General features: G+C 39.4%; 51 protein-coding genes, 1 other RNA gene and 2 pseudogenes. 12 read left to right on the forward strand and 42 right to left on the reverse strand.

Features of this window, described 5'->3' with window-relative positions:
* Positions 1–45: 45 nt before the first annotated feature.
* From ffs to FFM67_RS08810, 11 genes are all read right to left on the reverse strand, one after another.
* An RNA gene (gene ffs / locus FFM67_RS08760) (signal recognition particle sRNA small type) lies at positions 46–128 on the reverse strand.
* Positions 129–155: 27 nt separating this feature from the next.
* Entirely contained in the window at positions 156–659 is a 504-nt protein-coding gene (gene tadA, locus FFM67_RS08765) for a tRNA adenosine(34) deaminase TadA (RefSeq protein WP_137614193.1), read from the reverse strand.
* Positions 660–803: 144 nt separating this feature from the next.
* Complete coding sequence (locus tag FFM67_RS08770; protein WP_137614194.1) at positions 804–1139, reverse strand: hypothetical protein; 336 nt, start codon at positions 1137–1139, stop codon at positions 804–806.
* A gap of 180 nt (positions 1140–1319) precedes the next feature.
* Positions 1320–2033: a zinc metallopeptidase gene (locus FFM67_RS08775; RefSeq protein ID WP_137614195.1), complete on the reverse strand. Its 714-nt coding sequence runs from the start codon at positions 2031–2033 to the stop codon at positions 1320–1322.
* 117 nt (positions 2034–2150) lie between these two features.
* Positions 2151–2474, reverse strand: a complete 324-nt coding sequence (locus tag FFM67_RS08780; RefSeq protein WP_137614196.1) for a zinc ribbon domain-containing protein YjdM — start codon at positions 2472–2474, stop codon at positions 2151–2153.
* 142 nt (positions 2475–2616) lie between these two features.
* Positions 2617–3567: a DHH family phosphoesterase gene (locus FFM67_RS08785; RefSeq protein WP_137614197.1), complete on the reverse strand. Its 951-nt coding sequence runs from the start codon at positions 3565–3567 to the stop codon at positions 2617–2619.
* Between the two features lie 14 nt (positions 3568–3581).
* Complete coding sequence (locus FFM67_RS08790) at positions 3582–4913, reverse strand: DRTGG domain-containing protein (RefSeq protein WP_071861494.1); 1332 nt, start codon at positions 4911–4913, stop codon at positions 3582–3584.
* 136 nt (positions 4914–5049) lie between these two features.
* Complete coding sequence (locus FFM67_RS08795; RefSeq protein WP_137614198.1) at positions 5050–6477, reverse strand: MFS transporter; 1428 nt, start codon at positions 6475–6477, stop codon at positions 5050–5052.
* Between the two features lie 144 nt (positions 6478–6621).
* On the reverse strand, positions 6622–6867 hold the full coding sequence (locus FFM67_RS08800) for an MJ0042-type zinc finger domain-containing protein (protein WP_246042965.1): 246 nt from the start codon (positions 6865–6867) through the stop codon (positions 6622–6624).
* An 84-nt stretch (positions 6868–6951) separates the two neighbouring features.
* On the reverse strand, positions 6952–8631 hold the full coding sequence (locus tag FFM67_RS08805) for a ribonuclease J (RefSeq protein ID WP_137614199.1): 1680 nt from the start codon (positions 8629–8631) through the stop codon (positions 6952–6954).
* Between the two features lie 236 nt (positions 8632–8867).
* Complete coding sequence (locus FFM67_RS08810) at positions 8868–9914, reverse strand: aspartate-semialdehyde dehydrogenase (RefSeq protein WP_137614200.1); 1047 nt, start codon at positions 9912–9914, stop codon at positions 8868–8870.
* A 305-nt stretch (positions 9915–10219) separates the two neighbouring features.
* Here FFM67_RS08810 and FFM67_RS08815 point away from each other — a divergent pair, with 305 nt between their 5' ends.
* On the forward strand, positions 10220–11038 hold the full coding sequence (locus FFM67_RS08815) for a hypothetical protein (RefSeq protein WP_137614201.1): 819 nt from the start codon (positions 10220–10222) through the stop codon (positions 11036–11038).
* A gap of 61 nt (positions 11039–11099) precedes the next feature.
* On the opposite strand, the gene FFM67_RS08820 is transcribed toward FFM67_RS08815, so the two are convergent.
* The gene (locus tag FFM67_RS08820) at positions 11100–12332 is read right to left on the reverse strand and encodes an MFS transporter (protein ID WP_137614202.1); all 1233 of its coding nucleotides are present in this window, start codon (positions 12330–12332) and stop codon (positions 11100–11102) included.
* Positions 12333–12345: 13 nt separating this feature from the next.
* The gene (locus FFM67_RS08825) at positions 12346–12636 is read right to left on the reverse strand and encodes a hypothetical protein (protein ID WP_170178019.1); all 291 of its coding nucleotides are present in this window, start codon (positions 12634–12636) and stop codon (positions 12346–12348) included.
* 251 nt (positions 12637–12887) lie between these two features.
* Here FFM67_RS08825 and FFM67_RS08830 point away from each other — a divergent pair, with 251 nt between their 5' ends.
* Positions 12888–13544: a Crp/Fnr family transcriptional regulator gene (locus tag FFM67_RS08830; protein ID WP_137614203.1), complete on the forward strand. Its 657-nt coding sequence runs from the start codon at positions 12888–12890 to the stop codon at positions 13542–13544.
* Between the two features lie 81 nt (positions 13545–13625).
* Here the strand turns inward: FFM67_RS08830 and FFM67_RS08835 are convergent, their stop codons facing one another.
* Together FFM67_RS08835 and pflB are read right to left on the reverse strand one after the other, a co-directional pair.
* Positions 13626–15035, reverse strand: a complete 1410-nt coding sequence (locus tag FFM67_RS08835) for a L,D-transpeptidase (protein WP_246042966.1) — start codon at positions 15033–15035, stop codon at positions 13626–13628.
* 179 nt (positions 15036–15214) lie between these two features.
* Positions 15215–17512, reverse strand: coding sequence for a formate C-acetyltransferase (gene pflB, locus FFM67_RS08840; protein ID WP_371851581.1), 2298 nt, complete (start codon positions 17510–17512; stop codon positions 15215–15217).
* Positions 17513–18156: 644 nt separating this feature from the next.
* Between pflB and FFM67_RS12440 the strand changes: the two genes are divergently transcribed.
* Both FFM67_RS12440 and FFM67_RS12445 read left to right on the forward strand, forming a co-directional pair.
* Positions 18157–19041: a helix-turn-helix domain-containing protein gene (locus tag FFM67_RS12440; protein WP_246042967.1), complete on the forward strand. Its 885-nt coding sequence runs from the start codon at positions 18157–18159 to the stop codon at positions 19039–19041.
* A 90-nt stretch (positions 19042–19131) separates the two neighbouring features.
* Positions 19132–19644 carry a hypothetical protein gene (locus FFM67_RS12445; RefSeq protein ID WP_246042968.1) on the forward strand — a complete coding sequence of 171 codons (513 nt, stop codon included), beginning with the start codon at positions 19132–19134 and terminating at the stop codon, positions 19642–19644.
* 135 nt (positions 19645–19779) lie between these two features.
* Here the strand turns inward: FFM67_RS12445 and gad are convergent, their stop codons facing one another.
* From gad to FFM67_RS08875, 6 genes are all read right to left on the reverse strand, one after another.
* Positions 19780–21180: a glutamate decarboxylase gene (gad, locus tag FFM67_RS08850; protein WP_137614204.1), complete on the reverse strand. Its 1401-nt coding sequence runs from the start codon at positions 21178–21180 to the stop codon at positions 19780–19782.
* A gap of 33 nt (positions 21181–21213) precedes the next feature.
* Positions 21214–22725 (reverse strand): glutamate/gamma-aminobutyrate antiporter, encoded by a 1512-nt coding sequence (gene gadC / locus FFM67_RS08855; RefSeq protein WP_137614205.1) that lies wholly within the window; start codon positions 22723–22725, stop codon positions 21214–21216.
* A gap of 281 nt (positions 22726–23006) precedes the next feature.
* Positions 23007–23705, reverse strand: coding sequence for a helix-turn-helix domain-containing protein (locus FFM67_RS08860; RefSeq protein WP_137614206.1), 699 nt, complete (start codon positions 23703–23705; stop codon positions 23007–23009).
* A 43-nt stretch (positions 23706–23748) separates the two neighbouring features.
* Positions 23749–24387 (reverse strand): hypothetical protein, encoded by a 639-nt coding sequence (locus FFM67_RS08865; RefSeq protein ID WP_137614207.1) that lies wholly within the window; start codon positions 24385–24387, stop codon positions 23749–23751.
* A gap of 1287 nt (positions 24388–25674) precedes the next feature.
* Positions 25675–26373, reverse strand: coding sequence for a helix-turn-helix domain-containing protein (locus FFM67_RS08870; protein ID WP_137614208.1), 699 nt, complete (start codon positions 26371–26373; stop codon positions 25675–25677).
* A gap of 309 nt (positions 26374–26682) precedes the next feature.
* The gene (locus tag FFM67_RS08875; RefSeq protein WP_137614209.1) at positions 26683–27996 is read right to left on the reverse strand and encodes an NCS2 family permease; all 1314 of its coding nucleotides are present in this window, start codon (positions 27994–27996) and stop codon (positions 26683–26685) included.
* 310 nt (positions 27997–28306) lie between these two features.
* Between FFM67_RS08875 and FFM67_RS08880 the strand changes: the two genes are divergently transcribed.
* Entirely contained in the window at positions 28307–29218 is a 912-nt protein-coding gene (locus FFM67_RS08880) for a UbiA family prenyltransferase (RefSeq protein WP_137614210.1), read from the forward strand.
* Between the two features lie 40 nt (positions 29219–29258).
* Here FFM67_RS08880 and deoC read toward each other — a convergent pair whose 3' ends face one another.
* The 3 genes and pseudogenes from deoC to FFM67_RS08895 form a co-directional block, all read right to left on the reverse strand.
* Positions 29259–29936 (reverse strand): deoxyribose-phosphate aldolase, encoded by a 678-nt coding sequence (gene deoC / locus FFM67_RS08885; RefSeq protein ID WP_137614211.1) that lies wholly within the window; start codon positions 29934–29936, stop codon positions 29259–29261.
* 104 nt (positions 29937–30040) lie between these two features.
* Entirely contained in the window at positions 30041–30337 is a 297-nt protein-coding gene (locus FFM67_RS08890) for a rhodanese-like domain-containing protein (protein ID WP_137614212.1), read from the reverse strand.
* Positions 30330–30686: pseudogene (locus tag FFM67_RS08895) on the reverse strand (rhodanese-like domain-containing protein); the annotation flags it as partial. The pseudogene FFM67_RS08895 and the gene FFM67_RS08890, both read right to left, overlap by 8 nt.
* Before the next feature lie 307 nt (positions 30687–30993).
* Here FFM67_RS08895 and FFM67_RS08900 point away from each other — a divergent pair.
* The 3 genes from FFM67_RS08900 to FFM67_RS08910 all read left to right on the forward strand — a co-directional run bounded on the left by FFM67_RS08900 (position 30994) and on the right by FFM67_RS08910 (position 32059).
* Positions 30994–31254 (forward strand): metal-sensitive transcriptional regulator, encoded by a 261-nt coding sequence (locus tag FFM67_RS08900; RefSeq protein WP_137614214.1) that lies wholly within the window; start codon positions 30994–30996, stop codon positions 31252–31254.
* Positions 31255–31263: 9 nt separating this feature from the next.
* Positions 31264–31578 (forward strand): DsrE family protein, encoded by a 315-nt coding sequence (locus FFM67_RS08905; RefSeq protein ID WP_137614215.1) that lies wholly within the window; start codon positions 31264–31266, stop codon positions 31576–31578.
* 151 nt (positions 31579–31729) lie between these two features.
* Positions 31730–32059 (forward strand): hypothetical protein, encoded by a 330-nt coding sequence (locus FFM67_RS08910; RefSeq protein WP_137614216.1) that lies wholly within the window; start codon positions 31730–31732, stop codon positions 32057–32059.
* Positions 32060–32103: 44 nt separating this feature from the next.
* On the opposite strand, the gene FFM67_RS08915 is transcribed toward FFM67_RS08910, so the two are convergent.
* From FFM67_RS08915 to FFM67_RS08965, 11 genes are all read right to left on the reverse strand, one after another.
* Positions 32104–32223 (reverse strand): PTS lactose/cellobiose transporter subunit IIA, encoded by a 120-nt coding sequence (locus FFM67_RS08915; protein ID WP_371851582.1) that lies wholly within the window; start codon positions 32221–32223, stop codon positions 32104–32106.
* Positions 32224–32245: 22 nt separating this feature from the next.
* Positions 32246–32566 (reverse strand): PTS sugar transporter subunit IIB, encoded by a 321-nt coding sequence (locus FFM67_RS08920; protein ID WP_137614217.1) that lies wholly within the window; start codon positions 32564–32566, stop codon positions 32246–32248.
* Positions 32559–34016, reverse strand: a complete 1458-nt coding sequence (locus FFM67_RS08925) for a 6-phospho-beta-glucosidase (protein ID WP_137614218.1) — start codon at positions 34014–34016, stop codon at positions 32559–32561. Before FFM67_RS08925 ends, FFM67_RS08920 begins: the two co-directional genes overlap by 8 nt.
* A 21-nt stretch (positions 34017–34037) precedes the next feature.
* Complete coding sequence (locus tag FFM67_RS08930; protein ID WP_137614219.1) at positions 34038–35393, reverse strand: PTS sugar transporter subunit IIC; 1356 nt, start codon at positions 35391–35393, stop codon at positions 34038–34040.
* A gap of 190 nt (positions 35394–35583) precedes the next feature.
* Complete coding sequence (locus FFM67_RS08935; RefSeq protein WP_137614220.1) at positions 35584–36345, reverse strand: MurR/RpiR family transcriptional regulator; 762 nt, start codon at positions 36343–36345, stop codon at positions 35584–35586.
* A 142-nt stretch (positions 36346–36487) separates the two neighbouring features.
* Positions 36488–37585 carry a hypothetical protein gene (locus FFM67_RS08940; RefSeq protein WP_137614221.1) on the reverse strand — a complete coding sequence of 366 codons (1098 nt, stop codon included), beginning with the start codon at positions 37583–37585 and terminating at the stop codon, positions 36488–36490.
* 20 nt (positions 37586–37605) lie between these two features.
* Positions 37606–37872: an rRNA processing protein gene (locus FFM67_RS08945; RefSeq protein WP_137614222.1), complete on the reverse strand. Its 267-nt coding sequence runs from the start codon at positions 37870–37872 to the stop codon at positions 37606–37608.
* 101 nt (positions 37873–37973) lie between these two features.
* Positions 37974–39122, reverse strand: a complete 1149-nt coding sequence (locus tag FFM67_RS08950) for a cation:proton antiporter (RefSeq protein ID WP_137614223.1) — start codon at positions 39120–39122, stop codon at positions 37974–37976.
* Positions 39123–39137: 15 nt separating this feature from the next.
* Positions 39138–40787: a putative glycosyltransferase family protein gene (locus FFM67_RS08955; RefSeq protein ID WP_137614224.1), complete on the reverse strand. Its 1650-nt coding sequence runs from the start codon at positions 40785–40787 to the stop codon at positions 39138–39140.
* Between the two features lie 77 nt (positions 40788–40864).
* Entirely contained in the window at positions 40865–42070 is a 1206-nt protein-coding gene (locus FFM67_RS08960; protein WP_137614225.1) for an MFS transporter, read from the reverse strand.
* A 141-nt stretch (positions 42071–42211) separates the two neighbouring features.
* Positions 42212–42691 carry a rhodanese-like domain-containing protein gene (locus FFM67_RS08965; protein ID WP_137614226.1) on the reverse strand — a complete coding sequence of 160 codons (480 nt, stop codon included), beginning with the start codon at positions 42689–42691 and terminating at the stop codon, positions 42212–42214.
* Positions 42692–43182: 491 nt separating this feature from the next.
* Here FFM67_RS08965 and FFM67_RS08970 point away from each other — a divergent pair, with 491 nt between their 5' ends.
* From FFM67_RS08970 to FFM67_RS08980, 3 genes are all read left to right on the forward strand, one after another.
* On the forward strand, positions 43183–44169 hold the full coding sequence (locus FFM67_RS08970; RefSeq protein ID WP_137614227.1) for an ornithine cyclodeaminase family protein: 987 nt from the start codon (positions 43183–43185) through the stop codon (positions 44167–44169).
* Between the two features lie 26 nt (positions 44170–44195).
* Positions 44196–44408, forward strand: coding sequence for a tautomerase family protein (locus tag FFM67_RS08975; protein ID WP_137614228.1), 213 nt, complete (start codon positions 44196–44198; stop codon positions 44406–44408).
* Positions 44409–45125: 717 nt separating this feature from the next.
* A complete protein-coding gene (locus tag FFM67_RS08980; RefSeq protein WP_137614229.1) occupies positions 45126–46001 on the forward strand; it encodes a sulfite exporter TauE/SafE family protein in 876 nt (291 codons plus the stop codon).
* A 51-nt stretch (positions 46002–46052) separates the two neighbouring features.
* On the opposite strand, the gene FFM67_RS08985 is transcribed toward FFM67_RS08980, so the two are convergent.
* The 6 genes and pseudogenes from FFM67_RS08985 to FFM67_RS09010 form a co-directional block, all read right to left on the reverse strand.
* Positions 46053–46463, reverse strand: coding sequence for a phosphate-starvation-inducible PsiE family protein (locus FFM67_RS08985; protein WP_137614230.1), 411 nt, complete (start codon positions 46461–46463; stop codon positions 46053–46055).
* Positions 46464–46558: 95 nt separating this feature from the next.
* Positions 46559–47437 carry a fructokinase ScrK gene (gene scrK / locus FFM67_RS08990; protein WP_137614231.1) on the reverse strand — a complete coding sequence of 293 codons (879 nt, stop codon included), beginning with the start codon at positions 47435–47437 and terminating at the stop codon, positions 46559–46561.
* 188 nt (positions 47438–47625) lie between these two features.
* Complete coding sequence (locus FFM67_RS08995; protein WP_174784474.1) at positions 47626–48192, reverse strand: isochorismatase family protein; 567 nt, start codon at positions 48190–48192, stop codon at positions 47626–47628.
* Positions 48193–48299: 107 nt separating this feature from the next.
* On the reverse strand, positions 48300–49175 hold the full coding sequence (locus FFM67_RS09000) for an ROK family protein (RefSeq protein ID WP_137614233.1): 876 nt from the start codon (positions 49173–49175) through the stop codon (positions 48300–48302).
* Positions 49176–49323: 148 nt separating this feature from the next.
* Positions 49324–49437, reverse strand: a pseudogene (locus tag FFM67_RS09005) (glycoside hydrolase family 125 protein); the annotation flags it as partial.
* A 38-nt stretch (positions 49438–49475) separates the two neighbouring features.
* Complete coding sequence (locus FFM67_RS09010) at positions 49476–49916, reverse strand: MerR family transcriptional regulator (protein WP_137614234.1); 441 nt, start codon at positions 49914–49916, stop codon at positions 49476–49478.
* A gap of 101 nt (positions 49917–50017) precedes the next feature.
* Here FFM67_RS09010 and FFM67_RS09015 point away from each other — a divergent pair, with 101 nt between their 5' ends.
* Positions 50018–50713, forward strand: coding sequence for an SDR family NAD(P)-dependent oxidoreductase (locus tag FFM67_RS09015; RefSeq protein WP_137614235.1), 696 nt, complete (start codon positions 50018–50020; stop codon positions 50711–50713).
* A 370-nt stretch (positions 50714–51083) separates the two neighbouring features.
* Here FFM67_RS09015 and FFM67_RS09020 read toward each other — a convergent pair whose 3' ends face one another.
* Positions 51084–52196 carry a BAR domain-containing protein gene (locus FFM67_RS09020; RefSeq protein WP_137614236.1) on the reverse strand — a complete coding sequence of 371 codons (1113 nt, stop codon included), beginning with the start codon at positions 52194–52196 and terminating at the stop codon, positions 51084–51086.
* Positions 52197–52391 lie beyond the last annotated feature (195 nt).

Below are 52391 nucleotides of genomic sequence, written 5' to 3' on the forward strand. Positions count from 1 at the left end.
TTTGACAAATAAAAAAGCAAGCTCTCAGGCTTGCTGTTACGCGGTTTATAAAAGACACATGCCGGATCCCACTTAGTGCTGCTTCCTTCCAGACCTGACACAATTCACAGGCCCGGCATTGTCCTGCCTTTCGGCAAAAAATAGTATAACAAACTCTAGTCCATTTGGCTAGTCTTTTTTTTTCGCGCTCGTAGCTGGCGGAAAAAGTTTGTCAAAAGCTGACCACATTCCTCTTCTAAAATACCGCCTTCTACATAGGCGCGATGATTGAAGCGTTCATCGGTCAGCAGATTCATTAACGTGCCTGCAGTTCCACCCTTAGGATCATAAGCTCCAAAATAAACCTCTTCAATCCGTGACAAAATCATGCCACCGCTACACATTGGACAAGGTTCTAACGTAACAAACAGCTGGCAGTCTTCTAAACGCCAATTTTCTAATGCTTTACAGGCTTCACGAATCGCAAACATTTCCGCGTGACTCGTGGCGTCTTGGCTATGCTCTCGCAAATTATGTCCACGTCCGATAATTTCCCCTTGGTAGACGACTACCGCCCCAATCGGCACTTCGGCAATCGCCTCCGCCTGCTTTGCTTCATGGATTGCCGCCCGCATAAAAACGATTTTTTCTTCTTCCGTCAATTGACTTTCTCGTTCCATTTTTTTCCTCGCCTATCGCTCATTGATTAACCTACTTTAGCATATCCGAAAAAAATAAGCAGTAATAAATTTATGCAAGCTACGCCAAAAAAACGATCATCAAGTAATCGCTTAATAGCCACCACTTGATGATCCGTACGACTTTTACATCATTTTATCTACAAAATCCATCAATTTACCTTTCAAGTCTTCGGTCGTATCTTTGATGGACTCCCCGTAGACAGACACACGCTTTTTTCCGCTTTTAATCTTGTCCAAAATACTCATGATGTTATCTAAATCATCATCTGAAAGTTTGTCAACGATTGAAAGCAACGGCTCGTTGCCATCAAACTTATCATTAACAAAACGTTTCACTTTATACCGATTCGAAACATGACGAGCTTTTTCAATTACTTTTCCCGAAGCAATCACGGCTGTCGCTGTACTAGCAGCTACAACAACGCCCACTCCGATTTTGACTTTAGTCGATCTTTTCATGGTATCAGCTCCTTTCTTTCATGATACCACACTCTTAAAATTAACAATAATGAGAGCTACCGGTAAATGAAAGCGCGAACGCAAAAACAGAAAACGAATTGATTTGGCTCATCTACCAGAGGATGGTTTAAAAAAAAGTCACGTCCAAACTCCCTAAGAAGTTTAAACGTGACTTAATTTCTAATCACGACTGCGATTACCACCAAATAGCAGAATCAAACGCAGTAATTGTAAAAAGGTTGCTAAGGCGGCGGCAACATACGTCAAAGCCGCGGCAACTAAAACTTTGCGGGCTGCTGCTAATTCTTCATCATCTAACAGCGCGCCTTCGCGTAAAATACCTAAGGCTCGGCGTGAAGCGTCAAATTCCACCGGCAAGGTCACTAATTGGAATACTAACGCTAGTGAAAAAGCCAAGATTCCAATATTAATCAACGTTTGATTCCAACTCATAAATACACCTAAAATAATCAACGGAAATGATAAAGTTGATCCAATATTTGCGACTGGAACAATCGCTGCCCGCAAACGCAACGGAAAATAATTTTTCGCGTCTTGAACTGCATGCCCACATTCATGGGCCGCGACACCAATCGCTGCTACCGAAGTTGATTGGGCGGTCGCTTCTGAGAGGCTTAGCATTTTATTCCCGCTATTGTAGTTATCCGTCAAATCTCCAGCAATTTGCTGTACACCCACATCATTGATCCCTTGACTGTGCAAGATATATTCTGCCGCCGCGGTTCCAGTTACTCCTTTACGGCTGCGGAAATCATCATATTTCCGAAACGTCGAATTTACATAAGCTGACGCCAGACCTGAGATCACTAAGCCTGCGATGACTAATAAAAACGTGGGATCGAAAAAATTATAAAACATTCCATTCCCATACATAAACATTCTCCTCAAATCAAAGATAAATGACTATTCTAATGAATAGTTTCCTGATTACAGTTTACCATGAAAGCCGTGAATTTTTTATGAATACAACTCTAAGAATCTCTAGCAAACTTACAGTTTCTTAACAAATTCCGATTTTAATTTCATCGGACCGAAGCCGTCGACTTTACAATCAATATTATGATCACCTTCGACTAAACGAATGTTTTTTACTTTGGTTCCTTGCTTGATTGCGCCTGAAGCACCCTTAACTTTCAAATCCTTGATCACGCTGACACTATCACCGTCTTGCAATTGGTTGCCATTGCTGTCTTTCACAACAAGACCTACTTCAACAACCTCATTTTCCGACCATTCGTGCCCACATTCGGGACAAACAAATAAACCGCGATCCTCATACGTATATTCTGATTGACACATAGGACAATTTGGCATGTTCTTCCTCCAATAGTTTTTCTGAATCCTTAGTGTATCGAAAAAAATGCGACTTGAAAAGCTTTTCTCAAACTATTTTAACAACGGATCTTAACGCAAAAAAATAGAAGGCTCCAGAATAATCGGCTCCTTCTATTTACAACTATTCGTTTCCGCGATAATTTTCACACAATGTTTGGATTTTATGATAGATTTCTTGACACATCGCCTGATCTTTCGCATTGGCCCCACTAGCTAACGGATGACCACCGCCGTGATATTGCTTTGCCAGCTCATTAATGACCGGTCCTTTTGATCGTAAGCGAACGCGGTAGTACCCTTCCGGCTGTTCAACAAAGACTGCCCAAGCAAGTACCACATCGATCGTTCCAGGCAGTGGCACGAGGGCTGCCGTATCTGAATCCTTGATGCCATATTTATTCAAAATGGCTTGATCTAAAATCACATAACCCGCACCATTTTCATCAATTTTTAAATTTTGATACAGGTAACCAGAAAGCTTTGCGACTTCCAATGAAACCTGATCGATCTCACGATTCAATTTAGCTGCATCAAATGGATAATCTAGCAGTTTGGCTGCGACTTGCAAGGTATGTGAAGTCGTCGCTGGATATAAAAAGCGGCCTGTATCACCGATAATCCCGCCATATAATAAACGGGCCGCGTTTTTGGTTACAACTAACTCTTCCGCAAATGCCAAATCTGCAATTATTTCGCTACAACTACTAGCTTTAGTATTGACCCACAAAAGATCACCGTAAGGATCATCATTGGGATGATGATCGATCTTAATTAATTTGTCTCCCAGCTTATAGCGTTCATCGCTGATTCTAGGGACATTAGCGGTATCTGTGACAATCACCAACGCGCCTTCATAGAGTTCATCTGCAACCTGATCCATCTCCGCTAAAAAGGCTAGCCCTTCTACTGATCCACCCACTTGGTAAATTTCTTTTTCTGGGAAGGTTGCGCGTAAGATCTCCGCCAAGCCACACTGTGAACCAAGCGCATCTGGGTCAGGGCGCATGTGACGGTGAATCATGATTCGATCATATTGTTTAATCATTGCTACTATTTCTGCTGTAATTGTCATACCATTTCCTCTTTCTAAGAACGCTCCATCACTTGGCATACCACGATCGCTTTCGCCACGATCACATTATCAATGTAGACTTCCAAGTCAACTTTGGCAGAGCGCCGTCCTAATTCTAATGTTCTTGAATGAATCTCAATTTCGCTTTCTAATTGGATTAGACGTAAATAATGTAGGTTCATTTGTTCAATTAAAGTATTTCGCCGTTGATCCATTAGAATACTTCGCTGTGCGACATTTGCCACTAGCTCACTAAGGACCCCAAAAGAAATCGTGCCAACACTGTTGACCATCTGAGGCGTAACTTCAAATTTGAAGTACGGTTTTTCCAGTGGATTATCCTCGCGATCTGTATCAACTGTCACAATGTCACCAACAACTTGATCCGAGATCGTATTTGACATTTGCGGCTGGCGTTGAACTAACTGCATGGCCTTCATTACGTCTTGACGACTGACCATCCCCACTAGCGAAAGATCATCCTTGACTACCGGCATCATTTCAAGTCCATCCCAGATCATTTGGTGACTGACTGATGCCACACTCATACTAGGCTTCACAACATTCGGATCCCGTGTCATCACCCGATCAATCATTTGACTATCCGCTTTTCCTAAAACATCCTTCGCCGTCACTACTCCTAAAAGCCGCATACTTTTATTCACCACAGGAAAACGTGAATGACCCGTTTTTTCCGATAGGCGATGGTAGTTGGAGATCGTGTCGCCCGCCTGTAAATAAACGGTTTTCTCCAAAGGCATATAAATATCACTGACTTGCATAATATCTTTTTTGATCAATTGATCGCTTAAGGCCCTATTAATCATCGTCGCTACAGTGAACGAATCATAGGTTGTACTTAAAACCGGCAATTCTAAGTCATCGGCAAGTTGTGCAATCTCAGGTGTTGTATCAAATCCCCCAGTAATCAGCACCGCAGCACCATCTTGTAACGCTAATTTTTGCGCCCCTTCCCGATTTCCGATGATCAATAAAGAGCCGGGCGTAATATAGCGTCGCATGGCATCCTCAGTCATGGCACCGATAACAAATTTATTCAAATCCTTATCCAGTCCGTTGGATCCGCCTAAAACATCGCCTTCGATAATCCGTACAACTTCCCCAAAAGTCAGTCGTTCGATATTTTTCTTTAGCTTTCGTTCGATTCGGATCGTTCCTACTCGTTGAATCGTTGAGACCAAACCAATATTCTCCGCGTCCTTAATCGCCCGATAAGCCGTCCCTTCACTAACGCCTAAATTTTTCGCGATACTGCGGACAGAGATACGCTCGCCCACAGGCAAATTTTCAATATGTTCTAAAATCAGATCGTGTTTTGTCGCCATAGTTACCTCCCGATTTAAAATTTATCTATTATAATAGTACAGCTAAGCAAAACTAGTATAACAGAGTCCTTTAAAAAAAAGAAGTCAACCGTTACCATTCACGTAACAATCCACTTCTTTTGTACTATTGAGCTGTTTAATTCACTGCCCTTTTTCTAAACCGGAACAGTGAAATCATCAAAGCAATGACACAGATCGCTAAAGAGGCTATAAAAGTTACTCGCATGCCGAAGATAAAAATATCTGGCCGATTCGTGATATAGGTTGTCACCCGTTGACCGTAAGACGCACTCATCCCGCTATATAGAATCGTTGTCGATAATGCAATCCCGATAACCATCCCTAAATTACGAGCAAAGGAGTTCAAACTACCGGCAACCCCCAGATTTTCTTTTTCAACGCTGCTCATAACGATCGTATTGTTGGGCGATTGGAACAATGCATTGCCCATTCCCATGATCGCCGTTGCTAAAACATAGTACCAGATCGGACTTGTTTGATTCATAAAAACATACATTAATTGAGTGATAGACAGCAGCAACAATCCTAGTAAAACCAATCTTTGCGGTCCAATTTTATCTGTCAAATAGCCGCTAAGCGGGGAGCCAATAACCATCAAAAAAGGGAAAACCATCATCAATAAACCAGCGTAACTGGCAGTTAAACCGCGTGCATCTTGCAAATAGAATGGCATGACGACATTCACAAAAAAATTGGCCGAAAAAATCAACAGCGCCGTAATCAAACTCATAGTAAACAACTTATTTCGCAAAATACTGAAAACCAAAAGAGGGTTCTCCTTCCGCTTTTCCACTTGTAAAAATGAGAAAAAAAAGATCCCCGCGATGACAAATAAAAGCAGCGGTAGTTGATGAATGTACCCTACCTCTTGACCAATAAAGACAGCTCCAAAGAAGCTCATGATCGTCATGGCAAATGTTACAAAACCTAGCCAATCGATTTTCTTCTTCGACATCGTAATATCTTTTGGTAAAAATTTTTCACCGATTAAGATCGTCAGAATGCCGACAGGAACGTTAATCCAAAATATATAGGACCAAGAAAAATGAGCTAGGATCAATCCACCGATCCCCGGCCCGGCAATCGAACCTAATGACACAAAGGCACCAATCGCACCTAACGCTCGTCCCCGCTCATTCATAGGGAACACTTCGGTGGTAATACCGGTATTTGTCGCCATCGTCATACTGGCACCGATCCCTTGAATCACCCGCCCAAAGAGTAGCATTGTTAAAGAATGATTGAAACCACACAAAAGTGAACCTACAGTGAAAATCACGGTTCCAATTCGATAGACCTTGATCTTGCCAAAGCTGTCACCAACTTTCCCAAAAAGTAGCAAACAGGCACAGACAACCATCAAATAAATCGAGACAACCCATTCTGCTTTGTTCATCGGTACGACCAAATCTTTGGAGATCGTTGGCAAGGCAATATTTACAATACTGGAATCTAAGGTAGACATGAAGGTAAACATCGCCACTGAGACTAAAATCCACCAGCGATTTTTTTGAACTACCGGATCTTCTTGATATGTTTTCATTAATGCATTTCCCTCCACTAAAAAACGATTACTTGTATGAATACTCTTTTTCTCTGACGTCCACAAAAGTCAACGTGTAAAAATGAACCATAGCTAGTTTACTGGATTCCTTTAAGAAAAAGCAAATCAAAAAAAAACGAGAGATTACTCTCCCGCTCTTCCTGTATATTTTCCGTCTTCACGATCTTCGAAAGTCATGAAATAGCCATTCGTAATTCTTGTTTCATAAACGTGATGGCAATTAGGACATTCAACCGGCATCGCTTCTTTCGGATGCTCCTGAACATTCAATACTTCATCAACAAAAAAATGGGTGCCACAGTTTGGACACTTTAATGGTTTTTCTAACATTTGACCAGCCCTCTCTAACAATTCTTCTTCTCTTATCATACTCCTTTTTCTCAAAAAAATTGAGTGGAAAGTATTAAAAAACTTCTCAAGTCCGTGGTGACTTGAGAAGTTTGAGCTTTTCGTCTATTTACGACGACCACGACGCTGATTTGCTTCCATGATCACTGGTAAGATCACCGGACGACGTTTTGTTTGTTCAAACAAGTAACGACTTAAATGATCGCGAATATCTTGTTTCAATTTGCTCCATTCAAAATCATCGGAATGCAAATGCTTTTCAACAATCTCGCTGGTCGCTTCTGCACTCTCTTTGATCAAATCACGGCTAGCCTTGATATAAACAAACCCGCGCGACGTAATTTGCGGAGCTGAGACAATTTTTTTCAGTCTACGATCGATCGTCACCACGATGACAAAAATACCGTCATCGGATAAGACTTTACGATCCCGTAAGACAATATTCCCAATATCTCCAACACCGATCCCATCAATCATGATATTATCAGCTGGAACACTGCCTGCGGTACTCATATGTTTGTTTTTATATTCCAATACATCCCCGCGACCAGTAATAAAAATATCTTTGAACGGAATTCCCAGTTCATTGGCCAAGCTTGCGTGAGCCGCTAATTGACGGTATTCTCCTTGGACTGGAATAAAATATTTCGGTGCCATAAAGCTCATCATCAATTGTAAATCTCGCGGATTGGCATGACCAGAAACCCGTAAGTTTTCAGAGATGCTCTTGACGATTCCCCCTGCTCGATAGATCATGTCTTCCGTTTTTGCTACCGTTGTTTCCATAGCAATCGTTGGAGTAGTCGTGATATAAACTAAATCCCCCTCTTCGATCTTCACATTGCGATGAGATCCATTCGCCATTTTCTGTAAGGACTTAATTGGCTCACCCATCCGACCAGTTTCTAATATAATCAATTCTTCTGGCTGATATTTTTTCATTTCTTTGATAGTCACTAAAATATCTTCTGGCACTTCTAACTTCTTTAAGCGCATCGCAGTTTTAATGATGCGATCCAAGTCTTGCCCGGTCAAGACAACTTTGCGGCCTGCTTTTTCAGCAGCATTCAAGATTTGTTGAATCCGTTGTAAATTACTTGCGACAGAAGCGACGATGATCCGACCATTCCATTCATTAATGGTGTCATAAACCTCGCCAGCAATTTCCCGCTCAGAAGCGACTTGAATCGCATTCTCTGCATTTGATGATGAACTTAATAAGGCTAGTACACCTTCTGAACCAATCTCGGCTAAACGACGATAGTTCGTCGCATACATCGGAATTGCTGTTGGATCGAATTTGAAATCCCCCGTGTAAACAATACTTCCTTCATCCGTCTTCAAACTAATCCCCACCGAATCAGGAATCGTGTGTGTTGTTCGGAAGAAGCTGATTACTGCGGTACCGAAATCAATTTCGGTATGCTCATCAATCACGTGGAAATCCTTAAAGCCTTTGCTTTCTTCATTTTGATCTACGTTTAGTTTTGCCAATTCAATCGTCAACTCAGTCCCAAAAACCGGCACAGCCACTTCTGACACCAAATAGGGTAAGGCCCCGATCGCATCTGCATGCCCATGCGTTAAAAAGACTCCCGCAACCCGCTCTGCATTTTCAATTAAATAGGTAAAATCAGGAATCACAACATCGATCCCTAACAGTTCATTTTCTGGATATTTCAGTCCGCAATCTAGGACAAAAATATCATTATCCACTTCAACCGCATACATGTTTTTACCATTTTCACGTACACCGCTGAAAGGAATTATTTTGATTGTACTCAAAATATCCACCTCTCTAGTTCTCTTTTATTTATGTTCTCTTTCGTCTCAGCGTGCTCAGACCCCGAAATCAGTACGGTCTGTGCCAATACTCATAAGCTATTATACATGATTTTTTCTGAAAAACCATTGATTAAAGAAAGGCTTCATGAACTCGTTGGCCTTTTGCCAGTTCTGCTGCACACTTTAGCGAGAAAAGAAAAAGCTTATGACTGAACTCAGTCATAAGCTAGATTTGATTATTCAAATAGGCCCATCTCATACATCGTCTCGGCAATCTGCAAAGAATTCCAAGCAGCGCCTTTTAATAAATTATCAGAGACAACCCACAAATGAACACCTTTTTCTTCATCTGGATCTTTGCGAATGCGACCCACGAAGGTTTCTTTTTTTCCGACACTATTTAAAGCTTGCGGATAAATTTGTTGGCTCGGATCATCTTCCAGAACTGCGCCAGGTGCCTTAGCAATCAGCGCTTTGATTTCTTCTACTGTTGCGGTTTTTTCCGTTTCAATGTAAACCGACTCCGAGTGTCCCGTAATTACAGGAATTCGAACACACGTCGCAGAGACGTTAATGCCGTCAGCCGCCATGATTTTCTTCGTTTCATTGATCATCTTCCACTCTTCGTTCGTATAGCCTGCTTCAGCAAAGACATCAATTTGCGGCAACGCGTTAAAAGCAAGCGGGTAATGTTTCTTATCCCCACCGCTAGGTAAAATATCTGCTGTCCATTCACTTACTGGTTTCTCTGCTAAATACTCCCTAGTCTGTTGTTTCAATTCTTCCACTGCTTGATTTCCCGCTCCCGACACCGCTTGATAAGTGGAAACAATGACTCGTTTTAAGCCAAAGACTTGGCGGATCGGTTCTAAGGCCACCATCATTTGAATCGTTGAACAATTCGGATTTGCGATAATTCCGTGGTGCTCCCTTAAAGCCTCAGGATTGACCTCAGGAACGACCAATGGCACTTCCGGGTCCATCCGAAAATGACTCGTATTGTCTACCACGACTGCCCCACGTTTTACAGCTTCCGGAGCAAACTTCGCTGAAATCCCACCGCCGGCTGAAAACAACGCTAAATCGATTTCCTCGAAAGAATCCGCTACTAATTCTTCAATCGTTTGGGGCTCTCCTTTAAATGAAAGTTGCTTACCGGCTGAACGTTTGGAAGCTAACAATTTTACCACTCCCAATGGTAATGAACTGTCTTCTAGCATTTTAATCATTTGTGTTCCTACAGCACCCGTCGCACCGACAATCGCAACATTCATTTTTCTCATCATAATCACTCTTTCGCTTCACATTTTTTTAATATTCTACCACAATCCCTCTGAAACGCAAGAAGCGTTTATCCCCCTTCGTTTAAATCTTTATAATTAGAAAAATTCTTTAACTATTTTTCAGTGTCAGCATTTTTAACTTCCTTTTTGAAATAATTAGATCTATTTAATAAACATAAAACAACTTTATTAGCCAAAATATTGTAAAATAAATTAAAAAAACACGTTTTTTTGAATATTTTTATTGTGGTTTTCTAATAAAAGATTTAGAATTAATATGTAAACGTTATTCACAGGAGGCCACTATGGATGTTAACGGGTATATCATTAGACAAAAGCGCGAGAAAGAAAAACTGAATAAAGACGCCTTTGAAACGATTTGCTCCTCAACTGATTTGGAAGTGATCGAAGAGACCAGCGAAGGTATTTTAGAGGTTATTTTAGATCTTTGCAAAACATTAGAGATTCCTTATCAACAGGCTTTTCCAGAACGTATTCTTTTAGTAGAAAATTCTTTATTAAATATTGTTCGCGGTCTACATTTACGCCAGCAATATTCAGCCGTCTTACATTTATTAGATACCTTTGGTAAAAGAATAGATTATCAGAATCCTCGTATCGTGGGCCACCTAATGTATTTCCGTGCCTACGCAAATTTATTCGGCAACCAAGACCCACAAAAGGCCATCCATTATTTTCAACGAGCCTACACCTTTTTTCATGATGAGCGACGCTATGAACTATTGGTTTTGAAAGGCTTAGCCACTTGTTATCAAGCAAATGAAGAAAATAAGCGCGCGCGTATCTTTTTTGAGCGCGTCAAACACATGGAGGATGAAATGAAAACTCAAAAACAGTTAGGCCCATCTTATTATCAAGCTGCTTGCTTCTTCGCTGATCGAGGCAATCCAGAGAAAGCACGTGCTATTTGCGATGAAGGCATCGAAACGTTATTGGAAGTCAACATGACAGACGGCTTAGAAGAGCTTTACTTTGAAAAAGCGATCATTCAAGACGACCAGAGAGAACAAATCGAATTATTGAAACAAGCGGATTATTACGCGAAGCTAAATGAAAACCTTAGTTTAAAACAATTGATCAACGAAAAATTGAATAGAATTTAAAAAAAACACTGAGACAGGTTCGATTTTTACTACCCGTCTCAGTGTTTTTAATGCCTAATCGTTATTCAGCGACACTCGTACTCTTTTCAGTATTCTTAACCCCGCGGATTTTTGCCGGCTTATCCGGATGATAAAAAATCATGTACAGTACCGCTACGATTATCGGGATGACTGCACAAAAGATATACAAGTGCTGATATGAACCAAGTATTCCTTTTATACCACCTAAGAAGTACGGACCCACACCAAGTCCTAAATCAAGACCAATGAAGTACGTAGATAAAGCCACTCCGATTCGTGCCTTATCAACTAATTTTAAAGTAACTGCTTGACCATTAGCCATAAATGTTCCATAGCCCAGGCCGATAAATGCACCTGCGATCAGCAGAATTGGTGCATTATTAGCGATAGCCAAAAGAATGAGACCAATCGTTAAACAGATAAAACTTGGGTACATCACCGCATTTTCCCCATGCTTATCAAAAATTTTGCCTGACATCGGTCTTGTCAGTGTTACTACCAATGCATAGACAACAAAGAAGAAAGCCCCTGTTGTAGCTAAGTGTAATTGATCGGCATAAATTGATAAAAAGCCTAAGACACTTGAATAGGCTATCCCAATCAGAAATGCTATTCCAGCAATGAATACTACTTTTAACTCAATAAAACTTTCTAAACTAAAGGTATTAATTTTTGCTCGATGTTCTTCCGATAAAACAATATTGCTGACATCAAATTTTAAGCACGCAAGCAAAGTAATAAAGGCAAGTACCACTGCAAGGATAATGATGGCTTTGAAGCCGACTAACGGTAAAAGTAGCAACCCGATAAAGGGACCGATGGCGGCAGCCAAACTGGTACTCAATCCGTAGTAATTGATTCCTTCTCCGTATTTAGCTTCCGGAATATAAGCCGTAACAATCGCATTGGCTGCCGTAGAAACCGCCCCGTAACCAAATCCATTCAGAAAACGAACGCCGTCTAAAATTAGAATATTGCTGCTGATTAAATAAGCTGCTGTTGTAATCAGGTAAAACAATGCACCGTAGCGTAAGACCGCTCGACGACCGAATAATTCCAATTTTTTTCCAATGTATAAACGTGCCAATAAGGTTCCAATGATATAAATTCCTACTGCAAAACCAGCTTGGGCTGTTGATGCGCCTAAGCTTTGCGTCGCATATTTAGCCGTGATTACAACAAAACAATAGTAAACTAAAAATACGACAAAATTGATCAATGTAATCGTAATAAATCCTTTATTAAATAGCTTTTCTTTTTCTTTAATTGTCATTCCCTACTTTCGTCTAATACGCGAAGCTTTCACTTAATTTTTTTAAATCAGAAATTTTTTCTGCGACTTTGTTATAATTCGACGGATACCGGTCGACTGCTTGGCTAACAAACAAGTCCCGGGTATGATCAAACTCTTCTAAAAAAGCATCATAGCGATCATTTTGTTCTCGTAGTTCCTCGCTTCTTAACATTAAGGCATTTTGATACGCATCGTTTAAAAAAATCAACACTGCTTCTTTATCAAACCGAACCTTATAAGCTGATTCCAACCGTTCGATCATTGCGTATGTCCATTTGTTCATAGATAACCACTCCTTATAATTCCAAACATTCTAGCGACTAGAATAGTTGGTTTGTTTGACTTACCTGACCGATTATACGGATAAAAAGAAAAGAAAAAATCAGTTTTCATATTAGGAAAAGTCTTTGCAAAATCCTAGCAAAAAAAGACATTAACATTTGTTAATATCTTTTCTATACATATTTTTTTATAAAACTAATCTGTGCATATGATATGATAATCTCAGCAAACAACGGAAGGAATACAGAAAAGTTGAATAATATAGCCTTAACAGACTACTTAGCACAAAAAAATTTCCCTATCGTCACGAAAGAATACAAAAAATATTTACTCTATGAAGGAATTCAAGATCACCACGTCTACATTTTAAAGAGTGGCGTGATCAAAACCAGTGTCATCTCAAAAGACGGCAGAGAATTCAATTTAGAATACATTAACGATCTCGAAGTAGTCTCAATATTAAAGGACGAATATTCTCAATTTATCGACGCTCCCTTCAATATTCGCGTAGAATCACCCAAAGCAGAACTTTATCAAATCGATCGTGTCGAATTTTGGAAAGACATTAATCAGAATTTTGATCTGCAAATTTATGTTAAAAACTATTATCGTGAACGTCTGATGAAATCCATGAAGCGTACTCAGCAAATGCTGATGAATGGGAAATTCGGCGCCGTTTGTACCCAAATCTATGATTTATATGACAAATTTGGAATTGAAGTACATGAAGGGGTTTTGATTGATTTTGTTGTCACAAATGAAGATATTGCCCATTTTTGCGGGATCAATGCGGCAAGTAGTGTCAGCCGTATCATGAATCAGTTAAAGAGTTGTGGCGCAATAAAGATGCACAACCGAAAAATATTAGTTAAAAATATTGAATTAATTAAGGACAATATTATTTTTTAAAGATACTTATACAAAAAAAGTTCAACCAGAATAACGCTCCTAAAACTAGACAATAAGAGGAGCATTTCTTGGTTGAACTTTTTAAATCTCCGTTCCGTATTCCACTGGCTTATCAAATTCTCCCGGCGCTTCATCATAACTATGTCCATAAATAAAAACCGGCATCCCAATAAAACTATATTTAGATATTTTTGCCATTTCAACCTTGGGTATGTTGACGCAGCCATAGCTCCCTAAATCCGTTTTGAACGCACCCGGTTGCCCAAAATAGTTCCGCTTATGGTCTGTGTCATGAAGGCCAATTTCCGTAATGGTCTGTCCATAGCTTAGTAACGGCAGCCAATAATCAACCGGTACACTGTACGTGCCATCGCCAGTCGTCAATACCCCACTCAAATCGACATTCCGCCGTTTATCCATGATTGTATGAAACCCTGGAACCGTAGCGGTACCTTTAGCGTAACGGCCAGTAATTACATCCGTCTCAACCACTATCTCGCCTTTGTTAAAGCAATACATTTTTTGATTGTCTAAGTCCACTTCTACATAATTCTGAGTGATGTGCAATGGCTGCTTTTTCGTTTCCCCTTGAATGACCAGCGAAATTTCACTGGTCTTTGGCTCTTTCAATTCTTCTCGCATTTTTTTTGCTGATTGTTTGATGTCAATAAACCAACCGTAGTTCCCAACATTTTTATAGCGCAGCGTTTGCCCATGAACATTCGTAAAGGTTACCTTTTTGTAAATTGTTGAATATTCTTTTTCCAAATTCGCCACCCATTGAGTGATCTGCGCGTCATCAAAATTTCCTTGGTCATCGATCAGCCCAATCACTATCGGTGGCGTCACAGGAATCTTTTTTTTAGTCACTTTCACGTTAATTTTTCGATCAGTCAATGCTTGGAGTTTCTGAAGGACTTTCTTTTTTTCTAAGTCTTTAGTCGTTACTTCTGCTTTGTGATAAAAGTCGCTCAAGGCATATTCTGCCCGTAATTCACCCTTCTTCAGGTCTTTCCATAATTTCTTTTTGATGTGTGATGAATCGATGGCGTTCCCCTTTTTTTCCGGTTGAATAGTAAACTTTTTATTTTGATAAATGACCTTCGCGTTTCCCGCCATTTTCCCGGACGGAAAAGTTGTCTGGTTGACGGCGTCAATCACTCGTTTTTGTGCATCTTTTTTTATCGGCAGACTAAGCTGTCCTTTACGAATATTCTTTTTTAGATAGTCATTAGTTATTGAATACGGTGTAATAAGTTGAATGCTTCGCGTTTGCTTTTTCTCAACCATTTTTATTTCTACTTGTTTCGTTTCTGCTTTTACTTTTGCTGCCGCCTTACTAACTGAAAGTCCGCCTACTTCAACATTCGCCACGGTCGAACCAAAGAAGAAATGCGAGCCAAAATACAGATAGATTAACCAAAAAAACATCATTGCCCCCGCAACGATCCCAACAATCACCAACACCCGTTTATTTTCATACTCCTCCAATCATATTCACCCGCTTTATGTCCATTAATTATTCCTATTATAAAACGAACGAGCTTTATTTTATTCAAAAATCTTAATAATTAATATTATTTAGTATTTTTGGTAAAAAAAAAACGATTTTGAATCTGCTATGAGATTCAAAATCGCTTTTTAAAATTTACTTCATACAAAACTGGTTATTACATCTTTGTGTGGTCTGTCCGTGAAATCACGTCACGACGTTGTTCTGGTGTTAAGTCGCGGAATTTAACCGCATAACCTGATACTCGGATCGTGAAATTAGCATATTTTGGATTGTCGATATCTTTATCCATTTCTTCCAACAATTCACGGCCAAAGACATTGACATTCAAGTGGTAACCGCCTTTGTCAAAATAGCCATCTAAAACTTGACGTAAATTATCCACTTGCATCGCTTCATCATCTGTCCGGCCTAAGGCACCTGGGTTGATGGTTTGGGTATCAGAAATACCGTCTTGTGCGCAAGAATAATTTAATTTTGCTGTCGAGTTCAATGAAGCCAATAAGCCATTTTTCTCGCCTAAGAATTTGCCATCTTGATAACTTGGATTCGCACCTGGTGCCAATGGCTTACCAGCACGACGTCCGTCTGGAGTATTCCCAGTATTTTTACCATAAACCACATTTGAAGTGATGGTCAACAATGACAAGGTTGGTGTTGATTCACGGTACGTATGTTGACGTTTGATTTGCGTCATGAAGTACTCAAGAATCCAGTTCGCCATTTCATCCGCTTCGTCGTTGTCATTTCCGTAAGTTGGGAATTCATTTTGTGGCACATAATCAATCGCTAAGCCATTTTCATCACGGATTACTTTTACATTCCCGTGTTTAATCGCCATTAATGAATCTGTCGCATGAGAAATACCAGCGATCCCCGTTGCGAAAGTCCGTTTCAAGTCTGTATCCATTAAGGCTAATTGTGGTGCTTCATACGCGTATTTATCATGCATGTAGTGAATCACGTTTAAGGTGTTCACGTATAATTCAGCTAACCAATCCAAAACATCCTTGTAGCTATCCATAAATTGGTTGAAGTCGATGCTGTCGCCTTCTAACGGACGGAAACGCGGCCCAACTTGCATCTTAGTCATTTCGTCAACGCCACCATTGATCGCGTATAGCACTGCTTTGGCTAAGTTGGCACGGGCGCCGAAAAATTGCATATCTTTCCCAATCACTGTTGCAGACACACAACAAGCGATCGCTGCGTCATCTGAGCCCCAGTGTTGACGTAATAAATCATCGTTTTCTAATTGGATCGAAGAGCTTTCCTTCGCAACTTTTGCTGCATAAGTACGGAAACCTTCTGGTAAATGAGACGAATATAAAACCGTCAAGTTTGGTTCTGGTGAAGGCCCCATATTTGTCAAAGTGTGTAAGATCCGGAAATCATTCTTCGTTACTAATGAAGAGCCGTCCATATTCATCCCTGCTAATGACAGTGTCGCCCAAATTGGATAACCTGAGAATAACTGGTTGTACTCAGGCGTCCGAGCAAATTTCACCATACGTAATTTCATGATCAAATGGTCAATCATTTCTTGTGCTTCAAATTCTGTGATCACGCCATTGTTTAAATCCCGTTGGATATAAATATCTAAGAAGGCAGAGATCCGACCAATTGACATTGCCGCACCATTTTGTGATTTAATTGCCGCAAGATACCCAAAGTATAACCATTGGATTGCTTCTTGTGCGTTAGCCGCTGGTTTTGAAATATCGTAGCCGTAGCTGGCAGCCATTTCTTTCATTTCTAGCAATGCGCGATATTGTTCAGAAACTTCTTCACGTAATTGGATCACGTCGTTTGTCATAACTTTGCTGCCGACATTTTTCCAATCTTTTTTCTTTTCTTTCATTAAGAAATCAATGCCGTATAATGCAACACGACGGTAGTCACCAATGATTCGACCGCGGCCGTAAGCATCTGGTAAACCAGTAATAATTTTGTTTTTACGCGCTAAACGCATTTCATCTGTATAAGCATCAAACACTCCTTGGTTGTGTGTTTTGCGCCATTTATTGAAAATGAATGACATTTCGTCGTCCACGTCATAGCCATTTGATTCTAATGCTTTGTTGGCCATATTAATACCACCAAAAGGCATGAATGCTTGTTTCAATGGTACATCTGTTTGTAAGCCAACAATTTTTTCTTCTTCTTTAATCAAGTAGCCGGGTGCATGAGAAGTAATCGTTGCAGGAACATCACTATCCATATCGTACACGCCATTTTTTTTATGTTGTACTTCAAATAGTTCTTGTAGTTTTTCCCATAATTTTTCCGTACTTGGTGCTGCGGCTTCTAAAAAGCTGTCATCACCTTTGTACTCTGTATAATTTCGTTTAATAAAATCTAGCGTATTAACCTCATGCTGCCAACGTCCTTCGTTAAATCCTTCCCAAGGTGAAGTTGTTTGTTTAACAGTTTTATCCATTGTAGTAGTTTCCATAAGAACACTCCTTTGTTAAATAGTTTCAAGCTAATTTAAAATGATTATAACAAAGGTAACAGTTTTAAGAAAGGGCTTTTTTACTCTCTGTATACCGGAAAATCTTTTAAAATAATGACGGTTATTCTAATTTTAACTATCTTCTGTTATAGTTTTCACTATAACAGAAGACGTAATTGAGAAAGACAGAATCTCATTGAACGTCTCTTTTGCTCATCAAAACACATTTCCCTGACAGAGGTAAAACCAAAAAACAGATGACTGCTACAGAAGCGTTTGTGAATCTTATAAACCACAAACTCTCATAAAAAGAAAAAAAGATTTAAGAAAATTTAATCTCATTATTCTAGTACTTCCTTCTAATTCACTAAAAATGCAAAAATATTGTTATTCAAAATACTGTTAAAAGAGCGTTGCTAGTAAAACACTTTGCTATAAAGAGCTTTGTTCTCAATAATCATTATTACTTAAAAATAATTTAAATTATTCAATATATAGCTATTTAGCAAATAAAATCGGCTGATCTTAATTATTTTATTTCTATCTCTAAAAAAATGACAAGATATTACCTGTAAAAATACCTAAAGGAGTTAAATTGGTATACAATATCAACCATATGTATTTGTCCATCCAGGAGGCTCTTTATGTTAAAAAGGTATATTGAAAAAAATATTTTTCGCCAAGTCTATCTTTGCCAACAGTTGTATCAGAAAAAAAGAATTTCGATCCAACTAATGGCCGAACGATTAAACGCTTGTACCATGACTATCAACAATGACCTAGATCTACTAAAGGAAACTTTCGGACAGGAAATTGCTACGTTTGAGCGAACAAGAGACACCTGTTTTATTGCTTTTGATTCTATCTATCCTTTGTTAGAACTAACGCAGCGAATTTATCGGCGCTCAGATTTTTTACGAGTATTAAATGAGTATTTAAAGGGGAATACCCATTGGTCGGAAATTGCAGAAAAAGAATTTCTTTCTACTAGTAAAATTTACCAAATCCGTAAAGATATTTTTAGCTTCGCAAAGGAACTAGGGTATCCTTATTCTCCTCACGCCATTGATTTTCCTGAAAAAGACATTCGCTACTTGTTGTTAGCCATTTCGCGATACACAGGCGATATTTCAACAATCCCCTTTAACAAAATGATTGCACACGCCGCAGAGGAATTAATTACTTATGTAGAAGAACATTTTTTTGCTCGAGCGTATCCTGAAAATGAACGAGCAATTATCATCTCCGGTATCTTACTAAGCAGCCAGCGCGCACGGTGCTTTGCCATTCACTTCTCTGAAGAGGAAAAGCAGATGGCGCAGCAAACACCTTTATTTGCGCTATTGCAAAACGGCGTAAACGAGTTAACTTCGTCTATTTTTACAAACGAAGAGGAGCTGTATTTTATCTATTCACTCTTCAACGCACGAAATTATACCTGCAATAATTACGAGTTGCTTCAGAAGGATTTTGAAGTTGTGTACCAAAATCATATCAAACGTTATCCTGAAATTGAACAATTGCTTTAACAACTCCGTTCTTCCTTAGAGATTCCAGCAGAAAATGAACTGTTACTAAAAAAAGCTTTTCTTCCTTTTATTCGCTCCACTTGGGCCAATTTGCAACTATTTCAACCAGATTTAATCTATCTGAAAGATAGGCATCAATTACAAACGTATCAAGAGATTAAACAGGTCTTGAATCAATGGTCAGACACTTGTTGCACAAATATTCAATGGAACGAAAACCTCATTTGTAAAATGACGCTGATTCTTGATCTATTACGGAAAAATACTTTCAAACAAAAAATCGAATTATATATCGTCACACCCTCTGACTTCAATTTTTTATATTATCAGAAACATCTAAGTGATTTGCTAGATGAACGACATTTTGTCATTAGCACTATGATTTATCACACCTTACATGACGTAATCGATGATGTATTCTTTTGTTCAAGACGTATTATTGTTTGCGATAGCGCCCTTTACCAACAAAATTTAGGCAGTGAAAACACCTTGATCTTCCCTGTTTCGCTTCAAACAATCGACGAAACGTGTATTAAGATCAATCAACTTATGCATCCGACTGAAAAGGAGGTTGGGACAGAAGTGTTCGGCTTCGAGACATAAGACGGGACTTCCGAAAATTACGCCACAAATTTTTGTGAAATTTCGGCTTATTTACGAAAAAGCGACTTCTAGACCACCGTTTATCCATAAAGTAAGGGAGCTGGGATTATATAATATCCCAGCTCCCTTACTTTATTAATGAGTAAATCCATATGTCTTGATTTCAGTTTTTTCATGGTAGACAACATGTGCTTTATTTAATGCATCAATTGCTTCTTGCATATCTTGAACATAATCACACGCCATGTTCATCCCAAAATCAGCACGAATGACCAGCCGTTGAATGATTTCTTGATCCAAGTTCTTAGGAAGCGGATAAGCAGGGACTTGCCACCCTTTCATTAAGAGACGGTCCGCCAAATCATACAGATTCCATTCACGAGTTGCATCTTCTTTCAATTTGTAGCAGACAATCGGTAATTGAGCCCCATCATTCACAATTTCAAATAATCCTGTTTCTTCAATCGCCTTTGCCAAATACAGCGCTACGTTATGTGTACGTTCATGAATTGCTTTATAGCCGTCAAATCCATAACGTACAAAATTATAATATTGGCCGATTAATTGGGCTGCGCTATGAGAAAAATTAATCGCCATTGTTGGTAGTTCACCACCTAGATAGCTGACTTTGAAGATTAATTCTTTAGGTAAATATTGTTGATCACGCCATAGCACCCAACCCACACCAGGATAAACCAATCCATATTTATGACCAGAAGAATTAATCGAAATCACATTTTTCAAGCGGAAATCCCAAACTAGATCAGGCTCAGTGAAGGGAGCGTAGAAACCACCTGATGCTGCATCAACGTGGATGTAAACCTTATAATCCGTCTGTTTGTTGTATTCTTCAACTAGATTATTTAACCCTTTAATATCATCGTAGCGACCTGTATAAGTGATACCCATGATCCCAACGATTCCGATCGTATATTCATCAACATAGTCCATTACCTTGTCCAAATTGATCGACATATGTTCTTGATCTAACGGTACTTCCCGCATTTCAACATCCCAATAAACACAGAATTTTTCCCAGCAGACTTGATAGCCAGATGAGATGACCAAATTTGGTTTTTTCGCATTAAGATCCAACCCTAACTTTTCTGCCCGTTTTCGCCAAGCGAATTTCATCGCCATCCCGCCTAACATACAGGCTTCGGAGGACCCAATTGTTGATGTTCCCATAAATTTTTCCTGCTCACTAGCATGCCATAAATCGGCAATCATATTCACACAACGATTTTCTATCTCTGTCGTACGAGGATATTCTGATTTATCAATAGCGTTTTTTTCTAGCGTTTGACTCATCAGCTTAACTGCCTCTGGTTCCATATACGTTTGGCAGAAAGTAGCTAAGTTTAAACGAGCATTCCCTTCATCCAACATTTCGTCTTGTACCAATTGATAGGCGACACGCGGCTCAATAGATTCTTGATTCAATTTATATTTAGGTAAATCAACTCGTTCACTTTCTGATCCAAAAATTGGTTCTAAATAGTCTGCTTCATCACGATTTTCTTTTCCATATAACATATCTATATCCTCCTAAAAATCTTTTTGTCTTAGTTAATGTTTCAATGTATGTTCTTCTTTTTGGACGATTTCATGTTCACCACGAGCTGCTGGATAAACCGCTGCATTCATATCTCCTGCTTTCATATGAACGGGTTCTTCCAACTTTTTATGACCTTGCTTGTCATGTAGCTCGTAAATAATAAACGGTAAAATCACTGTGATTACAAAACTTATCAATAGTATGACTTGGTAGGTTCGGTCCTCACTCTTTGCAATTGATGCGGGTGGAACAAAAGAAATTAGCAAAGCAAAAACTGATAATAGTAGTCCGACACCAGCAATGATTGTCTTTCCGATTGTTTTTCCCGGCACGTTATAAGAGCGTTCCAAATTTTTCTTTTTATACAAGAGTACGAAATATCCGATAAAGAATAATAAGTACCCGACCAAATAGATAACTACGGTCAAGGAGATGGCGACTAAAAAGGATAAATTATTTCCGCCACCACCAAAGGTCAGTACCGCACCCCAAATCGTTACGATCACTCCTTGAATCATAATCAACGGTACTGGCACTCCATGAGTATTGGTTTTACGCAAGAAGTTGGGTAACAGCCCCCGTTGTGCAGCTGCAAACATCCCACGAGAAGGCCCGACTACCCAAGAACTTACTTCTCCCATTACACCAAAAGCAATCATCAACGCGATAACTTTCACTAGCCAACCTAAATGACTGTTAAAATGCAAAATCAATAATTGGAACGTTTGGATCACTCCAGCGCTTAACGATAATTCATTTTGGGGAATCACTGCAGCAACTGAAAAACCACCAATCGCATCTAAGGTAATCGCTAAAACAACCAATAGAATCATAGCTAACGGATAGTTTTTCTTTGGATTTTCCAGCTCATTAATATGGGAAGCTGATGCTTCAACGCCCATGTAAGCCAAGATAAATGACACAAAAACTACGAGTGTCGACACTTGCGAAAAATCTGGAATAAAGGCTTTTTTACTAATAGCGATCTCTATTGGATTGCCACCGATGAAATACGCTGCTGCCAATCCGAACAAAATTACGGATGGAATAAGAATTCCAATCACAAAGCCAGCTTTCGCAATTTTCGCTGTCCGCTGTGTTCCACCCAATTGTGAAAAGGTCAGTCCCCAGAAAATGATCAAGAGACCAATATATTTCAGTAAAGGATCCGTATTTAATGCTTGAACATTCAATACATATGATAATGCTCCTAGAATGAAATAGATCATCGTGACGAACCCCACTGTGATTTGAAACCATTGAAAAAAGATGGCCGCAAATCCAAATCGTTCGCCTAATGTTTGGCTAACCCAGCTAAAGATCCCACCATTCTGCCAACCTTCTACCGTAGACATCTCAGCCGCACATAAAGCTACCGGTAAAAACCATAAGATTCCACCTAGCAATAAAAAGAACACTAGGTGCAACTTGGAAGTTGCAAATGTTGGATATTCATATACGGTTAAAACCATCGAGGCCGTCAATGCAAAAAAGCCAAATAAAGTTAATTTTTTCTGATCCATAGAACCGCTTCTTTCCCTTTTTTTACATGATTATTGTTGACTGGCTTCAGGGAAAAGACATTGATACACACTGACTAAACATTTTTAAGCACCTTCTTTCTTACACGAATTAGTATAGTCAGCAGTTAGGCCGTTTTTTTCCTTACTTTTTTAAGTTGAAGCACGAAAGTTTAAAAAAATAAAAAATAAACGCTGGTGCTCCATTAACTGAGCCAGGCTTGCTAAAACAAAAAAAGCTTCGATCCTCTCCCAATTTAGGAGAAGACCAAAGCCTTTTTATTTTATACACTATATTCCCTAATATGATCATTCATTAATCCATTGGGAACATCATGTAACCGATACCCATTTCCCCAGTACGTAATGATCCGCACGTTATCAATATGAGCATGAGCGATTTTCTTACGAATATTCCCTACAGCGGTTGACATCTGTACGAGGCGGGACTTACTCACTTCATGATTCCAAACCTTATTACATAGCTCATCTCTTGAAATAATTTTACCGGCACCTTCAGCAAGCGCCGAGATAATTTTCTTCTCGATATTATTTAATGAACTGTAAAAAAGCACCAAGTCCTGTTTTTTCTGCTCCGATTGACGAACCAAGCCTTTGGAAATCGTTTCTGACTGGCCTTGACGTTTATCACCTAACAATAAAAACTCACGCAATTCCGTCAAGGTACACTCAATCGACAAACAATGATTGTCATCAATATTCGGTACTGGTTCATCTGTTCTTCTCAAATAGTGTAATTCCTTTTCAAGTACGATCGGTAAAATATCAGTAAATTCCTGATTCGTCAACGTTTCACTAAAAATCACAATATCAAAAAGAGATAAGATCTCCTCAAAATATTGCGGCTTATCCGCAGCAAAAAATTCTTTTAGGACAAAAACTTCGTAATCCAGTCGTTGCAATTCATTTTGAAAATCCTGCTCAATAATAATATTTCTAGTCAGAATAATCACTTTTTTCATCTTTCATCACTCCCATCTTCCTTTTTACTCACTTTTTCAACCATCAATGGTCCCACTGATCTATCTCTAAAGAACGAATGCCTTTTTTTATCTCATCTATGACTTCCCGAGGCAGCTCATTCTTTCCCTCAATGATTTCCATCAATTGATTTTTTAAGTTCAATCCAATTATTCGCGCTTTTTCTTCTGCACTTTGGATGATTCTACGGCTCAAAGTCGTCGCTTCCAGCAGCTTATCAGCAGCATCTTCACGAATAAATAACTCTAGTGCAGCCTGCTCTTCCTTCGAAAACAAGCAATGGAACAATTCCTCGTTTCTTTCCTGTAAGTACATGTATTGTTCTAAAAGTTGATCGTACTTTTCTTGTAAGCTGTCCTGCTCAGTATTATCTACAAATGCTTGTGGCTGCTTCAAAATAAGGCTCCGCCTTTTCAAACTGTCCTTGCTGTGATAGACAACTTTAGCTATTAAAACTCGTTCATTCATTGCTTCTAACTGGCTATTCAATCCTTTGCAATGACTACGATAAGCAGAAGTTTGCTCTTCTAGCGCACTGCTTATTCCTGTCAATCGCTCTACTTCTTCGGTTAGTTGCTCATTCTCTATTTCCAATGATTCAACTTTTTCATTTAATTGTTGGATTGACTGTTCTTTTAGCTTAGAGATGTTCCAATCCCCCAATTTCTCTTCCTCATTTCATCCTAATTTTCTATTACAATTTTTCTATGATATGTATTTTTTGACTATCTATTAGTAAAAAATAGAAGCGACACTGCACTATTCTATAGTAGAAAAACTTATTTTCTCACTTATTATCGAACAATTTTCTGACTATCTTTGCTAGTCCTTTTTCTTAATAGAACAGAATCAACCTCACTATAAAAAAATAGAGTGCTATCTGGGAAGCTTCTACTAATCAAAGAATAGAGATTTTTTTCGATATTTGAATCAATAGTCTATTGAGAATATTCGATTTTCTCATGAGAGACTCTTTCGATAACCCCAGTTATATAATCACTAAAAAAATATAGTCCTGATTTAACCCAAAAAGTATAATAATTATTTTTATTTCAAACAAATGATATTTATGTTTTATTATACATCTATTTTCAAAAAATTATAAAATATTTTTTATAATAAATCAACAGCATAGTAATTTTTAAAGAAACCTTTTTTTTAAAATGTTTTTTAGTCTACGAAATATCTAATTTTTTTATCATTGAAAATACATAAAATTTCGTTTAAGAACTATTGCGTATTCTTTCTTATGTTTTTGGATGAGTCATCGCGAAAAACCTCACATAATAATCATCATCTCTAAATAAGTGTTACGTATTTTCGTCAACCTAGTAAAGCAAAATGGTTTTTTCACATTAAAATTAAGAGTATTTTTATGTGGAGCCTTTTTATGACAAAAAAAGATTAATATATTTTCACATAAAAAATTATAATTATGGAGAAATTATATAGTAAGCTCAAAAAAGGATATTTATTCATTTTTTTAAATCTTTATTACTTGTATGATTTGTCCATTTTTTGAAATGCTGGTTATTTTTCAACTTTTGATTGCTTAGTTGCTATTTAAAACAATTCCAACCACCCCATTCTTATTTATAATTGCGGTAAGGATTATAAACTAGAAATGAAATAAAACACCTAAAACCTTGATAGGATACTTTTCCCAGCTTTCCACTCTTTAATAAGAATTATTCTCTTTTTCTAAAATCCTCATAGATTCTTTTGTATTTCTACCAGGCAGTTAACTTATAGAACGCGCTACAATGATTCTTACGAATGGATTAGTCGAAGCAGCGACTTAATAGTGCTGTATTAATATGAAATTCTTTCCACTAACAAACCTACGCCCTAATAGCTTGTTAGATTTAAAAGAACCACTTCATTAAACTTATGCTTAATGAAGTGGTTCTCTTTAAGAAGGAATCATTTTTTTGAAAAACTTTCTTAACTCTAAGGCAAAGAAACGTCTGTTTCGACCATTTCTTCCTCTAAATAATCAAAAATTCTTTTATTCAAACGATAACCTTGTCCCCAAACAGTTTGGATAGCATCATCGCCTAGTTCATTTTCTAGCTTCTCATTTACTTTTGAAACTACTTTAGACAAGCTCGCTAAAACGGATTTCGTTGGGTCTTTCCCCCAAATTTGGCGGCTAATTTCCTCTCTTGAAACCGTTCGATCACCGGACTTAATCAAATAGTAGACAATTTCTTTTTGCTTCAATTTCAAATTCAAATCAGATAATTTTTGCTTTACCGTAATTTGTTGCACGCGTTCCACATCCTTCAACACAAGCCGGGACAGCTCTGCTGCTAATAAGACTTCACGCAATCGCTCCAAATTCACCCCTATAGGAATCCTAGCATCAAAAATAGTCTCAGAATCTTGACAATTAATCTCACTTGAACGACGAAAAGTTTTAAAATTTCTATGAGGCAGCATCGTGATTAACTCCTCTGCTTCCTTATCGTAAAGTGTCTCGCTAAAAATAATTGCTGCAAATTGATAAAGAAAATCCTCATTGTATGATTTATTCCGAATCAAAGAAATCATAGTACTGGAACAATAGACTTCATGTCCTAACTGCTTCAATTGGCGTTCGAAATTTTCTTCATATAGTGGGACTTTAGTCAAAAGTAATAATTGCATGATCTGCTCCTTTCGATGGCTTCAACTTCCTATTTTTTCAGAGCGGCAGCTAAAAAAATTCAGTCTTAACACTAAGACAGTCATTTTTGAAGAACACCTCTATAATATAATTTATTTTTAATAAAAATAATTATATTATAATGTTCATCACAGGTCAAATTTTATTTTTAATCATTTTTTGTTTTTTTATTTTGATTAAATAATTATTTCATTGTTACAAATATAATAATAGCTTATCACTATTTTACCGAAAGTTTTTACCATAAAAAAATGCCTCGCTCTGAACCAGTCAGAGCGAAGCAGCTTCTTCTATTTTACATTCAAGATCCACATAAAACCAATAAAGACGAAAAATAATGCATACATGATCGGTGACACTTCCTTGCCACGTTTAGCTGCGATCATGGTAATTGGATAAAAAATGAAGCCTAGCGCGATTCCATCTGAGATACTATAAGTCAATGGCATGCCGATTAAAATCAAGAAGGATGGGATCGCAATCTCTAACTGATCCCATTTGATTTGACGTAACGATTGTGCCATTAACACACCAACTACAATCAATGCTGGTGCGGTAACCTGTGAAGTAACGACGGATAATAGTGGTGAAAAGAACAATCCAAAGATAAAGAAAATTCCGGTAGTAATTGCTGTTAACCCAGAACGCCCACCGACAGCTATCCCTGCTGAAGATTCAACATAAGCCCCGACAGGTGAAGTTCCTAATAATGAGCCAGCTAACATTGCAGTAGAGTCAGATGCTAACGCTTTTCCGACCCTTGGCATTTTATTATCCTTCATAAATCCAGCTTGGTTGGCTAATCCAACTAAAGTCCCTGCTGTGTCAAAAAAAGTAACCAGCAAGAATGTCAAGACAACGACCCAAAGCTGCAATGTATTAATATCTTTTACATGCTTCAAGGCTACTAAAAAAGTTGGCTTTAAGCTCGGTGCTGCTGAAATGATTTGGGTCGGCGCATGGATCAAACCAGTTGCTAATCCTAATAAAGTCGTCGCCACCATACCAATAAAGATTCCGCCAGGCACACGACGAACCATCAAAATTGCGGTCGCAATCAAACCAAAAACAGTCAGCCAAGTAGTCCCTACGCTCAAGGATCCCAAGCCCACTAGGGTAGACTTGTTGGCGACGATGATGCCACCTTCACTTAAACCTAAGAAAGCAATAAATAAGCCAATCCCACCAGAAATCGCATATTTTAAATCTGAAGGAATTGCGTCAATGATCATTTCTCTAAGTTTAAAAATCGTGATCACGATAAAGATTAGTGACGCAACAAAAACGCCGGCTAATGCCGTTTCCCAACGTATCCCCATGCCGATACAAACCGAATAAGCAAAGAATGCATTGATTCCTAAGGCAGGTGCAGTTGCAATGGGATAACGAGCCAAGACACCCATCAGAATACAGCCTAAGGCACTGGCTAAAGCAGTTGCGGTAAAGACTGCTCCTTCATTCATTCCTGAAGCGCCAAGTACACTAGGATTGACGAATAGAATGTAAGCCATCGAAATAAAGGTTGTAAAGCCCGCCAATATTTCTCTTTTTACTGTCGTATTTAATTTTTCAAGTTCAAAATAGGAATTTAATTTCCCTTTCATGAATGATCCCCCTAAAATCGAAATAATGTTCGTAATATAATTGCATGTTTTTCCAAACAACGAGGATAATCATATAATAAACAGGATAATAAGTAAACAATAATGTTGAAAATCCCCAAAACACGAACATTCGCTACAATGGTTCTCTCTTTTTAATTTTTTGATGAACATATTAGTGGACAAATGGGGCAATCCTCGATAACTTGATTAAGGATCAAATCGACCCATTAGACCAATTTTTTTATTACTATTACCAGCAGAAAGTTAAAAATAGTTTTGAAAATTATTAGGAAATTAAAGGAGAGTCACTGTGAAACAATTGACCTTCAAGCAATTTTGGGAACTGTCTGAAATTTATACTGCACCCTTGAATCTTTTTATTATTTTGTTAGGCTATGGGATTGCAAAATTTCAATTTAATAGTCGCCCTAGTCCGGAATTTTTTCTTTTTATTTTAATTATCGTGATGTTTCATATTACCGTGAATGTCTTCAACCACTACATGGATTATCAAAATGCTTCGGATGAGAACTACAAACAACAGACAAACATCATCGGACGAGATCACTTGGATCTACGTTTTGTCCGCAATCTTTATTTAGCTAATTTGATTGTTTCTTTTTTATTGGGATTGCTTTTAGTTTGGCAAACGAATTGGGTGATTGGGGTTTTAGGGGGAATCGGATTTTATATCGGATTGTTCTATTCCTATGGTCGACGACCGCTGAATAGTTTGCCAATCGCTGAAGCGTTAACGGGGACCGCCAGTGGCTTTTTTATTACCGTTGTCAGTTACTATCTTGCCGTTTATCAACATCAGGTCGTTACCGTTACGATGGTCGGCAAAGTCTTTCTGATCAGCCTACCGCTCGTCTTGATGATGTTTAATAATTTATTGGCGAATAACACTTGCGACTTGGAAGAAGACATTGAAAACCATCGGAAGACGCTCGTTTACTACTTAGGGAAGCCCTTAGCCGTCAAGGTCTTATTAGGTGCCTATGTCTTCAGCTTTATTTGGTTGGCTGTTTTAGTATTCACAGGACTCGCTCCGTGGACTATTTTGTTTTTACTTTTACTTTTTCCAAAAAATTGGCAAAGCCTAAAAAAATATCGAGCCTTACAAGACAAAAAAACAACCTTCCCCATCGTGTTGAAGGCTATGTCAGCAATCATGGTACTTTATCCGCTGCTTTATTTTATTGGAACACTTTTTTATTAGCCAAACGTCTGCTTGAACAATCAAGCAGACGTTTTTTTGACTAGACGAAACGTTCTTTATATTCTTCAATAATCTGGATTCCCGAGCTGGTACCAAGACGCTCGGCCCCAGCTTCAATCATTGCTAGTGCCGTCGTCAGATCACGAATGCCCCCGGCCGCTTTGACTTTCACTTCTTCACCGACAACTTTTTTCATTAGTGCCACATCTGCTAGTGTCGCCCCACCAGTTCCAAAGCCGGTCGAGGTTTTGACAAAATCTGGTTTGATTGCTCGAGCGATTTCACAAACAGTGACTTTTTCTTCATCCGTTAAATAGCAATTTTCTAAAATGACCTTGCTTAGGATGCCACCCGCCCGAGCGGCTTTGACAATCGCAGACATTTCTTCGTTTATATACTCATTATCGCCGGCTTTCAATTTGCCAATATTGATCACGTAGTCAATTTCATCTGCACCATTTTTAATTGCGTCTTGGACCTCAAAAACTTTTGTTGCAATCGTTGTTTGTCCTAGTGGAAATCCAATCGCTGCCCCTACGTGGACTGAGCTGTCTTGTAAAAATTCTCGGCACTGCTTTACGGGAAACGAATTGATCGCGACCATTTTAAAGCCATAGCGATCCGCCTCTTGGCACAACTGGCGAAGTTCCTTTTCAGTCGCATCTGCTCGTAATAAGGTATGATCGATTTGATTCGCTAACTCTTTTATTCCAATCATTCTGACTACTCATTTCAGGATTTACTAATACCTTTATAGTATCATGGACTCCTCTTTTTTTTGCTAAAAAAAAGGTACTCGAGCTATTCGAGCACCTTTAAAAATTACACCAATTCGCTTGGCCAAGCAGAAGTTCCACCCTCGACATTGATGACATCGTAGCCTTTGGCAGCTAAAAAAGCACAAGCTCTAGCTGAACGAGCACCTGATTGGCAAATAACATAATATTCTTTAGTCTGATCAAGCAGTTGGCTGCGTTCACCTAATTGACTTAACGGGAAATTTTCTGCTGTCGGAACATGACCGGAGAAAAATTCTTCCGGCTCTCGAACATCGAGAATGGTTAATGGTTCTTTTTGACTTAATGGATAAAAAGTGGACATTGCAATTGTCTTAATCATAAATGAGCTCCTCTGGTAGAACGGTTCTATATAAAACAAAGGCACCGTTTAAATTTTTAACATTGAATCCGTTTTGTTTCAGCATGCGTTCGGCGACGTAGCTACGAAGGCCACTGTGACAGCTCACAATATACTCCTTCGTGGGATCTAATTCATTCATCCGTTCCCGTAATTGATTCAAAGGAAGATTGATGGCCTTAGGAAAGCGTCCTTTCGCTAACTCAGCAGGGTTCTGGACTTCAATTAATTGTCGCCTTTTTTCTTGTTCTGCTTTTAATTCGTACCATTGAATCGATTCGCTGATCCCTTCTGCTAAATTGATTGCTCCGTAGCCCAGCAAATTGACTGGATAATTGATTGCTTGGGTAATATGCCCGCTCTGGTACTCATTCGGGGGTGCGAACATCTAACAAAACAATTGATTGTTCCAGTTTTTCAGCCAATTTCTGTGTTGAAATGGTCGGGATCTTTTGAAATAAATGAAACATACTTGCTTTTTCCTCGCATTCTTTTTAATATACCTGCAAGGGTATGTTTATCATAAAAAAATTAATCATGTCAATTATTCTGTTTAGTCCACTTTCCCACAGATCATAACATTTGACGAAGGATACCTTAAGTAAGTATATTCTTATAGAAATAGAGGAGTGTCTACCATGGAATTAGAAAAAAATAAAATGCTGAATCGTTTAAAACGAACAGAAGGCCAGATTCGCGGTGTACAAAAAATGATTGATGAAGAACGGGAATGTATCGATGTAATCACCCAATTAAGTGCCGTACGTTCCAGTATTGATCGGGTGATGGGAATGATCGTCGCCGAGAATTTAAAAAATTGTTTTGAACATCCCGACAAAAACCCCACTGAACAAGCAGAAAAATTAGAACAAGCCATCAATATGATTATTAAGAAATAAGGTGAGCCTATGAATGTCGTCTTCCATATCGACGAATTAGCAAAGTGGTCAGAGACCGCCAGCAATGTCAAAAATTTATTAAAAGAGCCCGTAGACGTTGAAATCGTTGTCTTAGTTAACGGTGGTGCAATTAAAGGCTACCTGGATCCAGAAAATCAATCATTCATTTCAACTACTGCAGTCACATTCCACGCCTGCAACAACGCTATGCGAGCAAATAAAATCGAGGCTGCACAGCTCCCCCAAAACGTTGAAGTCGTTCCCGCTGGTGTACTGGATTTGATTGAGCTTCAGGCGAAAGGCTATGCGTACATCAAACCGTAAATGACAGCATCAGAAACGGCAAATTGCTGAAAGATACCGTCAAAAAAGGAGTATTATTCTTTAAAAAACACTTGGCTTTTTACATAGCAAAGAGGTACTATTGATTGACAGAACACTTCGGTTTATAAAACGGTGAAGGAAGATGACTCTTTTGGTCACACAAACTATTTATTTTGTTATTCCTGCGATGGTCCTTTCCAGTTCCCCTTTTGTTCAAAGGCCCTATCGACAGCCCTTATTACAGCTAGAACGTAGACTAGGTAGTAGTTTTTCAATCAAGCTGATTTCATTACGAGAGCTTAGCGACAACCTTAATCCAGAAGGCCTTTATCTCGTCCCTGAAAATGGTCTCGCCGCGTTAGCCGCTCTTGAGATTGATCTTCCAAGAATAATCAACGTTCCTTCAAATATTTTTGCCGTTGAAGCACAAGCAGATATCGTCAAAAAAATATTTGTTGCACTGAGCCAAAAACAACTATAAAAAAAAATCCCGCTCCATGAATGAGATTCATGGAACGGGATTTCTTATACCCTGATTTTTTTGTAAACATCGATGAGTTCTTTAGCCAAATCGGTAAAGACAATGGACGTCATTAAATGATCTTGACTGTGCACCGTCACCAAATTTAAGCGTATGTTGTTCACCCTGCACTTCTTGGATCGCTTCCTAGGCTTTGATCATGCTGATGGCTTGATCAAGTACCTTTTCACCGTTCATCATACCGTAGTCGGTCATATCGATCACATCAACAGGAATACCTAAAGGTGCTAATTTTTCTTTGAATTGTTTTTGCATGAACCGAACTTGTGGTCCTAACAAAACAGTATGAATTTCTTTTTCTTGAATTTTATTTGTTGCATCAGCCGCTGCTGTGGCAAAAATATCTACATCTATCCCTTTAGCTAGCGCTGCTTTTTGCATTTTAGTAACGAGCATACTGGTGCTCATGCCCGCGTTACAAACCAACATAATCGTTTTTTCACTCATTTTTTGCCACTCCTTGTTCTTCCAATACTTCGCCATTGGTAGCGATCACGTTTTGGAACCAATAGAAGGAATCTTTTTTGCTACGATTCAAGGTACCACTGCCATCATTGTTTTTGTCCACATAGATAAAGCCATAACGTTTTTTCATCTCACCAGTGCCGGCAGAAACTAGATCAATAAAGCCCCAAGGCGTATAGCCCATTAAGTCAATCCCGTCATAGACCACCGCTTCTTGCATCGCTTCGATGTGTTCACGTAAATACTCGATTCGATACTCATCGTGGATGCTCCCGTCTTCGGCGAGCTCATCCACTGCACCAAACCCATTTTCTACGATAAATAAAGGCAATTCATAGCGATCGTTGAACCAGTTCATCGCATAGCGTAAACCGGTAGGATCAATTTGCCAGCCCCATTCAGATGCTTTGACATATGGATTTTTCACTAAGTCATGCGCTTCATCATAATCATAAGCTGGACCTTTATCATGATCTTTAATGGCAAAAGACATGTAATAGCTAAAGCCGATATAATCGACAGTCCCTTTGGTTAATTGGCTTTCATCTTCAGCCGTAATATCTAACGCAAATTCTTGCCGTTCAAAGTAACGTTTCATGTAGCTTGGGTAGCGACCTTTACAATGAACATCTGTGAACCAATAACGGCGTTGCATCGCTACTGTTGCCGCCATCATATCAGATGGACTGCAAGAGTAAGGATAGATAGGAACCATCGCAATCATACAGCCAATCTCAAAATCAGGGTTGATTTTGTGACCAAGCTCAATTGCTTTAGCACTTGCCACCAATTCATAGTGAGCGGCTTGATACATAATCTTTTCCCGATCTTCTCCCGCTTCAAACTTCAAACCAGAATTCGTAAAGGGGGCAAAATCTTCTTGAAAATTTGCTTGATTGTTGATTTCATTAAAAGTCATCCAATATTTGACTTTGTCTTTGTAGCGGCTAAAACAAACTTCTGCGAAACGAGCGAAGAAATCGATCATTTTACGACTGCGCCAACCGCCATATTCTGTCACTAAATGATACGGCATCTCAAAGTGGGATAATGTAATCACAGGCTCAATGCCATATTTCAAACATTCATCAAATAACTCATCATAAAATTGTAAACCCGCTTCATTTGGCTCCGGCTCATCGCCTTTAGGAAAGATTCGTGTCCAGGCGATCGAGGTCCTGAAACATTTCAGACCTAATTCTGCAAAAAGCTTCACGTCTTCTTTATAACGGCCATAAAAGTCAATTGCTTCATGGTTGGGATAATTTTCTCCAGCTAAGACTCCTTCTGTGATTCGCCGGGGAACTCCATTAGCCCCTACTGTCATCACGTCTGCCACGCTAATTCCTTTGCCGCCGTCTTGCCAGCCGCCTTCTAATTGGTGGGCGGCAACCGCGCCGCCCCATAAAAAGTTTTCTTTAAAAATACTCATGCTCCTACCTCTTATCTTTGATTAAACCGTTGCATTACCGTCGGCTGTTTTATCTTCGTTTGCTAAATCTTTTTCGATTTGTTCTACGCTTTCTCCTTGTTCTTGCAAGTAGTTCAATGAATCGACTTTACGAACAAATGGTAGATAGATGAAGAACCCTAGTGTTAGAACAAATGCTTGTAATACAGCTGTTCTCCAACCACCGACTAAGAAACCTGAAATAATTGGCGGTGTGGTCCACGGAACTTGAACCGCTGTAAATAAGGGTACTAAGCCTGTGTATAGTGAGAAGTACGTTACTACACCAGAAACCATTGGGGTCAAAATAAATGGTACTGCCATGATCGGATTCATCACAACGGGTGTTGCAAATAGAATGGGTTCATTGATATTGAAGAAGGCTGGCAGTAAAGCCAAACGTCCTAATTGTTTGAACTGAGCAGATTTTGCGAACATTACCATGAACATCACGTTTCCAATCGTCATCCCTGCACCAGTAACTGTCATAAATTGATCTAAAAATTGTTGTGTTACGATGTGTCCGCCGTTCGCAACCGTCAGCTCTTTTCCTGAGTTTAAAATCGTTGTATTTTGTAAAGAGTTGGCTTGTAGAATTGGGCCCATGATCCCCCCGACTAATGTTGATCCATGCACGCCGAAGAACCACAAGAATGGGACTAAGAAACCTAACATCATGGCACCACCAAAGGTATCGGTTACTCCTTGCATTGGTGTTTGGATCACTTTATAAATCGCTTCGACCACTGTTGTATTGAAAACTTTATCAAAGAGGATATAAACCACTAATGAGAAAGTGGTAATCACTGCTGCTGGAATCAAGGCCGTAAATGAATTGGCTACGTTTGCTGGAACTTGTTCAGGCAATTTGATGCGAATGTCGCGTTTCAAGAACCAAGAGTACGCCCACCCAACGAACAAACCAACTAAGATCGCGCTGATCATTCCTTGACCGCCTGTCCATGTTTTATCGATAACATTCGAAACCATTGCTTTAGTGTCTGCGTTAGTTGCCGTTGAATGTTGTGTTAAAAGGAAGACAACTAAAGAAATCATTCCTGCTGGCAACCCTTCAAAGCCTTCTTCTTTAACATATGAATTTGCGATACCCATAACAGCAAAAATTGACATAATAGCAAATGATGCGCCGTACGCTTCGTTAAAATAAACATCTAAACCACTGTTGGTCACCCATTCCGACACAGCTGGAACCGGAAAATTCGCTAACAATAAGAAAACTGAACCAACGATCGTAAAGGGCATCGTATATAGCATCCCATTACGTAACGCCGTAATTGCTTTGGTATTTACAAATTTTAAAATAGGGGGTAATAATTTCTCGTTAATCCACTGATTCATAAAAGATTCTCCTTTAAAAAGTTATTTTACTGCGATGGCCACTCCGCATTGTATCCGTTTACAAGTTCATCATAAGTGATAGCCTCGCTGATTGAAATACTTTTGGAACAGTGAGAAACATGTTCCAAACAAAAAAACAATTTTCCGTTTCTTACAAAAAAATCCATAAAAAAAGCAATACCAAGACTGTTTATTCAGTCTTAGCATTGTTTTCTTGTTGATAGGCTTGGTGGGCAAGAATTTCTAGCAGAGCAATCACCGGAACTTGAGTCGTTAAATTAATTGCCGCATCGGTGGGATCAGGGCCAGAGACTTCCGGCATATAATAGGAAATATTGAAATCCGCCATTTGTGCAATCGTAGAGTGCTGATCGTTGGTGATGCTTAGTATTTTTGCCCCATAACGCTTAAAGTCCTCGATTTGTTTAATGATTTCCGTCGTTTCGCCGGAAACAGACAACGTAATCACTAAGGTTGTATCTAATCCTTTCGTTGGAACTGGAATAAACGGATCCGTAATCGCGTAGGCATTAAATTTCAAATTAGAAAAGTAGCGGCTGCCGTAGGTTCCTAGCGTTCCGCTTGTTCCAATACCAGTAAAAACCAGATGCTTACTGGTTAAAATTAAATCCACCGCTGGATCAAGGACTGCGTGATAGCTTTCGTTATTGACTTTTTTGAGAAAGGCATCCACCTGGACATTCGCATCATAAAATGCTTCAAATGATTGCCGGTTTTGCGACAGCTCCGTCTTTAAAGCGTATTTAAATTCTGAATAACCTGAATACCCCAGCTTATTCAGACCTCGTAAAATTGTCGAAGTGGACACGTGACAATTATCGGAGAGCTCTCGAATCGTCATGTTGTAGACTTTTTCCATATGCTCTAAAATGTAGCGGTAAACCATCAGCTCCAGTTCATTTAATTCTTTAACCTTTTGCGAATCAAACATTCGTTTTCAACTCCTAACAATGATCCTCTTTATTCTTGTCATTATCTCATAAAAATAAAAAATGACACAGCGTATTCAAACATCAATTGGCTTAGTTAAAAAAAGAGCTGCGATCACTCTTTGACCCAGCTCTGCTACTTTTCTATTTTTTTGGATGACGTCTTTCTTGTTTGCGCTTAATGGCTTGGCGAATTCCAACACGATAAACTTTAGGAATAGCAAAAAAGAAATTTTTAGTGAATTGATACGCTTCATATTTATTAATAATAAAGGGAATGATTGTTTGTCCCTCGTATTTTTTTACATGATAGGTAATGAAATTACGAATGGCTTTATCCCGTGCAACACCTACTTTTCCTTTTAGCGATAAGCAAAAGGACAGGATTTCATCAAAATAGCGGTTCTTTGCTGCTTCATAACTTTCATTCACGAATGGATCCAATTTAATAAAATCCGTGAGTCTGCGCGCAAAAAAGATCCGCGTTTGATACAGCGGCGTCACGATGTCTTGATCAAAATCAGTTAAATATTTTTCAAAGGCCTGCTTATCCGCTAAAAATGACGTCTCCTTTTTATCAAAGACTTCTCGATCAACTTGGTTGATTTCGCCTAAGACCGCCAGATAATCCGTAATAAATAAAGGCATCTCCACTTGGCGAAAGACTAAGACGCGATCCGCCAGCTTTTGATTCAAAGCAATTGGTCGCCGTAATGTGTTGTTGCGATAATAAGCAAAAACATAGCGTTGCCATAGGTCTTCTGGAAATGGGATTGGCTTTGCTGTCAACCATAAAAGTTCATCTAACGCCAAATCAACATGAGCCACGCCCTTTTTGATATCCTCCGCGACGCTCTGGGGAATCCCTAAATGATCTTTGAAATGCTGAATTCCTAAATGAACCTCTTGACCGGTCTGCTTCGACTCAATCACAAATTGATACTTCAGCGGTCGTCCACAATCGCATTTCAGCTGACTGCGTTTGCCTCGTTCGTAATCATCGTCAATATTCAGACGAACAAATTCCCAGTCCGAGGTAAATAAATATTGATTTTGCAAAAACAGAGAACGTACCTGATATTTCTTTTGCTGATTAATTAGTTCTTGCTGTGGTTTCGTTAATTGCTGAAATAAGCTTTTTCTTTCATTATTGTCATAGGTCACATGACATTCCAATGGGTAATCATTTAATCCATAATTGTTTGGATACCACTGGGTATAAACTTCTAAATAATTGTCCATTGCTTGCCTATTTTCAAAGATTATTTCTTAGAGTCAAATTTTTCTTCAACGTCTTCGATCAGCTCTTTTACTTCTTCTTTCAATGATTTGTGGGGAAGCTCTTCATCTACGGCATTTGAACCAGCGCGAGCAACTTCTTTTGGTTCACTAGAATTACTACCGGCCATTGCTTCTGATTTGTGTTCTGTTTCGTTAGAATTAGTCCCTGCCAACGCGACATCGTCATCTGTTTTTGGTGCCATTGAGCCTCTTAATCGGCAGTTTTTTTCGTTATCATAATTCGTCATCTTACTTCACTCCTTATCCTTTGAAAATAGTTTACCTGATCCCTTTAAAGAAAGCCAAAGTTAGCCATTTGTCTAAGCTTTATCTTAAAAATCCCCCTGAATCATCCATGAATACGCTGCGTAAAATATTTTAATAAAAATGGCGAAGCTAAAGTCGTGAATAGAATAATCAAAATAAAAGCGGAATAATAATCTTGGCGGACTAACTCCGCCTGGTAACCTAGCTGTAAAATAATTAGCGCCATCTCACCACGAGAAACCATACCAGAGCCTACCATCAAGCTGCTGCTTTTTGAAAAACCAGAAAGCCGACTGCCGATATACCCACCTAACAGCTTAGAAGCAATCGCTAAAATGGTCAAAACTAAGATGAAAAAGCCTTGTGGAACCAATCGTGTAAAGGAGACTTCCAACCCGATATTCACAAAAAAGACGGGGATGAAGACCGCATAGCCGATCGCCTCGACGTTCAACTGAACTTCTTGTCGGACTTTCGTTTGACCGATAGCAACCCCTGCAAAAAAAGCGCCGACAACAGAACTCAAGCTAACCAAATCAGCGAGATAAGACATTCCTAAACAAATAATCAGCGAAACAATGATCACCGAGGATTCCGCTAATAATTTATTGCTTAATTGCATCAAATACGGCGCACCCCAACGAACCAAAAAGAAAATGACGCAGAAATATAAGACTTGCTCCACTAAAATCAACGGTAGCTTAGCAGAAGTCGTAGGTTCTCCTGTCAGCATTGACATGCTCAAGCTAACGATCAAAATAACTAATAGATCATCCGCTACGGAAGCCCCTAGAATTGTGGATCCTTCTTTTGTATTGATCGCTCGTAATTCCTTCAATACTTCCACCGAGATACTCACCGATGTCGCCGCCAAGATTAGCCCTAAGAAAAACGATTCATCCCACGCGACCCCAAATCCATAGCCGCTTAGTGTGCCTAGCGCCACCGGAAAAACAATTCCTAAAATAGCTACATAGAGACTCGGACGAAGGTATTTTCGTAATAGCTTCAAATTACTTTCAATCCCTGCTAAGAACATCAAAATAATCACGCCGATCTCTGAAAAATCCGAAACTAAAATATCCGGATGAACCAGCTTTAGTCCCGCATTCCCTAAAAGAATCCCGACCAACAGCTGTCCAATCACGGATGGAATGCCCATCCGTCTTGAGAAATGTCCAGCGATCGTTGTTGTAAATAAAATCAATGTTAAAATACCAATAAATTCCATGACAATTCCCTTCTTTCATTTTTTGAAAAATTGATACCCGATCCAAATAAACAATAGTAGCCAACCGATTCCGCAGCCGAACAAGAGCCACGCTACATAAACTGGCGGCACGTAACGCAGTTGGATTGTATTTTTACCCGCTAGTTGTTTGATAGTTGGTGTTCCGATATCTGATAACGCCTGCGGCTGGATTTCGTGATTGCCTGCATACAGTCGCGTATTTTGATAAACAATCACCGGTACTTGAGTCGTTCCTGGTTTTTGGGCAGTCCAACTCACTTGCAACCGCCCATGCTTGACCGTCTTAGAAAAGTCTTTTCTCTCTGCTAAAATCTGCTTCTCATAACTTACGTATTTATTTTCATTGTTGTCGTGATAGATTGGTAAATAATCCGGGCTGGACTTTTCAACCGACCGCAAGGCCAAATCCAGATCTGCCGCAAAAAAACTGGTCCGTGCTTGCGCTTCCGGCACCCGGACAAAAACATGCTTAGCAGCCAAGCTCTGGTTGTCCCAGCGTTGCAACTCTTGTATAAGAACCTGAAGAGTTTGACCGATACTGATCAAACTAATAGTTCCCAATAGGACCAGTACGCCTTTTTTTCTTGGCAGGTGTTCAAACATCAACGCCGTAAATAAGAAAAACAACACAGTAAAAGGTGCGAAAAAGCGAAAGGGAAATTGAACGAGTGAAACAAATGGAACGTGGTAGGCGATTAGCCAATCCCATGGAACGATACTAGTGGAAAGAACAAAAAATAAGCCGCTAATGATAACTACCTGTTTCGTAAAACGTTCCAGTCTGTGCCAGTAAAAAATACACAGCAAAAAACTGGCAACCAGCAGCAGCCATAAAAATTTAGGATACTGCAACCAATAGGAACCGCCAAGATCAATCGCCTTTTCACTCATCTGCTGGTTGGTAAAAGGCATTTTTAATCGGTCCCCAGAGTTAATCAGAAAAAAACTAAGCCAAACATTACTGGATAAGCCAGCATATAGAACGAGCGACTTCAAAAAATCTTTCACCGTTTTAGACCAACTTGCTTGCCTAATCCCATAATCAATGAAAAAAGGTAGATAAATTAAGCTCACCATCACCGCCGTCAGCATATGGATCTGAGTCATGACAGCGATACTCACCGCGACCTTCAAGATTGGAAAGCGTTGATTCTTCATATCGATGATTGGCAGCAGACACAGTGGCATCAAACTGGTTCCCCAACTAGTAAAACCTTGGTTCAAGACCCAATAATTAATCGAATAAGTCGTCATGAACATGATGGCGCTCCAAAGAGCTGATGATTCACGAACCTTTGCATAGCTCAGCAATTTAAACAGCGAGCAGCCAGCTATCAAATAAACGAAGAAATTTGATATGACTTGATACTTGAACCAGCTGCCAGCAATCAAGACTAGCACCCCTTGTAAATAAGAAAAAATAGGCCCATAAATCGCATTCACGATACGACCAGATTGTTGAAAGCCAAATATTGAAATAAAGTAGCTAAACGTTCCGGTTCTGATTTGTTCCGCCGTTTCGTAAAAACGATTGTAATGAAACAACGCGTCCGCGCCTAGAATCAGCTTATGCGTAACGAGTTGCGGCATCACAAAAAGCCCCGCAATCAACGTTAAAACTAAATAATAATGCCAACGTTTCATAAGGGACCTCCTCCAATAGACTCTATTCTTACTCTAGCCTATTTTAAAAAGAAGTGAAACTAAAACGCCTAACACGATCAGTGCGTCCGCTGAACTGTCCCCCATACGATTACCGTCCCTAAGATCGAGATCACGGTTCCAATCAACAACATGGCTTGAACGGATAGAAAGTTCAGCATTTGACCGCCTACTAACGAACCAATGATACCACCAACTGTATTGGCCATCGCCATTAGCGTCTGGCCTTTGACTAAATCCTTTTGGGGAATGATTTGATTGGTATAATAAACCGATGCCATCGTGTGCATCGCAAAGCCGACCATTTGTAACCCTTGAGCCAAATTAATCATAAAAAGATTCCCTGCAAATAAAATGATCAGCGCTTTGATTGAAAAGAAAAGTGCTGCCCCACGCATCAAAGAATGAACCTTAAATCGTTTCAACAGCCAAGAAAAGAAAAACATCGTTGGCAATTCACTCAATGCGGCGATAGACAGCGACGTACCGACATTTGCTTCACTGCCACCTAAAGGCTGCATAATCTGGAACATATAACTATTGACGATCGTATGAAAAACAAATAGTAAAGAGGCGCCTGCCAATAAACCCATAAAACGTTTGTATTTCTTCATAAAAGAAAAAAGATCAATCGGTTCTTCAAGCAGATCCTCATCCGCCTCCACCACTAACAAAGAGTCCGAATAATTGCCCCCGTGTTTTCGTGTATCTAAAAACAAGGTCATCACCATAAAGAAAAGAAAAATACCAATCAATAACAACAAAATGATATTCGCCGAAAAAGCTTCAATTAAAACCCCTGTTACTGCCGCTGCCCCGGCAAAAGCCAGTGAGCCTAAGCCACGAGCCAAGCCGAAGTTCAATCCGTAGCCACGACTAATAAAAAACGTCCCAATCGCAATCGTCAACGGCTGTAGTAAAACCAAACAAGCATACAGCAGTACATATACCACTGCAACAATCAAGAATTCTTTCGGCAAAAGGACTAAGACGCCGGAAAATAAAACTAACAGCGCCGCCATTCCAGCAGCTAGTTGCGACAGCCGAATACGCGTCATTCGATCAGCAAACGAAGCCAAAAACGGCTGAACAATCGCCGCCAATAGATTAGCCAGCGCCAATACCATTCCAATCTGCCCATTCGTAAAATTCCTCGATAACAAAAATACAGAAGTAAACGTGCCTAAGACCGAGTACCCCATCCAATAAGGAACCTGCATTCCGATATATTGTAAATTTAATTTCAGCTGCTTTGAATTCTCCATAGTTCCTCCATACACTCCATTTTAAATTTATTATACGTGATAAAAAATTGGAAACCAGAAGAATTCAAAAATAAATTGTCCCTAAAACAGGCGGCAGAAAAAAATAAGCTTAGAGAGTTTTTACTCTCTAAGCTTATTTGATTAGTCGGTCACCCAAAGATTCTGGTCCTCTTTATACGGCCAGTTTTTCGCACCGTTTTCAATGATATGCAGACGTGTTGCATCGACTCCTTCGTCGATTAAAATCGAAACTGTTCGTTTCGCACCACTGCCACCGCCAGGACACACAACATAAATAGGGTTGTCCCCTTCTTTAAATTGATCTGCGTGATCTACGACAATTTTTTCAAGTTTCTCTGTGTCCACTGGATATGCGGGAACACTGATTGAATTTGGCAAATGGCCTTTTTTAAAGTCTGATTCTGGTTGGATGTCGATAATTTGATAGCTGTCCTTCGACTCCTTCTCAATCACTTTTTTCATGTCTTTCGGCGCGATCATCTGCCACTCAATGTCGGCTTCAGCACGATCTTCCTTCGCTTCTCCTTTTGTACAACCAGTGACTACGACAGCAAAGACTGCCAATAAAATCATTACAATTCCGTTTACTCTTTTTTTCACTTTCAATCCTTCTTCCATATCAAATTTTTTTTGCATGGAAAAACTTTCATCAAGCCGAGGATCATCCATATTTTTTTGTTTAACTCTCACTAGTGAACTTAGTCACAAATAATATCGTCAAGATAGTGTTGATGAAAGAATTTCTGCACGTCCTTAGAGACTCTAAGTATCCATTTTCCTCATGATCATAAACGATATGCTACCAATTCTCTCACCTCCACCCGCTTGTATGTAAGGGCTATCTTCAAATAAAGTATATAGAAAGGTGCACGGCTTTTCAATAACTATTTAATCGGTAAAATGAAAAATGGCAATAATTATAAATAGCGTTAATTAAACACTTAAATAGGATTTAAAATCGGCAATAACCATTTTTTATAACGATCATTATACTATTAAAAAAAATTAAAATTACTTTGAAGCCTCTCTTGAAATCGCTTATAATTTTAATAGTAAGAAGACGATTTCATAAGACCAAAAGGAGGTTTTTTATGCTACTTTTATCCCCCACAGACATCCATCAAGTTTTTTCCATGAAAGATGCAATTGAAGCAGATAAGCTCGCCTTTCGATTATTTAGTGAAGGTAAAACCGAAGTCCCACTAAGAACGCAAATCGTTTCAGAAAAACAAAACGGAACTTTTTTATTCATGCCGGCTTATGCCCCTGATTTGGATGCCGCCGCTTTGAAGATCATCAATATTTTTCCTGACAATATCGACAAGGACTTGTCCTCCGCACCAGCGCAAGTATTACTGGTGGATGGAAAAAATGGCTACGTCAATGCTTTGTTAGATGGTGCCACAGTCACTCAATTACGAACAGGCGCGGCTTCTGGTGTCGCCCTTGACCTTTTAGGTCGTAAAGACGCGAAAAGTGGCGCATTGATCGGCACCGGTGGACAAGCCGCTACACAATTAGAAGCCATGCTTTGCATTCGAACGTTAGAAACGGTCTTCGTCTATGACCAAAATCCAGAACGTACCAGAGACTTTGCCAAAAAAATGGATCACGAGTTGAAACGTTACGGGACAAAAATTTTACCCGCGGCAACTTCTGATGAAGCCATCCGTGAAGCAGACTTGATCATTACTGTCACCCCCGCGACTTCTCCAGTTTTTGATGGCAGCAAGGTCAAAGCAGGCGCAACCGTTAGTTGTGTAGGCTCTTATCAACCTCATATGCAGGAGATGGACCCAGTAATTTTGGAGAGGGCGGCAAAAATTTATTTTGATTCCGAAGAAGCCGTGCTCTCTGAAGCTGGTGATATTTTGATCCCATTGGAAGAAGGACGGATTACTAAAGACGATTTCACTGGTGATATTGGTGACGTGCTAACCGGAAAAATCGTTGGCCGTGAACTAGCTGATGAAATCATCGTATTTAAAACCGTCGGCATTGGCGCACAAGATTTAGTCACGGCACAAAAAATTTATGAGCGTGCCTGTGAAATGAAAATTGGAACCAAATGGTCCTAATCACTAGAAAATAGGAGGAAAAAATTATGCCCCACTTATCCGTAAGATTATATCCCGGTCGTTCGAAGGAAGTAAAACAAGATTTCGCTGACAAACTACAGAATCTAGTCGTAGACGAATTAGGCTGTGAACCGAATGTCGTTTCGGTCTCCTTTAAAGAGATCCCTGCTGACAAATGGGCCGATGTGATCGATGATGAAATCGCCGGCGAAGATATTTATATCGATGCTGATTTTTAAACGATCCGAGCTTCATTCATTGCTGTCTAATGAAGCGTCTCTATTATTAGACAGCTCTCTATGATAAGAAAAAAACTTCTTTGAATTGAAAAAAATTTACCAGTAATCACCCTAAAATCCGCTAAAAAATCAGTTTATCCTTCTGATTTTAGCGGCTTTTTCTTTAGGTAGTTACTAGCTGAAACTTATCATAGGTCACTCAACTATAAAAACGAATGTTTAACATACTTAGCATGGGAAAAACAGATAGAAAGGAGACGCCTATTATGGATATAAATATATCGTCTTCTTAAAAACTGTTGAACCAGGCCATCTTACCAAAGCGGTGAAGGTTTTAAAATATTCCTAACCTGTGGGGTGAATACTCTGCCTTTTGCCAAAGAGTTGGCGGAAAACGATCCAGTCCAGCCAGACATTAAATATCGGATAAAAGTGAGTCGTCTATCTTGTCTATGGTTGAACGTATTTTACCAAGATAAATTTTGCAGCCATTCGCTTACAACCTGGCTCTTCTTCTCGACGTCCCTACATGTGTTGCCAAATTGATTTTTTTATCGTGACCAGCAATAGCTTTTTATCGCAGTCGCGTATTTCTTAACACTTTCCACTCTTAACCTCACCTTTTCGTTCAATCAATCACAAAATTTTCAGGTTTTGTGGTTTTTCCATTTCATTTCTTGTTATAATTATTAAAAAACAGGGAAAGTAGTGTGAGTTATGGCACAGATTATTTTTTATATTTTGATTGGGTTAATTATTTTTCAAGCAATTATGCTGGTACGTGACGTGTTGATGCATCGTGACGACCTCGGCCCGGGAAATTGGATCATCAACGGAATCATCGGTTTTATCGCCGACTTCGCTGACACGATTGGAATCGGAAGTTTTGCGTTAACGACCATGATGTTGAATATTACAAAGCAAAACAAGGACGACCGCAAGCTGCCGGGGATTTTAAATGTCGGCCACGCGATTCCTGTGTTGACCGAGGCAGTGATTTTCGTCACGGTCATCGAAGTTGACCCAGTGACCTTAGTCACGTTGATTCTAGCAGCCATCGTCGGCTCTTGGTTCGGGTCCAAGTTTGTTACAAAACTTTCCGAAACAGCCATTCAAAAATGGATTGGTTGGGCGTTGCTGATCACGGCTATTCTAATGCTGTTAAGACAAACCGAAGTGATCGCATTATTAGGAAGAGGCAATACTGCGATGGGTCTGACCGGAGCAAAATTAGCGATCGGAATTGTGGGAAATTTCTTTTTTGGTGCGTTAATGACTGTCGGTGTCGGCTTGTACGCTCCTTGTATGGCGATGGTTTACATGCTAGGTATGACACCCCTTGCTGCCTTCCCGATTATGATGTGCTCATGTGCTGGACTGCAGCCGGTCGCAAGTATTAACTTCATTCGTGAAAAAGCGTATTCCAGAAAAATCGCTTTAGCCATCACGCTTGGAGGAGTTCCCGGAGTCATCATTGCCTCGCAATTCTTAATGGGACTTGATATTACGATGATTACTTATTTAGTGATTGTTATTATTTTCTATACGGGCATCCAATATATTTTAAAATCACGCAAAACGGTTACTGCCTAAAAAAAAACCTCACCCTTTATGGATGAGGATTTTTTATTTGGGTCTAACTTTTTAATGATCGCCCTTATGAAAAGCCTTCACTTTTTCTAAAATCAACAACACCACGACTAAAACTAAGATCGAACTGGAAAGCAATAGCGAATGTAGCCCATCGCCTTGAGCTAATAACAACTCCCGTAAAATGGCTGTGATACTGATTAAAATCAAGTAGCGGACTGGAATGTGATGGCCTTCTTTGATGTAGCGCATCAGCATCAAGATGACCTCAAGTAAAATAAACAGCGTGGCAATCTCTTCAATCAATAAAGATAAATCCTCCATTGAACTCAGAGGAATCACGTGTGAGACAATATTAATAATTCCCTCTGCCATGACAATGACTACGACAATCACTAATAACGCCAGCATAATATCAACAATTGTGCTAATCATTTTTTCAAATTGTTTAAAGGTCCCTTTCATAAACAACCCCCCACTCTAATAAATTAATTATAGCGAAGCTTACGGTTGAAAACAAAATTATATGATTTCTCTCAATTAACGCTTAAAGGCTCTTTTTATGAATGCAACTTTGCGTCACGTGCTAAAGCCAAACAGCCAATCGTTCCGGCATTATTGCCTAATGCTGGCGTGACAATATAGTCCTCTAGAGCAGGTGTTTTCACGTAGTCATTGACCAATTTTTTGAACCGTGCGCGAACTTTTTTGACTAAATGTTCTTGTTGCATCACACCACCGCCAAAAATAATTATATCCGGTGAAAACATTAACGTAGTATTATACGCACATTGAGCAATGTAATCCGCTTCGATCTCCCAGAATGGATCATCTTCACTCAAGTCTTGCCCTTTGCGACCTAACCGTTTTTCAATTGCTGGACCGGCAGCCATGCCCTCTAAACAATGACCATGAAAAGGACAGTTGCCCGCAAAATCATCTTCTGGATGACGACTAACCAGGACGTGCCCCATCTCCGGATGACTAAAACCTTCGACAAAGTTACCTTTCTGTAACGCGCCACCACCGATACCAGTACCGATTGTGTAATAAACTACACTGTTAACACCATCACCGCGGCCTTTCACGTATTCGCCATAGCAAGCTGCGTTCACATCGGTCGTCCAAGCCATCGGCACATCGAACTGCTGCTTCATCGCACCAACAAAATCAAAATTTTGCCATGCTAACTTCGGGGTTGAAGTAATGTAGCCATACGTTTTTGAATCCCGATGAATATCGATTGGACCGAATGATCCAATACCGATACTGACTAACTGCTCTTGGTACTGCTTAAAAAAATCGATTACTAAGGCTATTGTCTCTTCCGGTGTTGTCGTGGGATAGCTGACCCGTTCAAGAATCTCTAAGTCCTGATTTCCAACAGCACAAACAAACTTGGTCCCGCCTGCTTCAATTCCGCCAAATAATTTTTCCACTAAGCCTCACTCACAATCATTTAGTTTTATTCCACATACAGAGTCACGAATTTCGCGTGTCCGATGTTTTCAAGCTCTATTGTATCATTATTTATTGGTAGCGGTTCCTTTGTTTTTTCTTTCAAGTCCACTTTTTCTGCTGAATGAAATTTGCAGAAAAAAAGTGAGAGAAAAATTCCCCCACTCTTTTAAATCATTTCTAAAACTTCTTTCGTCGTTGCCACCTGACCCAGCTTAGTAAACAACTTTTCAAAAAAGATCTGATGCAATTCAATATCACGATCGGCGCAAGCATCTTCAACCACGATGACTTTATACCCGTGTTGATACGCATCCAAAGCTGTCGCATAAACACCATTGGCTGTAGCGACACCTGTCAGAATGATTGTATCAATATCTCGACGTCGTAATTGCAGATCCAAATCAGTTCCAAAGAAGGCTCCGGGATTATGCTTTGTCACTTTAATAACATTTTTTGCGCTGGAATCCGTTGCGATCGGCATAACAAATTCTGAAAATGCTGCAGGTAAATTTGCGTACCCACTGCTGCGTTCTGGATTCAAAAATTGCATCGTGGTCGGATCAACGTTAACTAGCGTAACTAAGCCAGCAGTATTTTTTAGCGCTGCTGCTAATTGATTATTTTTTTCAAGCACGGATGAAGCACTATAAGGCTGCAATTCTCCCGTTCCTATAATTCCCTTTTGTAAATCAATTACGACCAAGGCCGTTCTAGCTAAATCGATTTTTTTCAAACAAAACACTCGCTTTCTAACTTAAAAAAGTTCCTTCCGTAATTTACGCCTTTTTCCAAAGTAAATCCAGTTAAAATTTTTTTAATCCTCAGAAAACGATGCTAGGGCTAAGCTTGTTCCGTTAAAAATTGATAGACCGCCCCAATCAAATTCGCTTGATTCAAAAACTTACACGGCATCATCGACGCCTTCAATTCCTTCGCACCATTCTTTTGCAGCAATCGTTGGACGCGGACCTCAAGATTTTCCAATAAGTCTGCTCTAGTTGAAATTCCTCCGCCAATCAATATACGATCGGGGTCTAGCGAGACTAAAATATTATAAATCCCAATACTTAACGCATCATAAAATTGATCAATCTGTTCTTGCGCCAACTCATCACCAGTCGCCGCCAAGTCAAAAACCTCTTTACTTGTATACTCACGGCCTTCTGCTTTAAGCTTCGAAAACTGCTTCGCCATACTGACCGGGCTGCCAAGATCACTTAAGGTTTCCAAGGTTGTTGGATTGATGATTTGATAGCCAAACTCACCACCAAATAAATTCGCACCGGTACGCAGTTTGCCGTCAATTGCGATACCACCACCAATCCCAGTTCCGATGATCATGAAAGCCACAGCTTCGATTCCTTGCGCATTTCCTTGCCAAACCTCGGCCAAAGTCGCGCAATTCGCATCGTTTTGGAACGTTACCGGTACCCCCAAGAAATCCGTCAATTCTTGCTTGATTGGAAAGCGATGTAGATACGGCACGGCACTCACACCATAAATAATGCCTTCCTCCGCATTGACTGCCCCCGGCGCACTGATTGCAACCCCATCTGTAATCTGGTGTTTCTCTACCAATGATTTTAAATACGCTTTCATTTCATTCCACGTCTTAGGTGTAATCAAACTCGGCAGCTCAGTCAGGCTGTTGTTCTCCCATAAACCACTTTTTATCGTTGATCCACCGATGTCGATCGCTAAAATCTTTTGAGCCATTTCTTGCTCCTCCCAGTTCATCACGTTTATTCAGTAAAAAGGACAAAGGAAAATTTTTCTTCCTTAGCTTCTTCCTCAAAATTGTAAAGAAGATACTGCATCATCGCAATATCTTCTTTACCGAAAAAAACAAATTCCAGAGAAAAAATCAGGTCGAATCCTGCTCTTTCAACGCTAAGTCCTGCATTGCCAATTGACAATAGGTCATATTAGCCCACGAGAACCATTCCCGAGTAAACTGTTGAGGGTCATTTACATCGACATTGAATCGTATCTACATTCGTCGTTGTCGATTTATCGCTACAATCGAAAGCCGTGAGCTAACTGCTGCTCCTGTTTTTCTTTAATGACATAAGCGACTTGGGCATCAATTTTTTCTTTGGCATCAGGAGAATCATAGCGCTCAATCTTCCACTCAATCTCCTTCAAGTTCTCCATTAGTTGAGCTTGCTGTTGTAACACCGTTTCCTTATGAGACTGCAATAATTGCTTTCGCTGTTCGATTGTCTTTGAACCTTCCATACTGCACTCGATGTATTCTTTGATGTCATGAATCGGCATTCCAGTATTTTTTAAACAGCAAATCGTGTGTATCAAGTTCAGGTCAGATTCAGTAAACTCGCGATAGCCTGATTTGTTTTTTGCGACAAAAGGCAGCAGGCCTTTTTTATCGTAATAACGAATAGTGGAGATCGTTAAGTCAAATTTATCCGCCACTTCTTTGATTGAATAAGTCGTCATTTTTTTCCCCCCAGAAACATTTCTCTTGCCCTAAACCATGGTTTAGGCTTTATGCTAATCATAGTTCAAAAAGAATAGTTAGTCAAAATGGAGGATTTATTATGAAAACAGCATTAATTACTGGCGCAAATAAAGGCATCGGCTTTGCACTTGCGAAAGCCTTAGGCAAAAAAGAATGGCACATTATCATCGGTGCCCGGAATGAAGAACGGGCGAAAGCCGCTGTTGAAAAACTTCAAGCTGATGGAATCCAACAAGTCGATTCTATTTTAATCGACCTTAGTGATCCCGCGACGATCACTCAAGCAATCAATACCGTCAAAACAAATTTTTCAAAACTTGATTTACTAATCAACAACGCCGGGATTCCTGGCGGACATGGATCAAGCTTGGACGAAAGTTTAGATGATTTGCAAGCGACGATGCAAGTCAATTTCTTCGGTACCTTTCAACTTACACAAGGCTTACTTCCGGTATTAGAAAAGAACCATGGCCGGATCGTAAACATCACGATTCCAACTACTCCAAATCCTTTTTGGAATCCATTTGCCTACAAAGCGACGAAGGCCGCACAAAATATCATGATGCAGTCGCTTGCCATCGACTTTGACAAAGAAAAGAAGGACTTAGAGATTTTCAGCGTTCACCCTGGTCCAACAACTACCGATTTAAATGGCAATATGACTGCCGAAGGATTTCACACTGCAGATGATGTTGCGGGGAAAATCTCGGAGCTTCTCCTAGATGGGACTTCACATCAAGGAAAGTTTCTTGAAATCTATAGCGAATTAAACTAAATAAAAACAGAGCAACGAAGAAAAATTTCGTTGCTCTATTTTTATTTACCTGCCTACAAATTAATCAGCCAGTGATCTGAAAACTATTCTACCTTCGCTGGCTTTTGCATTTATTCCTAGAATCTATTCATAATAAAGCGCTCTTCCCTTGTAGCAAAGATACAGACTAGTATCTTGTTTGGCTTGATTCACTATCAGACGTATTTCAACGGCTCAGTGATCCTGAGCATCATTCAAATCATTGCTGTTCTCTGTTTATGATTTGATTGGCTTCATGCTAGTTCTCTTCATCCATCGCCACGTTTCTACGGTAACTAATTGTCCAATTAAAAAGGGAGAGCGGACAGAATTTTGTCCGCTCTCCCTTTTATTAAGTCGCCATCGTGGTCTTTGCATTCAATGCTTCTTCCAACTGCTTAAATTGCTCATCGGTTAAGTAAGGCTTATATGCACGTTTGACCTGTTCTGCTGATTCGGGTGTAATCTGTTCATTGCTGTTATTGATATCTGCTAAAATTTCATTGAATTCCTCTTGAGAAAACTGACCTTGCTGCTGCCCTGCTGATATCTTTTCAGTGAATTCTTCCACTGAAATCGTGTTACTTTTTTTGGGCAATTCGATTTTTCGCTTCGAATCTTTTGTGTCATTTTTAATCGTCAGCTTCAATGACAGATTCGTACCATTACTTTTTGTATTGGCCTGTATAGTAGTTTTTTGGGCATGTTTTTTTGTATTTAACGTTGTTGTTTGTTTATAACTTGATAATTGATCCAGTTGCTTTTCAGCATCTTTGATAGATGCCTGTTCTTTTTTACTACCATTTTCCTTCACGTAGTCGAAAAAGCCTTGGATGTCTTTTTTTGTGAAGGTTCGTTGGATCGTATTGCCTTCTTGCTTAAAGGAATCAGCGTCTAAAGTATCTAAATAATCCACGAAGTGCTTCGAGTTGAAGCTAGCTGTAATATCACTCGTCTGCGTTTTACCAGCCGTATTTTTTTCAATATCTTCATTGGTTAGGTGGATATATTTCCCTTTGAACTGTTCAAAATCTTTGGCGTTGATCGGTGTCTCTGCATTAAATTCTTTTGCGATCTCTAACGCCTTCGACATAAATTCTGTGCTTAAATAAACGGACGGATTGTTTTCTTTCATGTCAAAATACATATTCAATGGAACCGTTTGACCTAACGCTGCAATATTCATATTGATCTTGGCCAACTTTGCTTCTGTGTCCTTTTGATAATCCCCAGTAATTTTAGTGCCGCTGACCATTTTTGCGACCATCTCCATCGATGTCCGCGTCGGTGCATCTTGCTCCTCACCTTTGATTGCCAGCTCGTCCACTACGATTGAATACTTCCCTGCATTCATTTCATTTTGCTTTGCGAGTTCCGCCGAAAATTCTTTTTGATTTTCTTTTTTACACCCCGCAAAAAAAATGATCATCAGCGCCATCATTATTACCACTTTAAGTTTTTTCATTTTTCTCTCCTCAATATAGACTTTAAGGTAAAAACGTTTTCTTTCATCATATAGTTATTCCTGTTTAGACACAAATCATTTAGCAAACAATGCTTCTTTTTTGATAAAATTTATAGATTCGCCGATTGTAAAATTAAGCTAGACAACTAAAAAAGCCATTTGTGCTACACTCAAAATAGTTCTGACCAAAGAATT

The organism is Enterococcus viikkiensis, assembly GCF_005405345.1.
Taxonomy (GTDB): Bacteria; Bacillota; Bacilli; order Lactobacillales; family Enterococcaceae; genus Enterococcus_A; species Enterococcus_A viikkiensis.

What these genes read in the sequence shown, in the direction of transcription:
- tadA (WP_137614193.1), bottom strand. Translation starts at nt 659, where the DNA reads ATGGAACGAGAAAGTCAATTGACGGAAGAAGAAAAAATCGTTTTTATG.
- FFM67_RS08770 (WP_137614194.1), bottom strand. Translation starts at nt 1,139, where the DNA reads ATGAAAAGATCGACTAAAGTCAAAATCGGAGTGGGCGTTGTTGTAGCT.
- FFM67_RS08775 (WP_137614195.1), bottom strand. Translation starts at nt 2,033, where the DNA reads ATGTATGGGAATGGAATGTTTTATAATTTTTTCGATCCCACGTTTTTA.
- FFM67_RS08780 (WP_137614196.1), bottom strand. Translation starts at nt 2,474, where the DNA reads ATGCCAAATTGTCCTATGTGTCAATCAGAATATACGTATGAGGATCGC.
- FFM67_RS08785 (WP_137614197.1), bottom strand. Translation starts at nt 3,567, where the DNA reads ATGACAATTACAGCAGAAATAGTAGCAATGATTAAACAATATGATCGA.
- FFM67_RS08790 (WP_071861494.1), bottom strand. Translation starts at nt 4,913, where the DNA reads ATGGCGACAAAACACGATCTGATTTTAGAACATATTGAAAATTTGCCT.
- FFM67_RS08795 (WP_137614198.1), bottom strand. Translation starts at nt 6,477, where the DNA reads ATGAAAACATATCAAGAAGATCCGGTAGTTCAAAAAAATCGCTGGTGG.
- FFM67_RS08800 (WP_246042965.1), bottom strand. Translation starts at nt 6,867, where the DNA reads ATGATAAGAGAAGAAGAATTGTTAGAGAGGGCTGGTCAAATGTTAGAA.
- FFM67_RS08810 (WP_137614200.1), bottom strand. Translation starts at nt 9,914, where the DNA reads ATGAGAAAAATGAATGTTGCGATTGTCGGTGCGACGGGTGCTGTAGGA.
- FFM67_RS08815 (WP_137614201.1), top strand. Translation starts at nt 10,220, where the DNA reads ATGGATGTTAACGGGTATATCATTAGACAAAAGCGCGAGAAAGAAAAA.
- FFM67_RS08820 (WP_137614202.1), bottom strand. Translation starts at nt 12,332, where the DNA reads ATGACAATTAAAGAAAAAGAAAAGCTATTTAATAAAGGATTTATTACG.
- FFM67_RS08825 (WP_170178019.1), bottom strand. Translation starts at nt 12,636, where the DNA reads ATGAACAAATGGACATACGCAATGATCGAACGGTTGGAATCAGCTTAT.
- pflB (WP_371851581.1), bottom strand. Translation starts at nt 17,512, where the DNA reads ATGGAAACTACTACAATGGATAAAACTGTTAAACAAACAACTTCACCT.
- FFM67_RS12440 (WP_246042967.1), top strand. Translation starts at nt 18,157, where the DNA reads ATGTTAAAAAGGTATATTGAAAAAAATATTTTTCGCCAAGTCTATCTT.
- gad (WP_137614204.1), bottom strand. Translation starts at nt 21,180, where the DNA reads ATGTTATATGGAAAAGAAAATCGTGATGAAGCAGACTATTTAGAACCA.
- gadC (WP_137614205.1), bottom strand. Translation starts at nt 22,725, where the DNA reads ATGGATCAGAAAAAATTAACTTTATTTGGCTTTTTTGCATTGACGGCC.
- FFM67_RS08860 (WP_137614206.1), bottom strand. Translation starts at nt 23,705, where the DNA reads ATGAAAAAAGTGATTATTCTGACTAGAAATATTATTATTGAGCAGGAT.
- FFM67_RS08870 (WP_137614208.1), bottom strand. Translation starts at nt 26,373, where the DNA reads ATGCAATTATTACTTTTGACTAAAGTCCCACTATATGAAGAAAATTTC.
- FFM67_RS08875 (WP_137614209.1), bottom strand. Translation starts at nt 27,996, where the DNA reads ATGAAAGGGAAATTAAATTCCTATTTTGAACTTGAAAAATTAAATACG.
- deoC (WP_137614211.1), bottom strand. Translation starts at nt 29,936, where the DNA reads ATGATTGGAATAAAAGAGTTAGCGAATCAAATCGATCATACCTTATTA.
- FFM67_RS08890 (WP_137614212.1), bottom strand. Translation starts at nt 30,337, where the DNA reads ATGATTAAGACAATTGCAATGTCCACTTTTTATCCATTAAGTCAAAAA.
- FFM67_RS08900 (WP_137614214.1), top strand. Translation starts at nt 30,994, where the DNA reads ATGGAATTAGAAAAAAATAAAATGCTGAATCGTTTAAAACGAACAGAA.
- FFM67_RS08905 (WP_137614215.1), top strand. Translation starts at nt 31,264, where the DNA reads ATGAATGTCGTCTTCCATATCGACGAATTAGCAAAGTGGTCAGAGACC.
- FFM67_RS08920 (WP_137614217.1), bottom strand. Translation starts at nt 32,566, where the DNA reads ATGAGTGAAAAAACGATTATGTTGGTTTGTAACGCGGGCATGAGCACC.
- FFM67_RS08925 (WP_137614218.1), bottom strand. Translation starts at nt 34,016, where the DNA reads ATGAGTATTTTTAAAGAAAACTTTTTATGGGGCGGCGCGGTTGCCGCC.
- FFM67_RS08930 (WP_137614219.1), bottom strand. Translation starts at nt 35,393, where the DNA reads ATGAATCAGTGGATTAACGAGAAATTATTACCCCCTATTTTAAAATTT.
- FFM67_RS08935 (WP_137614220.1), bottom strand. Translation starts at nt 36,345, where the DNA reads ATGTTTGATTCGCAAAAGGTTAAAGAATTAAATGAACTGGAGCTGATG.
- FFM67_RS08940 (WP_137614221.1), bottom strand. Translation starts at nt 37,585, where the DNA reads ATGGACAATTATTTAGAAGTTTATACCCAGTGGTATCCAAACAATTAT.
- FFM67_RS08945 (WP_137614222.1), bottom strand. Translation starts at nt 37,872, where the DNA reads ATGACGAATTATGATAACGAAAAAAACTGCCGATTAAGAGGCTCAATG.
- FFM67_RS08950 (WP_137614223.1), bottom strand. Translation starts at nt 39,122, where the DNA reads ATGGAATTTATTGGTATTTTAACATTGATTTTATTTACAACAACGATC.
- FFM67_RS08955 (WP_137614224.1), bottom strand. Translation starts at nt 40,787, where the DNA reads ATGAAACGTTGGCATTATTATTTAGTTTTAACGTTGATTGCGGGGCTT.
- FFM67_RS08960 (WP_137614225.1), bottom strand. Translation starts at nt 42,070, where the DNA reads ATGGAGAATTCAAAGCAGCTGAAATTAAATTTACAATATATCGGAATG.
- FFM67_RS08970 (WP_137614227.1), top strand. Translation starts at nt 43,183, where the DNA reads ATGCTACTTTTATCCCCCACAGACATCCATCAAGTTTTTTCCATGAAA.
- FFM67_RS08975 (WP_137614228.1), top strand. Translation starts at nt 44,196, where the DNA reads ATGCCCCACTTATCCGTAAGATTATATCCCGGTCGTTCGAAGGAAGTA.
- FFM67_RS08980 (WP_137614229.1), top strand. Translation starts at nt 45,126, where the DNA reads ATGGCACAGATTATTTTTTATATTTTGATTGGGTTAATTATTTTTCAA.
- FFM67_RS08985 (WP_137614230.1), bottom strand. Translation starts at nt 46,463, where the DNA reads ATGAAAGGGACCTTTAAACAATTTGAAAAAATGATTAGCACAATTGTT.
- FFM67_RS09000 (WP_137614233.1), bottom strand. Translation starts at nt 49,175, where the DNA reads ATGGCTCAAAAGATTTTAGCGATCGACATCGGTGGATCAACGATAAAA.
- FFM67_RS09010 (WP_137614234.1), bottom strand. Translation starts at nt 49,916, where the DNA reads ATGACGACTTATTCAATCAAAGAAGTGGCGGATAAATTTGACTTAACG.
- FFM67_RS09015 (WP_137614235.1), top strand. Translation starts at nt 50,018, where the DNA reads ATGAAAACAGCATTAATTACTGGCGCAAATAAAGGCATCGGCTTTGCA.
- FFM67_RS09020 (WP_137614236.1), bottom strand. Translation starts at nt 52,196, where the DNA reads ATGAAAAAACTTAAAGTGGTAATAATGATGGCGCTGATGATCATTTTT.